Here is a 56,233-nt window from a genome sequence, read left to right as displayed (position 1 = left end):
GTGAACCACCAGGTGCTCGTACGTCGTGCTGCGCTGCGCCGGGACCCGGCCCGCGGCGCGGATCAGCGCCAGCAGCTCCAGCCGGTTGGAGCGGTGCTTGGCGCCCGCCGAGGACACCACGTTCTCCTCGAGCATCACCGAGCCGAGGTCGTCCGCGCCGTAGTGCAGCGACAGCTGGCCGACATCCTTGCCCGTGGTGAGCCAGGAGCCCTGAATATGGGCGATGTTGTCGAAGAACAGCCGGGCGATGGCGATCATGCGCAGGTACTCGAAGAGCGTGGTCTGCGTCTGGCCCTTCAGGTGGTTGTTCTCCGGCTGGTAGGTGTACGGGATGAAGGCGCGGAAGCCGCCCGTACGGTCCTGCACATCGCGGATCATCCGCAGGTGCTCGATCCGCTCGGCGTTGGTCTCGCCGGTGCCCATGAGCATCGTGGAGGTGGACTCCACGCCCAGCCGGTGGGCCGTCTCCATGATCTCCAGCCAGCGCTCGCCGGACTCCTTGAGCGGCGCGATGGCCTTGCGCGGGCGGGCCGGGAGCAGCTCGGCGCCCGCGCCCGCGAAGGAGTCCAGACCGGCGGCGTGGATACGGCGGATCGCCTCCTCGACGGAGACGCCGGAGATCCGGGCCATGTGCTCGACCTCGGACGCGCCGAGGGAGTGGATCACCAGCTGCGGGAAGGACTTCTTGATCGCGGAGAAGTGCTCCTCGTAGTACTCGACACCGAAGTCGGGGTGGTGGCCGCCCTGGAACATGATCTGGGTACCGCCCAGTTCCACGGTCTCCGCGCAGCGGCGCAGGATGTCGTCGAGGTCGCGGGTCCAGCCCTTGTCGCTCTTCGGCGGCGCGTAGAAGGCGCAGAACTTGCACGCCGTCACGCAGACGTTCGTGTAGTTGATGTTCCGCTCGATGATGTATGTCGCGATGTGCTCGGTGCCCGCGTAGCGGCGGCGGCGCACGGCGTCGGCGGCCGCGCCGAGCGCGTGCAGCGGCGCCGACCGGTACAGGTCGAGCGCCTCCTCCGGGGTGATACGGCCGCCCGCGGCAGCGCGGTCGAGGACGGACTGAAGGTCGGCGCTCTCGCTCACCGGGCGTCCCTTCGGCAAGGGTCATTGACGGTCCGGTCCAGCCTACGCCAGGGGTACGACGGCCCCGGTGGGGGCCGTCAGCGGAGCTTGCGCAGCGTGCCGGTCGGGTTGCCGGCGTTCTTGTCCTTGGCCGAGTAGCGCAGCGAACCGTCCGGCTGGAGGTCCACCCGCTCCTCGACGGAGGTGGTGCTGCAGCCGGGCTGGCCTTCGGTCTCCTTCGAACGGGCGTCGAGAATCAGCGACTTCGGCCCGGCCTTGACCAGCCGCCACAGGCTGCGGCAGGTCAGGGGCGAGAGGTGGACGTTCCCGGCGGCGACGTTCTCACCCTTCCGGCCCTGCTGGATGCTCATCGTCAACCGCCCGGCACGCACGCCGCTTTCCGTGGTCAGCTGGCCCTGCCAGGTGCCCAGGAAGGCCTTCGGTACATCCGCGGGCGGGGCGGCGTCCTTGGGCCCGGCCGAGGCGACGTGCGAATCGCCACCGCCTCCCCCCGTGCCGGGGAACAGGCCGAAGACCAACCCCAACGTCGTACCGACGGCCAATACGCCCGCCACCGACAGCGCGAGCGTGCAGCTCAGCCGGCGCGAACGGCCGGGGCCGGACGCGGTGGAGACGGAAGGCCCGCTGCCGGGCGCCGAAAGGGATGAATCACCCCAGGCCGGGGTGAACGGCGAGCCGCCGCCCGGGGCGGGCTGACCTGCCCCGTAGGAGAGGTGTTGCGGCGGGCCGTAATACCCCGCGGGCGCGCCTGGCTGCCCAGGGCCGGGCGGCTGGGGGTGGGGAGTCCCGGGCGGCGGAGTCTGCGCGACACCGGGCGGCGGAGTCTGCGCGACACCGGGCGGCGGAGTGTGCGGGGACCCGGGCGGCGGAGTGTGCGGGGACCCGGGCGGCGGAGTGTTGTACGAAGAGAACTCCGCGGGCAGCATCGTGACCAGCCCGGAGGACCCCGGCGCCTGCCCCCAGCCCTGCGGCGGCGCGGCAGCCGCGCCGGGCTCCGCCTCCGCCTCCAGGTCCAGCAGCTCCACCGCACGGCGGCTGACCTGCTCGACCAGCGGCCCGGGCAACCAGCCCTCCCGTACCAGTCCGGCGGCACCCGTCCCCGGCGCCAGCCGGCCGGTTATCTCCTGGGGCAGCGGCCGGGCGGCCGGATCCTTGGCCAGGCAGGCGGCGACGATCTCCCGCAACTCGCCCTCCAGGCCGTCCAGCTCGGGCTCCTCGTGCACGACCTTGTACAGCAGCGAGGCCGAGCTCTCGCCGGGGAAGGGCCCCTTCCCGGTCGCCGCGAACGCCAGCACCGCGCCGAGCGAGAACACGTCCGACGCCCCGCCGACGCCCTTGCCCAGGATCTGCTCCGGCGACATGTAGCCGGGCGAGCCGACGGACACGCCGGTGGAGGTGAGGGCGGCCGAGCTGTCCGTGGCCCGCGCGACACCGAAGTCGATCAGGCGCGGCCCGTCCAGCGTCAGCAGCACATTGGAGGGCTTGACGTCCCGGTGGACGAGCGAGAGCCCATGGACGGCGGCCAACGCCTCGGCCAGGCCCGCGCCCAAGGCCCGTACGGAGTGCTCGGGCAGCAGGCCGACGGTGGACACCGCGTCGGTCAGGGCCGGGCCGGAGACATAGCCGGTGGCCACCCACGGAACCTGCGCGTCAGGGTCGGCGTCGAGAACCGGAGCGGTCCAGTCCCCGCCGACCCGCCGGGCGGCCTCGACCTCGCGCCGGAAGCGGGCGCGGAACTGCTCGTCCCCCGCGTAGTGCGGATGGACCACCTTGACCGCGACCGTCCGGCCGCCCGCGCTGCGCCCCAGATAGACCCGGCCCATGCCGCCGGCACCGAGCCGACGCAGCACCCGATACGGGCCGATGACGCGTGGATCCTCCGCTTCCAGCGGTTGCATGACGTGCCCTGCCCCCTCAGCTCATGCGGACGAGCGAACAGCTTAGGGCCTGGTCATGACAGGTCGTGCAACTGTCCGGCGGACGGTCGCAGCGCCCGTTCCGGAGGGGAGGAGCGATACGCGGACATCCGCCGGGAAACCGGTCGTCGGCCCCGTACGACGGGCGAACTCGGCGATACCGGCGAGCTGTTCGGCACCGAGCCGGAAGTCCAGCGTGGTGAAGTACCGTTCCAGCAGTTCGGCGTCGAAGGCCTCCCAGCGGGCGGCCAGCTCGGCGACCTTGCCCACCTCCTCCAGCGACAGATCACGGGAGGAGAGGAACGCCTCGTGCACCTTGCTCACGATCCGCGGCTCGGCCGCGAGGTAGTCGCGCCGGGTGGCCCAGACGGCGAAGACGAACGGCAGACCCGTCCAGTCCTTCCACATCTGTCCCAGATCGTGGACCTGCAGGCCGAGCCGGGGCGCGTCGTGCAGTGAGGCGCGCAGTGCGGCATCCCCGATGAGAACGGCCGCGTCCGCCTCCTGCATCATCAGCCCGAGATCGGGCGGGCAGGAGTAGTAGTCGGGAGTGATGCCGTACTGCTCGGCCAGCAGCAGCTGTGCGAGCCGTACGGACGTGCGGGAAGTGGAGCCGAGCGCGACACGGGCCCCATCGAGGTCCCGCAGCGGGAGCTGGGAGACGATCACGCAGGACATGACGGGACCGTCGCAGCCGACGGCGATGTCCGGCAGGGCCACGAGGTCGTCGGCATTGCGCAGGAACTCGACCAGCGTAATCGGCCCGATGTCGAGGTCACCGCGCACGAGCTGTTCGCTCAGCTTCTCGGGGGTGTCCTTGACCAGCTCGAAGTTCAGCAGCTCACCCGTACGGGCGAGGCCCCAGTAAAGGGGCAGGCAGTTGAGGAACTGGATGTGGCCGACGCGGGGGCGGCTACGACGGTGGTCGTCGGTGGCGGGGCTGCCGGTCGCTTGGTCAGCCCGGTCGGCGTTGTCGGCTTGGTCAGCTCGGTCGCAGTGGTCCACATCGCGAGACTAGACCCGGGCGCGAAGGAGCCCGGCGCCGGGGTCGGGCGCGGCCTCCTTGCCCCCTGAGCAGCGCCCCGACACCACACCGATGGGTGATCTTCCGCACTTTCTCCGACCCGGGGGTCGTGCTAGGCTCGCCCGCAAGTTGCAGTTTGGTTTCCCTTGCAGTACAGAGCCTGCGGAGCATGTGACCGCAGGCTTTTGTAGTTTTCAGACTTCTTGCAGGTTCTGGAGCAGGGCGACCCTTTGGCCCAAGGAGGGCTTTATGGCTACCGGAACCGTCAAGTGGTTCAACGCCGAGAAGGGCTTCGGCTTCATCGCCCAGGACGGCGGCGGCCCCGATGTCTTCGTTCACTACTCCGCGATCAACGCGTCTGGCTTCCGCTCCCTGGAGGAGAACCAGACCGTGACCTTCGACGTCACCCAGGGCCCGAAGGGCCCGCAGGCTGAGAACGTCACCCCGGCCTGATCTTCGGATCACTCGGGTTTCGACCGATCGCGGTCGATCAGCAGTACCCAAGGAGCCCTGCTCCCCGCTTCGGCGGGGGGCAGGGCTCCTGCCCTTTGCGCCCCGGCCTCGTGGGGCTCCAAGACGAATGTGACGATCAAGGTGCCGATGGGCCCCGGAACGTGGACCCCCGGGCAGCCGACGGCCGCGATGCGCAGACCCTGGGCACCCCCCGCACGGCCTTCTCCTACAGCGGCTTCTCCCAGAACTCCTCCGGGAACTGGAACCCGACCCTGATCGTCTCGGTACCGACAACCGCCGTCGTGGGCACCTATACCGGAACCCTGACGCACTCCGTCGCATAACGACCGCACCCACCGGGCCGTACGGGACCGGTGGGTGCGGCGCGGCGGGATCAGGTGAAGGTGGTGTTGATCAGGATCGAGGCGGTGCCTCCGCCGGTGTTGGCGACGGCGAGGTCGGGCGTGTCCGTCTTCGTTGGCGTCGGGCGCCATCACGGAGAATGGCGAGCTGCCGACAATGGCGGCCCTGGTGCCAAGGTGCCGTCCCCGACGCCGGGCAGGTCAGTCACACGGAAGCAGGGTGCCCAGCGGACCCAGGTCCAGGTTGAGGTCCTCCGGCCGCAGGCCGTGCTGCTCGCGGAGTTCGGCCATCCGCTCGTCCAGAAGCATCAGGGTGGTGCCGATCCGCTCCACCTGGTCATCGGTGAGGCCGCCCTCGTCGATCCGGCGGATCGCCTGGCGCTCCATCAGCTGCCGCAGGAGTTCGACCACCGTGAGCACAAGTGCGACCAGATCGCGCCCCACGGTGTCGGCGTCCACATCGAGCCGGGCCCCGGCCGCCCTGGTCACAGCGGGCCCGAGTCGGTCCACGGCGCCGGCACACGCTCGTTCACCGAGGACAGCAGGGCGTGCAGAGAGATCCGGACGAGCGGCACCTCGGCGATGGCGATCACCACATCACCGCTGACGACCACACCGGTGGCCAGTACGCGGTCCAGCAGGTCCACCAGCGGTACGCCGATCGGCCCCAACGCCTCTGCCGGAACAGTCCCCCAGGCACGTTCGACCGCGGTCATCCGACGGCACCCCCGTCCACAAACGAGTAGGGAACCCACGGGCCGGTGATCTCGATCTCGATGCCGGACTCCCTCCGCAGCGGCGCCAGCGCGGCTGCCAGCTCGCGGTCCCGGCCCTCGGCGACCAGATAGGCGGCGTTCAGCACCTGGGTGCGGCGGTCTCCGACCAGGTCCTTCCCGTGCGGGCGCAGCCGGCGGGAAGCCACGGAGACCTCCCGGACAGCGCAGTCCACACGCTCCGCCGCACCGAGTGCGGCGTCGTACCGCGCCTCGCGGGCCTGCTGCCGGCTGCGTACCCGCTCCAGATACGCCAACCCGGCTCCGGAAACCCGGTCCGCGGCCGTCCGTTGCGCGGAGGGCGCGGATGGCGTGCCCGGAACGGACGCCGCGGGCCCGTGTACGGCATACACCTTCACCCCCCACTCGACCCGGCCCGCGATGCGGTCGAGGACGGTGCGGAACCGCTGCTCGTGCTCGCGCAGGGCCGTGCGCGCCCGCTCGTCTCCCCGATAAAGCGTGGCGAAGGGCAGCGGGACGGTCGGGCCGGCGGCGGCCGTTGCGGTGACGACCTGGTGATGGATCCGGGCGCACCGTTCGAGTCCGTCCCGGTCGGACAACCGGTCCCGCAGCGCCTCCTCGGAGAATTCGGCGGCGAGGACGTCCTGGACGACGGCCGTCAGCGAGCCGAGGGCCAGCGTACGGACGGGGGCGCCCCCGTCATGGCCCTCGATTGTCCCGATCGCCGTCGGCGTGCCGCGGCAGACGGCGAACACGTAGGTGGCGATGGGGGCTTCGGGCCGGGGGGAGGTCACGGTCGCGGTCATCGGCGGGACTTCTCTTTCCGGCCCGGCGGCAACCGCGAGCCGGACTCGCCCTCCAGCGCCTCCAGACGCTCGCGCAGCCGCTGGTTCTCCTCGAACAGGGCGTTGTGGGCAGCCCGGGAGGAGAGCGCGGGATCGGTCTCCCACCAGTCGATACCGGCCTTCTTCGCGGTGTCGACGGAAGCGACGAACAGCCGGAGACGGATGGTCAGCAGCTCGATGTCGAGCAGGTCGATCTTGATGTCCCCCGCGATGACGATGCCCTTGTCGAGCACCCGCTCAAGAATGTCGGCCAGGTTGGCCGTGGTCGGTCCGGACGGCGGCGTCCGCAGCGCCATGGTGTTCAGATCCGTCACTGCGCTTCTTCGCTCCCTTCATGGGCCTTGAGTCCCTACGATCGTCCGGTCAGGCGGGGTGGGGCCGCCGCTCGAGCAGGTCGAGCAGTTTCTCCTCTTCGCGTTCGAACTCTTCGATCGTGATTTCTCCCGCTTCGAGGGCCTCGTTCAGAGCGCCGAGCCGGGCGCGGATGACCGCCGGGTCGTGCAGCTGGTGTTCAGCCGCGTCGGCCAGCCGGTCCGCCACCCACAGAACTCCTCGTACGGGTGCCAGCGGCAGGAGCAGCACCTCGGTCACGATGCCCATGTCACATCCCTGCGGCTACGGGCTCGGGCCGGGGACGGGGATCGCAGTCGACGAAGCTGTAGCAGGGCAGCGGGCCGGTGATCCGCAGCTCGGCACGGTCGCGATGGACGGCCGCGAGGCGCTGCGCCGCGTCGCGGAATCGGTCGACCTCCGGCCCGGCCACGAGGAAGGAGGTGTTGAGCACACAGCCGGCCACCTCCGGACCGGTCGTGGTCGCTTCGGCCAGCCGGGCCAGTTCACCCCGTGCCCGCTGCGCCGCCTCGGCGGCCCTGCGCGTCAGCCCCGCCACCACCGCCTCGCCGAGCCGGAGGTTGGCCTCGTACCCGGGACGCAGACGGGCCTCCTCCCGAAGCCGTCGTACGTGCGAGTCCTGACGGATCAGCGCGCCCAGCGCATCGGGGGAATCCTGTACGGGCAGTGCCTTGAGGTTCATCTCGAGCCTGCCGTCGAGGCGTTCCAGGGACGACAGATGGTCGCTCCCGGCCGCTTCCAGCTGCCGGCGTACGGACTCCTCGCTCTCCGAGATCATGCCGAAGCGCATGGGCAGCACCGGCCCATCCTGCGCGAGCGCGAGCAGCAGCTCCTGATGCGCCAGCAGATCGCGCCGACGCGCCCGCAGCCCCTCCGGGACGTCGCTGACCACCGCGGCCACCCGGCCGACGGTCAGCAGGCGCACGCGGTCGGCGGGAGCGCCGACGCCCGAGTGCCGCCACGGACCGGGATGGCCGACGCGGACGATCCCGTACACGTACACACCGCGTGCTGCCATGGATCAGTCCTCCTCCAAGCGGCGCCTGCGGGTCGTAGCGCGAGGCCGAGGACGCTCCTCCTTCTCGCCCTCCTTCTCCTCGCCGACCCCGATGGCTTCCTTGGCCTTTCTCTCCACGGTCTTCGCCGCCTTCTTGACCTTGCGCTTGCCGAGCTGTTCGGCGACGCCGCCTCCGGCCTCGCCGAACAGCTCGGGCACCGTCCTGCTCCTGGTATCCGCCTCCAGGTCCAGGCGGTTGCAGACTTCGGCGAACCGCAGATACGTGTCCACACTGGCAACGCAAATACGTGCGTCGATCTTGAGGATCTCGATGCCGACCAGGGAGACCCGGACGAAGACGTCGATCACCATGCCGCGGTCGAGGATGAGTTCGAGGACGTCGTAGAGAGTGCCTGCCCGCGGGATGCAGACGACCTCGTCGGTGTAGGCCGTGGTGGGCATGGTGGCGTTCCTCCTGGGGTTCGGGCGGCGGTCAGTCGTCCGCGGCGCCACGTCGGTAGCGGCGTACCCTGCGGTACTCCAGGAGCCCGCCGTCCTGACCGAGGTACACCTCGTAGGTGGCGAGCAGGCTCGTGGTGTCAGGGATACGAGGCACCTCCAGGACGTCCACGCTGACGTGCCATCCGTCATCCGCCCGGCGCACGGCTGACACCCCCTCAGGGGTGTGCTTGATCAGCCCCGCGAGCCGTCGGCAGGCCGTCCTGGCCGCTTCCTCGGGCCCGTGCACCTTGGTGCGCTCTGGCGCACCTGCCTTGGCGCGGGGGCGCCCTTCTCGCTCCGCCATGTCCCTCACTCTGCCGTCGCCTCAGCGCCCGCGCGCGCTGGGCTGGGCCGGACGGGGCGTCGCACACAGCACAAAGCCCCGGTCCCGGTGCGGGACGGGGGGCTTCGTACGTTCGTGGGCGCTACGCCGTTACGCGGTGGCCGCAGGAGCGCCCCATCTGGCGGGACTCGCCAACTGAAGCGCTCAGCCCACGCCGCCGGCCTGCGGCAATGTGGCAGATGCCGGTTCCGGCTGAGCCCGACCGATGCGCCCATGGGTGGTAGAACGCCGAGCCCAGCGGTCCTGACCTGCCGCGACTCGGGTGAGTTCGCAACCGCCACTCGACCGCTCCGCCGCCAGACGAAGCTCAGTCAGGCTGGCGGCCTCGGCGGGTTTGGGCCAGCCACTCCTGCGCCGGCTCGGCGTCTCCGTATTCGTCGTGCCAGTTCCACCATTCGTACGGCGGGGTTTGGGGATAGCCCTCCGGCGAGTCCTCCCATGTCTCCTGCCGCCCGAGCGCAGTCATGTCGAGGTAGCTCCACGTGCTCCCCAATGCCTCGTCACCGCGGGCGTTGATGAAGTAGGTGCGGAACACCCTGTCTCCATCGCGGATGAACGCGTTCGTGCCATGCCACAGGTCCACTCCGAAGTCGGTGTCGAAATCGTCGGTGATCGTGTACCAGGGCATCGTCCAGCCCATCCGCGCCTTCACACGCTCGATCTCCGGCTGCGGCGCGCGCGAGACGAACACGAGACTGGTGTCGCGAGCATTCAGATGGGCAAGGTGGCCGACGTGGTCGCCCACCATGGAGCAGCCGCGGCAAGCGTGGTCCGCGCGGCCTCCCACTGTTGCGGCGAAACGATCGGGGGTGTCTTCATGGTCAACGTTCACCTTCCACTTCAGTCCGAGCTCATGCGCTGGTCCAGGGGTGAGGGGGGCGCTGCTCAGCTGGACCCCATGCGTCCAGGGTCGGACGCCACCGGCACGGGCGCACGCCGATGGGCAAGGAACCGAGTCTGGTGGCATGCCTGTGCCGACTCGGCACTCTGACGGCAACCAGCAGCCGGACCGGCGAAAACGCAGCTCGCCAAGATCGGTCGCAAGGCCCCAGGGCACGAACGGGCTGTGACCCACCCTTTGAGACTCGGCAGGCATCCAGAGGGCGGCGAGGAGTGACGGACCGGGGCATCCTCCTCCCTCAGGAGGCGCCGCCGCCCAAGGCCGGCTGCGGATGCGCGGATTCCGGCCCCAACAGCCCCTGCGTGGCCGTATGTTCACGGCGGTACCCGCTCTCGTACCTACAGGAGGCCCAGATGCGCCACGCGCTCCGCACCGCCATAACCGGGGCGGTGACCGCCGCCACCGTCCTGGTCTGCGGCACCGCCCAGGCCACGCCTCCGGGACCGGGGGTCACCGCCCGCGTGATCAGTCAGACCACCGTGAACGGCACCGACTACACCCTGCGAGAGATCACCATCCCGCCCGGGCAGGGCACCGGCTGGCACTACCACGACGGCCCGCTGTACGGCATCGTCAAGCAGGGCACCCTCAGCCACTTCGACTCCACCTGCGCCTCCGACGGCGTGTACCGCACAGGCAGCACCATTCAGGAACCGGCCGGAGCCGCCCACGTCCACATCGGCCGCAACCTGGGTGACACACCGCTCGTCCTGGACGTGCTGTACGTCCTGCCGCACGGCGCTCCGTTCTCCGAGGATGCGCCGAACCCCGGCTGCCCCTTCCAGTGATCACTGCGGCTGCGGCTCTACGCCCTTCATCGAGCAGTGACCGCCGGGGCCTTTGCCCCGAGGCGCGTGCGGCGGCGAACAGACAGCCCGCTGGCGAGGGCTTCCTCTCTGGGATCACGTGCGGACAGCGCACGCCGGCTCCGTGTCAATGCCGCAGCTCAGCGCGATGTCGACGCCCAGGGGCCAACGCCCCCGATGCGCTCGACGGAGTAGCGCACGATACGATCTCACCGTAATCGTCCAAGCGCTGAGACGGGTAACGCCGTCTCGAGGACACGCCGATGGCCTAGTGCCGCGTCAGCCAGGGTTGCCCCGCTCGCCGCCCTGGCACGGCCATCTGCTGCGTTGCCCGATCGACCGAGTAGGCCCACTACGAGGCCGATCCGGCGCCTTGCAGCCTTACTACAGGTCTTCCTGGGTCTGGTTCGCCACCAGCCGCTCCTTGGCCCGGTCCACCCGCTCGGCGATCTGCTGGGACATGGCCTCGCGCTGCTTGCGCAGCAGCACCCAGCTGAGTGGCGCGGAGAGGACGAGCGCCAGCAGCAGCACCCACAGCAGGTTGGAGTCGCCCAGTCCGGCCGGAAGAATCCGCAGGTAGGTGAGGCCCCAGACGGCGAGGAAGCAGCCGGCGAAGATGCCGAGGCGCATCGCGGTGTAGCGGAGGGTTGCGTGCTGCTTGCTGTTCACGGACGGGACCTTCTTCTCAACGTGGCCGAATGGGGGCTGGGGTCACAGACCAGTGAAGCATGTCCCGTTACCGATCACGGCGGGGGTCTGACGAGTGGGGTCTCACGCCAGCGCCCGAGCGGCGACGCGAAGGTCGGCGACCAGGCCCGCGTACATCTCCTCGCGGTCGTCGGCGCGCAGCACCGCGGACGGGTGGATGGTGGCGACGACCGGTGGCTCCTCGGGGCGGTCGAGCAGCATCCCACGCTGCTTGGACACCCGGAAGGACGACCCCAGCAGCGCCTTCCCGGCCGTCGCGCCGAGGGCCACGATCACCTCGGGGTCGACCAGGGCCAGCTCGGCGTTGAGCCAGGGCCGGCAGGCGGTGATCTCGCGCAGGCTGGGCGGTTTGTGGATGCGCCGCTTACCGCGCTCCGCGACGTACCCGAACTTGAAGTGCTTGACGGCGTTGGTGACGTACGTGTCGGTCGGGTCGATGCCCGCCTCGTCGAGCGCCCGCATGAGGATCTTGCCGGCGGGGCCGACGAACGGCTGGCCGCGCCGGTCCTCCTGATCGCCCGGCTGCTCCCCCACGAGCATGACGCGGGCGTCGGCATCACCCGAGCTGAACACGGTCTGCGTCGCGTTCTCGTGCAGCGGGCAGCCCCGGCAGCCGGCCCCTGCTTCGCGCAGCGCGCTGAGGTCGGCGTCGTGCGGCACGAAGGGCGTCGCGTCGTACGCGTCCTCGGGGGCGTGGGTCCCGGTGCCGGTCATGGCGGCCGGGTACCCCGTATTCCCGGGTCAGCCCCACCCGCCCGTGAACGGACGCGGTAAAGCGCGCGCCGCTGGGGGCACCCCCAGCGGCAGCTGGGGGAGCGTGTCAGACGCGCATCGGCTGCGGGGTCTCCCGCCGGTCGGCGTCCGGCCCCGGGTACTCGCGGATGACCTCGTAGCGGGTGTTCCGCTCGACCGGCCGGAAGCCGGCGTCGCGGATCAGCTCCAGCAGGTCGTCGCGGGTCAGCTTGTTCGGCGTGCCGAAGTTGTCCGCATCGTGCGTGATCTTGTACTCGACGACCGAGCCGTCCATGTCGTCCGCGCCGTGCTGCAGCGCGAGCTGGGCGGTGGAGACGCCGTGCATCACCCAGAAGACCTTGACGTGCTTGATGTTGTCGAACAGCAGCCGGGAGACGGCGAAGGTCTTCAGCGCCTCCGCGCCGGTGGCCATGGTGGTACGGGCCTGGAGCCGGTTACGGACCTTGCCGTCCTTCATGTCCACGAAGTCGTGCTGGTAGCGCAGCGGGATGAAGACCTGGAAGCCGCCGGTCTCGTCCTGCAGCTCACGCAGCCTCAGCACGTGGTCGACGCGGTGCCGGGGCTCCTCGATGTGCCCGTACAGCATCGTGCACGGGGTCTTCAGACCCTTCTGGTGCGCGAGGCGGTGGATGCGCGACCAGTCCTCCCAGTGGGTCTTGTGGTCGACGATGTGCTGCCGGACCTCCCAGTCGAAGATCTCGGCGCCGCCGCCGGTCAGCGACTCCAGGCCGGCGTCGATCAGCTCGTCGAGGATCTCGGACGCGGTCAGTCCGGAGATCGTCTCGAAGTGGTGGATCTCGGTGGCGGTGAAGGCCTTCAGAGAGACGTTCGGCAGGGCCTTCTTCAGCTCGCGCAGCGACCGCGGGTAGTAGCGCCACGGCAGGGTGGGGTGGAGGCCGTTGACGATGTGCAGCTCGGTGAGGTTGTCGTTCTCCATCGCCTTGGCGAGGCGGACGGCCTCCTCGATGCGCATGGTGTACGCGTCCTTCTCGCCCGGCTTGCGCTGGAACGAGCAGTAGGCGCAGGACGCCGTGCACACGTTGGTCATGTTGAGGTGGCGGTTGACGTTGAAGTGGACGACGTCGCCGTTCTTCCGCGTCCGTACGTGGTGGGCGAGACCGCCCAGCCATGCGAGATCGTCGCACTCATAGAGGGCGATGCCGTCCTCGCGGGTCAGCCGCTCCCCGGCGTGGACCTTCTCCTCCAGCTCGCGTTTGAGCCCCGCGTCCATCCGGCCGCCTCCCAACGTGGTGCTTCGTGGTCTACCTGAGCGTAGCCCTAGACGTTCTCGGGCAACTCCCCGACCCGGTTTTCCCACTTGGTGGAGAGCACGATCGTCGTCCGCGTACGGGAGACGCCCTTGGTGCCGGAGAGCCGCCGGATGGTCTTCTCCAGGCCGTCCACATCGGTGGCACGGACCTTGAGCATGTAGGAGTCGTCGCCCGCGATGAACCAGCAGTCCTCGATCTCGGCGAGGTCGCGCAGGCGGCGTGCCACATCCTCGTGGTCGGCGGCGTCGGAGAGCGAGATGCCGATGAGGGCGGTGACGCCGAGGCCGAGCGACGCGGAGTCGACGGTCGCGCGGTAGCCGGTGATCACACCCGCGGCCTCCAGGCGGTTGATCCGGTCCGTGACGCTGGGCCCGGAGAGGCCGACGAGCCGCCCGAGCTCCGCGTACGAGGCCCGGCCGTTCTCCCGAAGGGCCTGGATGAGCTGCCTGTCCACCGCGTCCATGTGCCTGGAGCCTTCCACATATTCAGCAACATCAAGAGTTTACGAGCAAATCTAAGGCATGCAGGGGACCTGCCCTGCGAAGGTCCGGATGGTGGAAGTCACCTCAGCGGGCGCCTCCCAGCTCGCCGTCCCACCGGGTGTAGAGCTTGTGCGGCACCCCCGCCGCGTCCAGCACGCGCCCGGCGACGAAGTCCACCAGGTCCTGGATGTGCGTGGCGCCCGCGTAGAAGCCGGGTGAGGCGGGGACCACCGCCGCGCCCGCGTCGTCCAGCGTCACCAGGTGCCTGAGCGTCTGCCCGTTCAGCGGAGCCTCGCGCACCGCGACCACGAGCCGGCGGCGCTCCTTCAGCGTCACGCTCGCGGTGCGCTGCAGCAGGTCCTTCGACAGGCCCAGCGCGACCCCGGCCACGCAGGCGGTGCTCGCCGGAACGATCAGCATGCCCTTGACCGGGTACGAGCCCGACGACGGCCCCGCGGCCAGGTCCCCGGCGGCCCAGTGCCGTACGTTCTCCAGGTCCGGCAGCTCGGCCTCGAAGCGGTCCGGGGTGCCGTCGGCGCCGCGCGCCAGCCAGCCGCGCAGGTCCTCGCGCCAGTGCGCGTCGCGGAAGGAGATGCCCGTCTCGTCCTTGAGGGTGAGCCGGGAGGCGCGGCTGACGATCAGATCCACCGCCTCGCCCGCGTGCAGCAGCGCACGCAGCACTGCGGCGGCGTAGGGGGTACCGGAGGCACCGGACACGCCGACGACCCACGGCCGTCGTGGCAGTGCCGGGCCGTCGTTGTTCTCATCGTTGTGCGGCGACTCCACGGGAGCGAGCCTAACCGTTCTCAAGAAGGCGAAGGGCCGCCCAGTGGCCGGCTACACCGCCAGCCCACGCACCAGGAGGTCCGCCAGCGCACATAGGAAGAGCATGACGCCGATGAAACCGTTGGTCGTGAAGAACGCCCGGTTCAGGCGGGACAGATCGTCCGGCTTCACGATCGAGTGCTCGTAGACGAAGGCGACCGCGACGATCAGCAGCCCCGCCCAGAAGAACGTGCCCGCGCCCGTGACCGCCCCGTACCAGGCGAGCAGCAGCGTGGTGAGGACGTGGCAGGCGCGGGCGCCGTACAGCGCCGCGGCGATGCCGAAGCGGGCGGGGACGGACTTCACACCCTCCGCGCGGTCGGCCGCCACATCCTGGCAGCCGAAGATCAGGTCGAACCCGCCGATCCAGATGCCGACGGCGAGGCCGAGGACCGCCGCGTCCCACGACCAGACTCCGGTCACCGCGAGCCATGCGCCGATCGGGCCCATGGCTTGCGCCAGCCCGAGGATGGCGTGCGGAAAGTCGGTGAACCGCTTGCCGTACGGATAGACCACCATCGGTACGACGGCGACCGGCGCCAACGCCAGGCACAGCGGGTTCAGCAGCGCCGCGGCCCCCAGGAAGATCATGACGGCGACGATCGCGCCGGTCCACGCGGACCGTACGGACACCGCGCCGGTGACCAGCTCGCGGCCGGCCGTACGTGGATTGCGGGCGTCGATCTCGCGGTCGATGATCCGGTTGCAGGCCATCGCGAAGGTACGCAGGCCCACCATCGCCACGGTGACGAGGAAGAGCTGCCACCAGTGGACGTGCCCGTCGTCGAGGTACATCGCGGTGAGCGAGGCGATGTAGGCGAAGGGCAGCGCGAAGACCGAGTGCTCGATCATCACCAGCCGCAAGAACGCGCGGACCGGCTCACCCCCGCCGGCGCGGGGCCCGCGGCCGTCACTGCTGCCAGGGCCGAGGATTCCTTCGGCGGCCGACGTCACAGCCCCGGACCGTCCCCGCGGAAGCCGGGAAATCCCGTCTCCGCGCCGCCGTTCCCCTTGGTGGACCCGCGCCTCACAGTCCGTACTCCTTCCAACGCTTGGTCACCCGCTCGGCGACAGCCGGGTCGGACTGGACCATGTTCGGCCAGCCGCTGTCCCGCGTATAGCCCTCCTCCGGCCACTTCGCGGTGGCGTCGATGCCCGCCTTACCGCCCCAGAACTGCTGGTACGAGGCATGGTCGAGGTGGTCGACCGGGCCCTCGACGACGGTCAGGTCGCGGGCGTAGTCGGTGTTGCCCAGCGCCCGCCAGGCCACCTCGTGCAGATCGTGCACATCGCAGTCGGCGTCGACCACGACGATCAGCTTGGTCAGCGACATCATGTGCGCGCCCCAGATGGCGTGCATGACCTTCTGCGCGTGCTTGGGGTACTTCTTGTCGATCGAGACGATCGCACAGTTGTGGAAGCCGCCCGCTTCGGGGAGGTGGTAGTCCACGATGTCCGGCACGATGATCTTGAGCAGCGGCAGGAAGAACCGCTCGGTCGCCCGGCCCAGCGGCCCGTCCTCGGTCGGCGGCCGGCCCACGACGATCGACTGCAGCAGCGGGCGGCGGCGCATCGTGACGCAGTCGATGGTGAGCGCGGGGAACGGCTCCTGGGGCGTGTAGAAGCCGGTGTGGTCGCCGAAGGGGCCCTCGGGCAGCATCTTTCCGGGCTCCAGCCAGCCCTCGAGGATGACCTCGGCGTTGGCCGGAACCTGCAGCGGCACCGTCTTGCAGTCCACCATCTCGATCCGCTTGCCCTGGACGAAACCGGCGAAGAGGTACTCGTCGATGTCGCCCGGCAGCGGCGCGGTGGAGGCGTACGTCACGGCCGGCGGACAGCCGAAGGCGATCGCGACCGGCAGCTTCTCACCGCGTCGCGCGGCCACCTGGTAGTGGTTGCGGCTGTCCTTGTGGATCTGCCAGTGCATGCCGATCGTGCGGCGGTCGTGGCGCTGGAGGCGGTAGAGGCCGAGATTGCGTACGCCGCTCTCAGGGTCCTTGGTGTGCGTCAGGCCGAGGTTGAAGAACGACCCGCCGTCCTCGGGCCAGGTGAACAGCGCCGGAAGCGCGTCCAGGTCCACCTCGTCCCCGGTGCGGACAACTTCCTGACAGGGCGCGTCCTTCACCTTCTTCGGCGGCACGTGCGCCATGCTGCCGAGCTTGCCGAACGCCTCCCGCATGCCGACGAATCCGTGCGGCAGTTCGGGCTTGAGGAGTCCGCCGATCTTCTCGCTGATCTCGTCATAGGACTTCAGCCCGAGCGCCTTGAGGAGGCGACGGTCGGTGCCGTAGACGTTCATGGCGAGCGGCATCGCCGAGCCCTTGACGTTCTCGAAGAGCAGCGCGGGCCCGCCCGCCTTGTTCACCCGGTCGACGATCTCCCCGACTTCCAGGTACGGGTCGACCTCGGTCTTGATGCGCTTGAGGTCGCCCTCACGCTCCAGCGACCGCAGGAGCGAGCGAAGATCGTCGTAAGCCATACGCCCCAGTATCGGCCACGCACTAACCTTGGGGTGTCACCGGGGCCGACGGCGGCCCGTCACCGCAGCAGGGGGCCTTTTTCCACCGTGATCAGATACTTGCCGTTCATCCTGATACTGGCGCTGACGATCTTCGCCTTCATCGACTGCCTCAACACCCCGGAGGACGAGGTCCGCCACCTCCCCAAGGTGGTGTGGGTCATCATCATCCTGCTCTTCTCCATCGTCGGGCCGATCGTCTGGCTGGCCGCGGGCAAGCTGCGGCACGCGCCCGCGGGTGGCAGCACGCCTTCGGAGTGGCACCGCAACCACCGGTCCACCTGGGTCGCACCCGATGACAATCCCGAATTCCTGCACCAACTGCGCGACCAGAACAAGCAGGACGAGTCGCTGCTGAAGGACTGGGAGGCGGACCTGCGGCGGCGCGAGGAGGAACTGCGGCGCAGGGAGGGCAGGGAGAACGGTTCCGGCGCCGGTACGGGCCCTGAGGACGCTTCGCCGGACTCGCCCAAGTCCTGACGTTTTTCTGCCGGTTGGGCCGACGGTTTGGGTCGACGGTTTGGGTCGACGTGGAGCCGCGCCTCGTGTAATTCCCGTCGTTCCTGTGGATGATGTATCGCCGCGGCTGGGCCACCAAGCCCGGACAGGAACGTGTGCCGGCCATCGAGATCGACCGCGCGGGGTTCGAGTGGGCGCTGCGCCACGCCTGTCTGTCGCACTTCCACCGCAGGGTCCATCCGGACGGGCCACGTGGAAGCGGCAGTTGTAGACCGCGCCGACCCGGGTTGGGCACCTCCTCGCCGAAGGCGGGCGAGGAGGGCGGGATCCGGAGCGTGATATGCGGCCGCGGCCATTGCCGTATCGCTCCTTGCAGTTGGGGCTGTCCGGAGAGGCGGCCCGCGCTTACGCCGATGAGTGGACGGTCTCGATCACTGATGTGACGCCACTGGCGCACCGGATCCACGAGCTCGTGGAGCGGGGGCAGTTGGAGGCGGCGGCGGGGCTGCTGCCGGTCGAGGGCCTGTATCCGGCGGCGGACGAAATGCCGGCGCATCTGGGCGATGCGCCTGCGGCCTGATGGCGCCCGATTTGCAGGACTGCGCCGTGTGCTACGAGCTACGGGCTACGGGCTACGGGCTACGGGCTACGGATTGCGGGCGTATTCCGCGTAGAGCTCGCGCCAACGCTGGGGGGTCCAGGCCGTCCAGTCGACCGGGTGTCCGGCCAGGGCCTGGTCGAGGTACTCGAAGTGCTCGTGCCAGCCGGCGAGGCGGCTCACGCGCTCCTCGTCCGGGCCGGTGATCTCGTTGGTGAAGCGGACCAGCGTGCCGAGCAGGATGGGGTCGGGTTCGAGCTGGAAGAGGACCCGGCCGTGGACGTCGAGCGAGAACTCGGCCAGCCGGGGCGGCGCCCAGGCGGTGATGGTCCCGGCGGCGACGGTGCTGTTGCCTTGCTCGTCGGTGTTGAGCCAGCGGAGCGAGACCACCCCGCCGACGATGGGTTCGAGGGTGTGGGCGGAGGCCAGCCAGGTCGGCAGACCCTCGGGGGTGGCGATGGCGGCCCAGACCTGCTCCAGCGGGTGAGGGTAGTGCAGCTCGAACCGGAGGATGTGGGTCTCGCCGAGGGTCTGACTGGTGCCGTAAGCGGTGGCGCCGAAGTCCGGGATCGCGCTCATGGCACCAGCCTGCACCCGTTACGCGGTCAGATGCCCGCGTATGAGTGCTTTCCGGTGATGAAGATGTTCACGCCGTAGTAGTTGAACAGGTAGCAGCCGAAGGCGATGAGGGCCAGGTAGGCAGCCTTGCGGCCCTTCCAGCCGGCGGTGGCGCGGGCGTGCAGATAGCAGGCGTATGCGACCCAGGTGATGAAGGACCAGACCTCCTTGGGGTCCCAGCCCCAGTAGCGGCCCCAGGCGGCCTCGGCCCAGATCGCGCCCGCGATGATCGTGAAGGTCCACAGCGGGAAGACCGTGGCGTTGATGCGGTACGAGAACTTGTCGAGGCTGGCCGCCGACGGCAGACGCCCCAGCACGGAGGAGGCGATGCCGGTGGGCTGCTGGAGGGCCGGGGCGGCGAGCTTGGCCTCGTAGCGGTCGCGGAAGAGGTAGAGCAGCGCACCGACGGCGCCGAGGTAGAGGACCGCGCCGGAGACGATCGCGCAGGAGACGTGGATCCAGAGCCAGTAGGAATGGAGCGCGGGAACCAACTGGTCGCTTGCGGTGTACAAGACACTGACGGCGAGACCGAGATCGAGGAGGACGGTCGTGACCAGGGGGAGTCCGATCCAGCGCACATTCTTGCCCAGCGCGAGCAGGATGAGGTACGCGGCGACGGCGACGGCCGAGAAGGTGGTGGAGAACTCGTACATGTTGCCCCACGGCGCGCGCTCGACCGACAGCGCGCGGGCGACCACACCGCCCGCGTGGACCAGGAAGGCCAGCACGGTCAGTGAGACGGCGATCCGGCCGTACAGATCGCCCTGCTCGCTGGTGCCCGCCGCGCCGGGGCCGTCCGCGACATCGCGGGTGCCGGCGGCGGAGCGGGTGACGACCTTGGGGCGCTCGAGTACGGCGGTGCCGCCGGCCTGGGCGGAGCCCTGCGCGGTGGCCTTGGCGGCGGTGGTGTCGGCTCCGGTCTCGGTGAGGGCGGCGGCCGTGCGGCCCACCGCGCTGCGGCTGCCGAACACCCACTCGGCGATATGCGCGAGGAAGGCGAGGGTGTAGACCGCCATCGCCGAATAGATCAGCACGTTGCTGATATGGGCCATGTTCTCGTTGGCTGCGACAGCGAGATTCACGCGCGCGCTCCTTCAGCAGGATCTGCACAGGTCGGTTCGGAGGCCGGTCGGTCGTCCGCGGGATCGTTCTTGGGTTCGCCCTCGGGATCCCCTGCGGGCTCGTCTGCGGAGACACCACCCTCGGAAGCCTCCGCGGGTTGGTCCTGAGAGGCCTCGGCCCCGGCGGGCTCGTCCTTGGAGTCCTCGGCAGGCCCGTCCTTGGAGTCCTCCGCGGGCTCGTCGGGGCGTCGGTCCGCAGGGCCCTCCTGGGCCGAGGTGTCGTCCGGCGAGGCTGGGGCTTGGGCCTGCAGGGCCATCGCCAGGTCGGCCAGCTCCTCCGGGAGCTTGGCGGACTCGCTGCGGCCGAGTCCGGCCATCTCGACCACTGTCGTACCGTCCTCGCCGCGGACCGCCCGCACCCACACCCGGCGGCGCTGGATGAACAGCGAGGCCGCTAGGCCCAGCAGCGCGGCGACCGCACCGACGAGCGCGGCGCCATTGGCCGGCTGGTAGGAGATCTGGAAGCTGGCCCAGGTCTTCACACCGTCGAAGGTCAGGGAACCCGCCCCGTTGGGAAGGGTGAAGGTCTCACCGGGCCGCAGCGCCTTGCGGAGGAAGTCCCCGGTCTTGTTGTCCTTGAACTGCACCATCTTCCGGGTGTCGAGCTGGTACACGTTCTGCGGCAGCCCGGAGTCGATACCGAGGCTGCCGTGGAAGGCGTTCAGCGACAGCACCGGGTAGTCCAGCGCGGGGAAGGAGGAGTGCGGACCGCGGACGGCGTCCAGCGCGTAGGTGGGGGTGAAGCGCCCCTGGAAGCCCAGTTGGTCCTTCTTGCCGCTCTTGTCGCGGTAGTCGGGGACCTTGATCACGCCGACGGAGGTGAGATTGCCGTCCTGCGGCAGGAAGGGCACCGGACCCTTGTAGGCGATGTCGCCCTGCCCGTCCCGGACGGTGACGATCGGCGCATAGCCGTGGCCGATGAGGTAGACCCGGTTGCCGGCGATGTCGAGGGGCTTGTTGACCTCGATGACGTCGGTGTGCTCCTTGCCGTCCGCGCCCTCCCAGTACTTGACGTGGGCGCGGAACGTACGGGGGGTGCCCTTCTGCGGGCCCGACCGCTCGTAGCCGGCGTCGAAGCCGTGCAGCGAGAAGCCGAAGGGGGCGAGGTTGTCACTGTCGAAGAGGCTGCCGGACTTGAAGTCGTCGTACTGGGTGAGCGTGTTGGCGAAGCCGTCGCCGTCCACGATCAGCTTGCCGCCCTCGGACTTCCACAGCTGCCCGACGGCGAAGGCCACCAGCATCACGATCAGTGCGACATGGAAGACGAGGTTGCCCGCCTCCCGGAGATAGCCCTTCTCGGCGGCGACCGCGTCACCCGCCGTGTGGGCGCGGAACCGGCGCCTGCCCAGCATCCGCTGAGCGGCGTCGAGGACCTGCCCCGGCTCGGCGTCGGTGCGCCATGTCGTGTACGCGGGCAGCCGGGTCAGCCGGCGCGGGGCGGCCGGCGGGCGGCCGCGCAGCTGCCCGACGAACTGCCAGCTGCGCGGAACGATGCAGCCGATGAGAGAGATGAACAGCAGGATGTAGATCGCCGAGAACCACACCGAGCTGTAGACGTGAAAGAGCCCGAGCTTGTCGTAGAGCGGCGCGAGCGTCTCATGGGAGTCCCGGAAGTCCTGGACCTTCATCGGGTCGACACTCGCTTGCGGGACCAGCGAGCCGGGGACGGAGGCGAGCGAGAGGAGGAAGAGCAGGATCAGCGCGACCCGCATCGAGGTGAGCTGCCGCCAGAACCAGCGGATCCATCCGATCACACCCAGGTCGGGGAGGACGGTCGACTCGACCGGGGTGGTGGACAGCTGGGACCCGGCAGCGCCGAGGTCAGCCTCCTCCGGCGCCTCGGCGGCAACGGCATCCGTCTCGGTCTTGGGCATGGTTCAGATCCCCGGAGTGAAGTTGTTCGACCAGACCTGCAGGGCAGCGATCATGCGGTCCCAGATCCCCGTGACCAGCAGGGCGCCGACCGCGACCAGCATCAGCCCGCCGGTCCGCATCACCCACACATAGTGCTGCTTGAACCAGCTGAACGCCCCCAGCGCACGTCGGAAGGCAACGGCGGCCAGGATGAAGGGCAGTCCGAGTCCGACACAGTACGCGACGGTGAGCAGGGCACCGCGGCCCGCGCTCGCCTCGTTGAAGGCCAGGGCGTTGACGGCGGCGAGCGTCGGTCCGATGCACGGTGTCCACCCGACGCCGAACAGCACCCCGAGCAGCGGCGCGCCCACCAGCCCCATCGCCGGCTTCTTGTGGAAGCGCAGCTCCCGCTGGGTGAACCCGCCGAGGACGCCCATGAAGGCCAGGCCCATCACGATCGTGACGGCCCCCAGCACTCTGGAGATCGTCGCCTTGTGCTCCTCCAGCGTCAGGCCGATGTTGCCGAAGAGCGTGCCGTAGGAGACGAAGACGGCGGTGAAGCCGAGGACGAAGAGGGAGGCCCCGGCCGCCATCCGTCCGCGCCGGGCCTCGGCCAGGTCGGTGCCGCTGACCCCGGTGACATACGACAGATATCCGGGCACGAGCGGCAGCACGCACGGCGAGAAGAAGGAGACCAGGCCGCCGAGGACCGCGACGGGCAGTGCGAGCAGCAGAGCCCCGCTGAGGACGGTCTGGTTCATTCCGGTGTCGGCGGTGAGCGCGATCACGCGATCACTTCTCCGCGATGAGCGGGTCGAGCGTCTTGCGCAGCTCGTCCTCGGCGAGTGGCTTGAGCGCGCGCGCCGCGATCTTGCCGTTCCGGTCCACGATGATGGTGGACGGAATCGCCTTCGGGTTCAGGCTGCCCGCAGGGAAGCGCAGCATCAGCTTGCCCACGGGGTCGTACAGGCTCGGGTACGGAACCTTGAATTCCTTCTGGAACATCACGGCCGGCGGCTTGTTCGGGTCCCGGGTGTTGATCCCGACGAACTGCACGCCCTTGTCCTTGGTGGCGCCGGCCACCTTGACCAGGTGCGGCATCTCGGCCCGGCACGGCGCGCACCACGAGCCCCAGACATTGATCACAAGGATCTTGCCCTTGAAGTCGGCCAGGTCGAGCTTGGCGCCGTCGAGCGTCGTGCCCGAGATGTCCGGGAGCGGCTTCCGCTCGCCCTTCTTGACGGTGTCGATGCCGCCGGTGCCCTGGACGAACTTCGTACCGGCGGACCCGCCGGACGTTTCGCCACCGCCGCCGCAGGCGGACAGCACCAGCGCGGCGGCCGCAATGCCTGCGGCTGCCACAGCGGTACGACGGCTGGACGAGCGGCGTCGGTGGGCGGGGTCGGCAAACATGTGAAAAGTTTCGCATGGGCCTATCGGGGATCTTCCGCACCCCCCTCAACCCCCACGAAAACCCCTGTCGCGGGTGTTCACGCGCCCGACAGATACGCCTTCCAGCCGCCCGGCGGGCGCTCGCCGACGCCGAGCCCGCGCAGCTTGGCGAGCACCTTCGGATCCTGGGTGTCCAGCCAGTCCACGAACTGCCGGAAGGACACCAGCCGTACGTCCATCGTCTTCGATGTCTCGGCGGCGCGGACGATGTGCTTGAAGGCATCCTCGACGGCGTTCATGTAGATGCCGCCGTTCCACTGCTCGAAGTGGTTGCCGATGAACAACGGCGCGCGGTTGGTCTCGTACGCGCGCTGGAACCCGGCGATATAGCAGTCGCGGGCCTGCTGCTCCCAGGCCGGGTACTTCGCCGGGTCGCTCTGCGTCGCGTTCAGCGACTGGTTGGCCATCATGTTGTAGTCCATCGACAGGACCTGGAAGCTGCGCCCGGGGAAGGGTATGCGCTGCAGCGGAAGGTCCCATATGCCCTGCTTCTTGGTGGGCCACATCTGCTCCCCGCCCGGGGAGCTCGCGTCGTAGCGCCAGCCGAGCCGCCCCGCCGTCGGCAGCAGGTTGTCCTGCCCCAGCAGACAGGGGGTACGGCCGCCGACCAACTCCTTGCGGTAGTCGAAGGGCAGCGGCTTGAGGTCGGTGAACCCGGTGTTGGTCCGCCACTGTGTGACGAAGGACATTGCCTGGTCGATCTCCGACTGCCACTGGTCGGGCGTCCAGTGCGCCACCGAACCCGGACCGGTGCCGCAGAAGTGGCCGTTGAAGTGGGTGCCTATCTCATGGCCCTCCAGCCAGGCCAGGCGCAGGTTCTCCAGGGTCATCCGGATGTGCTCGTCGGTGAGGTAGCCAATGTCGGATGTCCCGACCGGGTTGTTCGGCGGCCGGTAAAGGCTCTTCTTCGACTCCGGCAGCAGATACAGCCCGGAGAGGAAGAACGTCATCGACGCGCCGTGGTCCTTGGCGAGCTTACGGAAGCGCGGAAAGAGCCCCTTGCCGACCTCTCCCGCACCGTCCCAGGAGAAGATCACGAACTGGGGCGGCGTCTGGCCGGGTTCCAGCCGCTCGGGCTTCGGCTGGTGCGGCTGCGACCCGTAATCGGCCGTCGAACCGTCCCCGATCGGCCGCGGCTGCGGCCGCCCACCCCTGTCGCTGACCACCGTGGCGTGCCGCCCGCCGAGGCCGCAGCCCGCGACGCCCAAGGATGCCGCCGCACCCAGCCCCATTCCGAGCAGCCCACGTCGACTGATCATGACCATCCCACCCCTATCCGGCTCGCCACGCCCGCATCCGCAACGAACGGGCAATGGTCGAGAGGGCGTGGCGAACCGGCGGGTTCCGGGGGGAACCGGGTGGAGGGGTGCTTGTTACGCGTTCGTCGAATTGTCACGCGTCCGCTCGGCAAGCGTCCGCATTCACGCGTCCGCGCCGACGCGCCGGGTCAGGCCCCGAACCCCTTGGTGCCCTTCACCGGCTTGGCGCCCGCGAGCAGATGCGGCGGCACCAGGTCCCGGGCGGGCTCGCTGTACCCCACCGAGACGAGCTTGTCGCCCTGGAAGGTGAACGAGGTCACGCTGGCCAGGGTGCACTGCCGCTTGCGCGGGTCATGCCACAGCCGTCGCCGCTCGGCGAAACTGCGCACGATCCAGATCGGCAGCTGGTGGCTGACGGCCACCGCCTCGTGCCCGCGGGCGGCATCCCGCGCCGCGGACAGCGCCGCCATCATCCGTACGACCTGCTCGATGTACGGCTCGCCCCAGGAGGGCCGGAAGGGGTTGGTGAGGTACCTCCAGTTGCCGGGCCGCCGCAGCGCACCGTCACCCACTCCGAAGGTCTTGCCCTCGAAGACGTTGGCAGCCTCGATCAGACGCTCGTCGGTCGCCACGTCGAGGGAGTGTGACTTGGCGATCGGCTCCGCCGTCTCCTGCGCCCGCTCCAGCGGGGAGGCGACGACGTACCGGATGTCGCGGTCGGCGAGATACTCGGCGACCCGGTCCGCCATCTGCCGGCCCAGCTCGGAGAGGTGGTAGCCCGGCCGACGCCCGTAGAGCACGCCGTCCGGGTTCTTCACCTCACCGTGCCGCATCAGATGGACGACGGTGATCGCGTCGCTCGCGGTACTCGCGGAACTCGTGCTCATCCTGCTCTCTTCGCTGGAACCAGCCATCATGCGGAAGCCTCGGCGGCAGCCCGCGCCGCGGCCGGCAGCGCGGCCGCGATGCGCTCGATCGCGGCGGCGTCGTGCGCCGTGGACACGAACCAGGACTCGAAGGCCGACGGGGGAAGGTAGACGCCCTGGGAGAGCATCGCATGGAAGAAGGCGGTGAAACGGTACGCCTGCTGGGCCTTGGCCTCGTCGTAGTTGGTGACGTCTTCGTCGGTGAAGAAGACGGAGAACATGTTGCCGGCCGTCTGCAGCCGGTGGGCCACGCCCTCCTTGGCCAGCGCGTCGGTCACCAGGCCCCGCACCTCGGCGGAGACCGCGTCCACCTTCTCGTAGGCGGCGTCGTCCAGCAGCCGCAGCTGCGCCAGGCCCGCGGCGGTCGCGATCGGGTTCCCGGAGAGGGTGCCGGCCTGGTAGACGGGGCCGGCGGGGGCGAGGTGAGCCATCACATCGGCACGGCCGCCGAAGGCCGCGGCCGGGAAGCCCCCGCCCATGACCTTGCCGAACGTCATCAGATCCGGTTCCACACCGTCGATGCCGTACCAGCCCGCCTTGCTCACCCGGAAGCCGGTCATGACCTCGTCGGAGATGTACAGCGCACCGCTCTCCGCGCACAGCGACTTCAGCCCGGCGTTGAAGCCCGGCAGCGGCGGCACGACGCCCATGTTGCCCGGGGACGCCTCGGTGATCACACATGCGATCTCGCCCGGGTGGCGGGCGAATGCCTGCCGTACGGCGTCGAGGTCGTTATACGGCAGCACGATCGTGTCGCCGGCCTGCGCGCCCGTGACGCCGGGGGTGTCCGGCAGCCCGAAGGTTGCGACCCCGGAGCCGGCAGCGGCCAGCAGCGCGTCCACATGCCCGTGGTAGCAGCCGGCGAACTTGATCACCTTCGAGCGGCCGGTGAACCCGCGGGCGAGCCGGATCGCCGACATCGTCGCCTCGGTGCCCGACGACACCAGGCGCACCTGCTCGACGGGCGCGACCCGCTCGACGATCTCCTCGGCGAGTGCGACCTCGCCCTCGCCGGGCGTACCGAAGGAGGTGCCGCGGGCCACGGCGGCCTGCACCGCCTCGAGGACCGCCGGGTGGGCGTGGCCGAGGATCATCGGCCCCCACGAACATACGAGGTCGACATACTCGCGGCCATCGGCGTCGGTCAGGTACGGACCGGTACCCGAGACCATGAACCGGGGCGTACCACCCACGGCGCGGAAGGCGCGCACGGGCGAGTTCACGCCGCCGGGTGTCACGACGGCCGCACGGTCGAAAAGCGTCTGCGAAACTGGGGCTTCGTACGGATAGCTCACGCAAGCCATGGTGTCAGAGCCGGACAGGGAGGTGCCGCCGGGCGTTTCGCGGCCCGCGCGCGGGGGAGGTCTCTGACACGATGATCGGGTTGCGCGGCGGACGTCGCGAGTGGTCGGGTGGTAAACATGCAGCGCGGTGGCGAACTGGGTGAGGGGACCGACGGCCTCGGCCCCGAGCGCGCCCATCGAGGGCGTCACCGGCGGGGGCGGGGGCGTGAGCGCGGGTCCGAGCACGAGGCTCGGAGCAAGAGTGGGAGCAGGGGTGGACGTGTGGGGGTGACCTACAAGTACTTCGGTGCACCCGACGGAGCGACCGCCGCTCGGGTCCCGATTTCCATGCGCCCTGAGGAGCTCGGCGGAGACGAGCTGGGCATGGGTGGCATGTTCACCAAGATCAAGCCGGAGACGATGGCCGCGATGGTCCTCACCGGCATCGAAGGCATACCCCTGCACAAGGTGCCGCCGCTCGAGCTCGTCGTCCTGCACCCGGACTACGCCGTGGTCAAGCTGCCGATGACGGTCGTCGACCCGCTGCGCGGAGTGGGCGAGGAGGCGGTCGGCGCGGCGGCCTTCATCTGGTCCACCGTCCCGGACCGCGGCGGCCCGCAGGACGCGTTCAACGTCTACCAGCTGCTGCACGAATGGCAGGACTTCTCCCACCGGCTGCACGAGGCCGGCCACCAGCCGTACTGCCTGGTCTGGCCCTGACCTGGGCTACAGCCCGGCCCGGCGGCCCCTGACCCGGCACTTTCAGGACATTTGCGGCGACCACCGAAGGAAACCGCCCATAGAGTGGTGTCGTGGCTTATGGCCATCTCCTCGAACGGGAGCGCGAGCTGGGCCGACTGCGGACACTGGTCGAGGCCGCACTGGCCGGTAGGGGATGCGCCGCTGTTGTCGTCGGCCCGGCGGGCATCGGCAAGACCAGCCTGCTGGAGAGCGCCCAGGACCAGTTCGCCATCCGCGGGGTGGAGTCCCTTTCCGCGCGGGGCAGCGAACTCGAGCAGCACCTTCCGTACGGGGTCGTCCGCCGGCTCTTCGAGCCCGCGCTGCGCAGGCTGTCGGAGCGTGAGCGGGCGTCGCTGCTTCAGGGTGCCGCCGCGGTGGCGGCGCCGGTGCTGGGTCTGGCGGAGCCTGAGGAGACGCCCGCCGCGGACTCGGCCTTCGCGGTGACCCACGGGCTCTACTGGGTCTGCGTCAACCTCTCCCTGCGCGGCCCGCTGGCACTGGTCGTCGATGATGTGCACTGGGCCGACCCGGCCTCCCTGCGGTTCCTGGCCTATCTGCAGCGGCGGATGGCCGAGCTGCCCGTGCTCGTGGTCACCGCCGCCCGGCCACCGGTGGGCACGGCGTACGCCGAGCTGGTCGAGGCGGTGACCGAGCAGGCCGAGGTGCACCGCATCGTGCCCGCCCCGCTGAGCCTGCGGGGAGTCGCCGACCTGCTGGAGGCGCGGCTGGGCGGCCCGCCGGGCGAGCCGGACTTCATCCGCGCCTGCCACGAGCTCACCTCCGGCAACCCGTTCCTGTGCGGGGTGCTGGCCTCCGCACTGGCCCGGGAGCGGGCACGGTCCGGGAAGTCGTACCAGCCGCAGCGGGTACTGCAGCTCGCCGGGGGGCAGGCCTCGGCCCTCATGGTGCGCCGGCTCAGCCGCCTTCCGCCGGCCGCGACGGCCCTCGCCCGGGCCGTCGCCGTCCTGGGTACGTACGCCGAGCTGCACCAGGCCGCGGCCCTGGCCGGCCTGAACGGGCGCGAGGCCACGGTGGCCGCCGACGTGCTCGCGGCCCGGGAGATCCTGCGCCTCGGGCCCCCCGTCGATTTCGTCCACCCACTGGTCCGAGCAGCCGTGACCGGCCGCATTGCGGCGGCCGAGCGGGCCGTGCTGCACGGCCGGGCCGCACGGCTGCTGGCGAGTCAGGCGGCGGCGCCCGAGCGCATCGCCGTGCATCTGCTCACGGCCGACCCGGCACCCGTGGCGGGGCCCGACGACGCCTGGGCCGTCCAGGCTCTGCGCACGGCGGCCCGCACGGCCGGGCGGCACGGGGACCCGGCAGCCGCGGCCCTGTATCTGCGCCGCGCGCTGCGGGAGCCGGTAGAACCGGCCGTACGCGGCGCGCTGCTGCACGACCTCGGCCTCGCGGAACTGCACGCCGGACGACCCACCACCGCCGCCGGCTCCCTCACGGACGCCCAGCCACTGACCACCGGCCCGCTGGAACGGGCCGCCGTGGCGCGGGATCTGGCCCTGGCACTGGCCACCCCCGGCAACTACGCCCAAGCCGTGGAGGTACTCCGGCGCGCCCTCGACGAGGTCTCCGGCCGGCGCGGCGACGCGCTCGCCGCCGCGCTGCTGGAGGCGGAGCTGCACCAGAGCGCCATGATGGAGCCCTCGCAGTACAGCGACGCCGCGGGCAGGCTCGGCCGCCTCGACCCGGGCGCGGTGCGTGATGCCCGGGGCGAGCGGGCGCTGCTGGCGACCATGGCGACCGAGGAGTGCCTGCGTACCGGCCGTGCCGCCACCGCGCGCCGCCTGTCCACGCGGGCGTTCGAACGCGGCTTGCTCGACGAGCAGGCCCGCTATTCCTCGCTCTGGGCCACCGCGGCCCTGCCGCTCATCTTCGCGGGCACGTTCCCGGAGGCGGCCCGGATCGCCGAGCGGGCCGTGGAGGACGCCCGCCGCCGCGGCTCACCGGTCGCCACGGCGCGCGCCTACGCCGTCCGCTCCCTCCTCAGCCTGCACACCGGCGCGCTGCGCGACGCGGAGAGCGACGCGCGTACGGCGATCGACCTCGGTCTGCAGGCCGGATTCCAGATAGCGCTCGTTCCGCTCGGGGTACTGGTCGAATCGCTCGTGGAGCGCGGGGACCTGATGGCCGCGCAGGCCGCGCTGGACCGGGCGGGCGGGGACGGCAGGATCCCGGAGCGGTTCCTGCACAACTGGGTCCTGCACGCGCGAGCCAAGCTGCGGCGGGCGCAGGGCCGCACCGGGGACGCGATCGCGGACTTCGAGGAGCTCGGCCGCCGCGGTGCCCAGGGCTGGCGGCCCTGGAACCCCGCCATGTTCGCCTACCGTTCCGGCCTGGCCCTGGCGCTGCTGCGCTCCGGTCAACGAGAGCACGCCCGCGCGGAGGCCGGGGAGGAGCTGGAGTTGGCGCTCCACTGGGGAGCCCCCCGCGCGGTCGGAATCGCCCAGCGCACGCTGGCCCAGGTGGAGGGCGGCCCCGACGGGCTCGCACTGCTGCGCCGGAGCCTGTCCGTACTCGACGGCTCGGGGGCGCACCTGGAACACGCCCGCTCACTCGTCGACTACGGCACGGCCCTGCGCAGACTCGGGCACCGGGGCGCCGCGTGGGAACCGCTGCAGGCCGGCATGGACCTGGCCCACCAGTGCGGCGCCATGGCCCTGACCGAGCTGGCCCGGGGGGAACTCGTCGCCGCCGGCGCACGGCCGGGGCGGATCGTACGGGCCGGGGTCGACGCCCTCAGCCCCAGCGAGCTGCGCGTCGCGCGGATGGCGGCGAGCGGGCTGAGCGACCGTGAGATCGCGCAGGCGCTGTTCGTCACCCCGCGCACGGTCCATATCCATCTGGCCCACGCCTGCGCGAAGCTGGGCGTCTCCAGCCGCTCCGAGCTGTCCGTCGAGCTGTCCGGGCGCGCCTACGCCACCTCCGCGGTCGCCCAGCGGCCCTGAGCCTCTCCTACGGGCCCTCCGCGGTGAGAGAGCGCTGGATCGTCGGGTCGACCCGGACCCGGCGGCCGCCGCACCCTGCCGCCTGCCCCCGACGGCTGCGTCGCCTGGCGGTCTCGCCCGGCGCGCGGAGCCCTGAGCACCGCGCCCACCCGCCGGCCCCGAGCCGACGACCGAGCGCGGAGCCCTGAGCGCCGCGCTCACCCGCAGGCCCGGAGCCGACGACCGGTGATCATGTACCTGCCGCGACAGCACTGATGTCCGCCTATGCTGCGGTACGGATCACCAAGCCGCCCCGAGGAGAGCACATGACCACCTCCCGTACCGCAGTCGTCACCGGCGCGAGCAGCGGGATCGGCGCCGCGACCGCCCGGCGACTGGCCTCGGCCGGCTACCGCGTGGTGCTCACGGCACGCCGCAAGGACCGGATCGAGGCCCTGGCCGCCGAGCTGACGGCAGCGGGCCACGAAGCCGTCCCGTACGCCCTGGACGTCACCGACCGCGCCGCCGTAGACGCCTTCGCCGCCACCCTCGACCGCTGCGATGTCCTGGTGAACAACGCGGGCGGGGCCCTCGGGGCCGACCCCGTCGCCACCGCCGACCCGGCCGACTGGCGCACGATGTACGAGGTCAACGTGCTCGGCGTGCTGCACGCCACCCAGGCGCTGCTCCCGGCCCTCACCGCCTCCGGGGACGGCACGGTCGTGATCGTCTCCTCCACCGCGGCCCATGCACCGTACGAGGGCGGCGGCGGTTACGTGGCGGCCAAGCACGCGGCGCGCACCATCGCCGAGACCCTGCGCCTGGAGCTGTGCGGCGACCCGGTCCGCGTCATCGAGATCGCCCCCGGCATGGTCAAGACCGACGAGTTCGCGGTGACCCGGTTCCGCGGCGACCAGGAGAAGGCGGCCGCGGTCTACGCGGGCGTCGCCGAGCCGCTGACCGCCGACGACGTGGCGGACACCATCGCCTGGGCGGTCACCCGCCCCTCCCACGTCAACATCGACCTCCTGGTGGTCCGGCCCCGCGCCCAGGCCTCCAACACCAAGGTGCACCGCGAGATCTGACCCACCGGACCGGCGGGGGTCAATTCGGTGGCAGGCCGCCCGATGCGTTGCTTGGATCCTGAACGTGATATCTGCGGATCGTGCCGATGGCGGTGAACGGGCCCTGCTGGACCGGCTCGAGGAGCACTTGCGAGCCTTCACCCACCGTACGAGCCCCGAGTTGGTCGCCGCACTCCCCAACTCCCGGCGGGGACACCTCACATGGACCTCGCCCGGGCGTGGCTGTGGGACGGCAACCGAGACAAGGCGCTCGCCGAGTTGGAGACCGCCGAGCGGATCGCCCCGCAGCTCGTACGCAATCACCCGATCGCCCGCTCGACGCTGCGGAGCATCGTCTACGCCGAGCGCACAGCGACGCGCCACTCGCGCGTAGGGGCGCATCGACCGGTCGAAAGCGCGCGGCTGTCAGTGGGGGGTGTTGATCGCGCGCGTGCGCGATCAAGGTCACGACCGGTCGCAGCGCGACATCCACGGCAGTGTCGCGACGTTCCGGAGCTGCTGCATCGCCGCGCCCTCGACCGCCGCCGGGTCCGTCCACATCCGAATAGGCACCCGTGCGCCGGGCACTTCGGTATACGACATCAGTTGCCCGATCCCCCGATAAGACAGAAAACGCAAAAGCTGGACCAGTCACCCGATTCGGGACAGTGAACCGGCGGGCGCGGCAGCGCGTGCGATACACATTGTTTCCGGCGGCCGCCGACCGGCGGCAACCAGATATTCGTCCGAAGGGAGCCGGGGACCGTGCAGCGAAGGGGTTACCTCCCATGTGCCGCGCTCGCGGCCGCCCTGCTCAGCGCGGTCCTCAGCGGCTGCACCGACAGTCCTGGCGGCAGCAGCGCAGGCGACTCCAAGGCCGGTGACCCCTCCGCCACCCAGCAGTCGGCCGAGCCCGGTAAATACCGGACCCTCCCCGAGCCGTGCGGCGCCATGGGCCATGCCACCCTGCAGTCGCTGCTGCCCGGCCTGGACTCCCTCGACAAGCAGCAGCAAGAAGAGGGGTACAAGGGCCAGTCCGCGATCACCTACGACACCGACCGCCGTGTCGGCTGCCGCTGGACGGCCGAGTCACCGCAGGGCACCCGCCACCTCAACATCGACTTCGAGCGCGTGGTGTCGTACGACCCCGCCGTCAGCGATGACGACCGCGCCCAGCAGCTGTACGGGCGGAAGGCGGCCGCCGCGGACATACCCTCCGCCTCCCCCAGCAACACCGCGTCCGCGTCCTCGCCCGGCAAGGGCAAAGGTGACAAGGACCATGAGGAAGTGTCGCCGTTCGAGTCGTCCGGCACCACGAAAAGCAAGGACCTCAACACTTCCCCTCGCTCACTCGACGGTCTCGGCGACGCCGCATTCCTCGACGACCGCCTCGTCACCGGAGACTCGGGCGTGCACCGCGACATCACGCTTGTCTTCCGGTCGTCGAACGTCATCGTCACCGTCGAGTACGACGCGTGGTCGACGACGGCCGACCAGTCGGCCCTCCCCCTCAGCCAGGACCTGCAGAACAAGGCCCAGCGACTGGCCCACGAACTGGCCGGACACCTGAGCGAATAATCTGGCGAAGGCCCCATGGCCGACCAAGGACGACGAATGAGCGAAGGAACCATGCATTCACCAACCCGACATACCCGCCTCCTCGCATGCGCAGCCGTCGTACCAGTGATGCTCGTCGCCGGCTGCTCCTCCAAGTCCGGCGGCTCCGCAACGGACGACGCCGCGTCGAAGCCCGCGAAGCCGAGCGCCTCGCCGACCGTGGCAGCCGCGAAGTTCGCCGACCTGCCGCGGTCCTGCTCGACGCTGCCGAAGGACACCGTCACGAAGCTCGTGCCGAAGGCGAAGAACACCTCCGGCACCACCGGCACGTCCAGCAACGCCGCCCTCCGCACCAGCTGCTCCTGGAACGGCCTCAACGGCTTCCAGTACCGCTGGCTGGACGTCTCGCTCCAGCGCTTCGAGTCCGACCCCACCCTCGGCAGTGGCGAGGAGCGCGCCCACGACTACTACGGCAAGCAGGTCACCAGTGTGAAGTCGACAAAGGGCGCCAAGAGCCTCAAGTCCGGCCCGGGCGCCGGCATCGGCGACGAGGCGACCACCGTGCGCTACGACCTGAAGAAGGGCGGCGACCTCTACAAGAACCAGACGGTCGTGGCGCGTACGGCCAATGTCGTCATCACGCTCAACTACAACGGCGCCGGGTACGAGGACGCGAAGTCCCCCGACCCCGACAAGCTGCTGAAGGACGCCGCGGCTGCGACGAAGCAGGTCGTCGCCGCTGTTGCCAAGGCGAACAAGTGAGCTCCCGGAGCTCCTTGAGCCCCTGATTCTTTCACCGGTGCCCGGGTCCGATGGCGGACCCGGGCACCGGCGCCCGTATGGGTGTGCCAGGCTGTGCGGCGCCAGTTGCCGACGGTGGAAGGGGTTCGCGGGTGGCCGCGACACTGCACTCTCCCGGGGGAGGCCGAGCCTGCCAGCGGCTCCGCCACGGGCCGTACCCCCGCCGAACCCGCCGTGGGCTCGCCCCGTCAACCTTGCGAGGTGGCCACCAGTGCAGATGACACGCACGCACCGAATACTCATCGGCGTGGTCGTCGCGGGGGCGATGGTGATCGCCGCGATCGGCTTCGCCGGTTCGTACGCCGCCGTGCGCGAACTCGCCGAGAGAAAGGGCTTTGGCACCTTCTCCCTGTTCTTCCCCATCGGCATCGACGCCGGGATCGTCGTCCTGCTGGCCCTGGATCTGCTGCTGACCTGGATCCGGATCCCCTTCCCGCTGTTGCGGCAGGCCGCCTGGCTGCTGACCGTCGCGACGATCGCCTTCAACGGCGCGGCGGCCTGGCCGGACCCGCTGGGCGTCGGCATGCACGCCGTGATCCCGGTCCTCTTCGTGGTCGCCGTGGAAGCCGCCCGGCACGCGATCGGCCGGATCGCCGACATCACCGCCGACCGGCACATGGAGTCGGTCCGCGTGGCCCGCTGGCTGCTCGCCTTCCCCTCCACCTTCCGGCTCTGGCGACGGATGAAGCTGTGGGAGCTGCGGTCCTACGACGAGGTCATCAAGCTGGAGCAGGACCGCTTGGTCTACCAGGCCCGGCTGCGCGCCCGCTACGGGCGCTCCTGGCGCCGCAAGGCGCCGGTGGAGTCGCTGATGCCGCTGCGGCTGGCGCGCTACGGGGTGCCGCTGTCGGAGACGGGACCGGCCGGTCTGGCAGCCGCCGGCATCGAACCGGCCCTCATCCCGCCGGGCCCCGCTGCCGGAGCCGTCCAGGCCCCGCCCAGCCGCGGCGAGCGGGCCGCGCTGCCCGCCGGGCAACCGCAGCCGGGTGCCGACACCGGGCAGACCGGCGGCGGTGACGTGGCGGACGGCGGCAGGCCGCATCCGGAAGAGCTGCCCACGGGCGGCGACGCCTACGCCGGCCAGGGCGCCGTGGAACATCCGAGCGCCCATGAGCAGCCCTCGCCCTCGGGGCAGGCGGCCGCGGCATACGCAACGGAAGCCCCGAGCTCCCCGCAGGTGACGGTGCCCGTCTCGCCCGGGCGTGTGCGTGCCCTGGGCAACGCACAGCTCAACGGTTACGCGGCCGCCGCCGGCCCGTACGTACCGCAGCAGCGGGCAGCCGCACCCGGGCCGGACCTGCCCGCCGAGCCCGCTCCCGCCGCGGAGTCCGACCCCGACTCCGAAGCGGAGGGCCCGGTCGCGGGGCTGCCGGACGACGTGCCGCGCGACGAGGCGTACTTCGAGGCGTACCGCCGCTACGTGGCCGAGTACGGCGACTTCCCCGACTCCCGGCGCTTCGCCCGCTATCTGCTGGACCACTACGGCGTCACAGGCCGCAGCGGAGGCCCGCTGAGCGAGAACTACCTGCTGCGCTACACCCGCGAGTTCCGCGCCCGGCTCCGCATGGAGATGCAGAGCGAGCACACCCCCTGATCGGTACCAGCTGATCCGGACAACGCCCGAAGGGCCGCCATCCCCCAGGGTGGCGGCCCTTCGTACAGCGCCCTGTGCGGCCGTACGGACTAGGCGCCCAGCAGCTTGCGCACCCGGTCCGCCCCGACCGCGAGCAGCAGCGTGGGCAGCCGCGGCCCGGTGTCCCGCCCGACCAGCAGGTGGTACAGCAGCGCGAAGAACGACCGCTGCGCGATCTTCAGCTCCGGCGTCGGCTTGGCGTCGGGCGTCAGCCCGGCCTGGATCTTCGGCACGCCGTAGACGAGCGTCGTCAGCCCGTCCAGCGACCAGTGGTCGTCGAGCCCGTCCAGCAGCAGCCGCAGCGACTCCCGTTCATGGTCGCCGAGCGAGGCGAGCAGCTCGGTGTCCGGCTCCTCCCGGACCCGCGTGCGCTGCTCGGCCGGGACCTGGGTGTTGATCCACCGCTCGGCGCGGTCGAGCCGCGGCCGGGCCTCGTCCAGGGACGTGACGGGGTTCTTCGGGTCGAGGTCGCGCAGGATGCGCAGGGTCTGCTCGTCGTGGCCGGTGGTGATGTCGACGACCGAGGCGAGCGTGCGGTACGGCAGCGGGCGCGGCGTGCGCGGCAGCTCACCGGCGGCGGTGCTGGTGGCGCGGGTGTAGGCGGCCACGTCTGCCGGCTGCGCCGTGCCATCGGCGATCTTCCGCTTCAGCGCGTCCCACTCGTCGTAGGTGCGCTGGATCTCCTGGTCGAAGGCGACCTTGAAGGACTGGTTCGGCCGGCGCCGCGCGTACAGCCAGCGCAGCAGCGGCGCCTCCATGATCTCCAGCGCGTCGGCCGGGGTCGGCACGCCGCCCTTCGACGACGACATCTTGGCCATGCCGCTGATGCCGACGAAGGCGTACATCGGGCCGATGGGCTGCTCGCCGCCGAAGATCTCCTTCACGATCTGGCCGCCGACGACGAAGGACGAGCCGGGCGACTGGTGGTCGACGCCCGACGGCTCGAACATCACGCCCTCGTACGCCCAGCGCATGGGCCAGTCGACCTTCCACACCAGCTTGCCGCGGTTGTGCTCCGAGAGCCGGACGGTCTCGGTGAATCCGCACTGGCAGGTGTAGGTCAGCTCGGTGGTCTCGTCGTCGTACGCCGTGACCGTGGTCAGGTCGCGCTCGCAGGCGCTGCAGTAGGGCTTGTACGGGAAGTAGCCCGCGGTGCCGCTGCCGTCGTCCTCGCCGGCCGCACCGGAGCCCTCGGCCGCGGCCTCCGCGGCCGCGGCGTCGGCCTCGTCGAGCTTGCCCTTCTGCTGCTGCTTCTTCGCAGCGCCCTTGTCCTTGGTCCGGTAGCGGTCGAGGACGGCGTCGATCCGCCCGCGCTCGCGCATCGCGAGCAGGATCTGCTCACGGTAGGCACCGGAGGTGTACTTCTCGGTCTGGCTGATGCCCCGGACCTCGATGCCCAGCTCCTCCAGCGCCTTGATCATCGGCGCCTTGAAGTGCTCGGCCCAGTTCGGGTACTCACTGCCGGGCGGGGCCGGGACGGAGGTCAGCGGCTTGCCGATGTGCTCCGCCCAGGACGGGTCGATACCGGCCGGGACCTTGCGGAACCGGTCGTAGTCGTCCCAGGACAGGATGTGCACGACCTCATGCCCGCGGCGGCGGATCTCGTCCGCGACGAGGTGCGGGGTCATGACCTCGCGCAGGTTGCCGAGGTGGATCGGGCCGGAGGGGCTGAGGCCCGAGGCGCAGACGATCGGTTTGCCGGGGGCGCGACGCTCCGCCTCGGCAATGACCTCGTCCGCGAAACGGGAGACCCAGTCGGCCTCGGTGCTCTGAGCCACGATCGGCACATCCTTCCTCGAAAGCTGGCTCTCCCATTCTCCCAGACCCCGGAGGGGTACCTGTGCCGTGGGATACTGGCGGGAATCCGTAACTGTCTCTCTCAAGGAATGGCACCCATCCCATGGCCTCGGTCCCTTCCCTTGCCGCTACGGTCCACCAGCGTGTCGCGGACGCCCTCTCGGCTGCCCTGCCGGAGGCCGGTGCCGCCGACCCGCTGCTGCGCCGAAGCGACCGAGCGGACTTCCAGGCCAACGGGGTGCTGGGGCTCGCGAAGAAGCTGAAGGGCAACCCGCGCGAGCTGGCGGCCAAGGTCGTCGCCGGCCTGCCGGCCGATGACGTGCTGGCGGAGGTGGAGGTCTCCGGGCCCGGGTTCCTCAACATCAACGTCACCGACCGGGCGCTCACCCAGAACCTTGCGGCCCGCGCCGCCGACGACCGGCTCGGCGTGCCGTACGCCGAGCGCCCGGGGACGACCGTCATCGACTACGCCCAGCCGAACGTGGCGAAGGAGATGCACGTCGGCCATCTGCGCTCCGCCGTCATCGGCGACGCCGTCGTCAAGATCCTGGAGTTCACCGGCGAGCAGGTCGTCCGCCGCCACCACATCGGCGACTGGGGCACCCAGTTCGGCATGCTCATCCAGTACCTGATCGAGCACCCGCACGAGCTGGACCACAAGAAGGGCGAGGAGGCCTCCGGCGAGGAGGCCATGTCGAACCTGGGCCGCCTGTACAAGGCCTCGCGCGCGCTGTTCGACTCCGACGAGGCGTTCAAGGAACGGGCTCGCCGCCGGGTGGTGGACCTGCAGGCCGGGGACGCGGAGACGGTCGCGCTCTGGCAGCGGTTCGTCGACGAGTCGAAGATCTACTTCTACTCGGTCTTCGACAAGCTCGACATGGACATCCACGACGAGGACGTCGTCGGCGAGTCCGGCTACAACGACATGCTCGCCGAGACCTGTCGGCTGCTGGAGGAGTCGGGGGTCGCCGTCCGCTCGGAGGGCGCGCTGTGCGTGTTCTTCGACGACATCAAGGGCCCGGAGGGCAACCCGGTCCCGCTGATCGTGCAGAAGTCCGACGGCGGCTACGGCTATGCGGCCACCGACCTGTCGGCGATCCGCGACCGGGTCTTCAACCTCAAGGCCGACAGCCTGATCTACGTCGTCGACGCCCGCCAGGCCCTGCACTTCCGGATGGTCTTCGAGACCGCCCGCCGGGCGGGCTGGCTGGGCGACGGCGTCAAGGCGGTCCAGCTCGCCTTCGGCACGGTCCTGGGCAAGGACGGCAAGCCGTTCAAGACGCGTGAGGGCGAGACCGTACGGCTGGTGGACCTGCTCGACGAGGCCATCGACCGGGCCGTGGCGGTCGTCCGCGACAAGAGCGAGAACCTCGGCCTGACGGAGGAGGAGATCGCCGAGCGCGGCGCCCAGGTCGGCATCGGCGCGGTGAAGTACGCGGACCTGTCGACCTCGGCGTCCCGGGACTACAAGTTCGACCTGGACCAGATGGTGTCCCTCAACGGCGACACCTCCGTGTACCTCCAGTACGCGTACGCCCGTATCCAGTCGATCCTCCGCAAGGCGGGCGACGTGCGGCCGGCCGCGCACCCGGAGCTGCCGCTGGAGCCCGCGGAGCGCGCACTGGGCCTGCACCTGGACGAGTTCGCCGAGACCCTGGCGAGCGTCGCCGAGACCTACGAGCCGCACAAGCTGGCCGCGTACCTGTACGGGCTGGCCTCGAAGTACACCACCTTCTACGACCAGTGCCCGGTCCTGAAGGCGGAGGGCGGCCAGGCCCAGGTCGAGAACCGCCTGTTCCTGTGCGACGTCACCGCCCGCACCCTCCGGCAGGGAATGGCCCTGCTGGGCATCCGCACGCCCGAGCGGCTGTAACAGGTCCGCGCCATGGCAGTGTGCCCCTTACCGCAGCCCGCGGTGAGGGGCACAGCGCTCTACGGCGCCGTGAAGTGGGATCACTGTTTTTTCGGGTTCCGAGCGGCAGAATCGATTCTGGCGAATGAGACAACTCCTACGATTGAGGCGAGGTCCCGTGGCCAACGAGGCAGACAGGAGGAGCGACATGACGCTTGCCCCGGAGCGCCCGGTCCGGTCCGCACCGGAGGCGGTCAGCCTCCTTGACATCGCTGAGATGGTGTTCCAGAACCTTCCGGGGCACCGGGCAGAGATCCTCGGAGGACAGCTCATCGTGAGGCCGCCAGCCGATCCGCCGCACGCGGTGTCGCTCACCGACCTGACGCTTGCGTTGTCCGCCCTGCATGCCGGCGAAACACGCGTCGTCCAGGCCGTGGGCATCTGGCTACCGACCGGCGACGATGACTACGCCATCCCAGATCTGTCGATCGTGGATGCCGACCACCGCGACCACATGACCGAGTACAACTGCCTCGATCCGGCGGTCTTCCGCCTGGTCCTCGAGATCACCTCATCGAACTGGCGCACCGATCTCCACACCAAGCCCGATCACTACGCCGCCGCCGGCGTCCCTGCCTACGTGATCGGTGACCGTAAGCACAACGAGGCGATCCTCCTCACCGACCCCCGCGACGGCGAGTACCGCGTCCGCTCGGTGTACCGCCCCGGGGAGTCCTTCGTCCTTCCCGAATCGATCGGCGCCAAGGTCGAGCTGGAGGTCGACGCGCTTCTGCGTGACTGACCGCGCCAACAGGCCCTCCGGCTTCGGAGGCCCCCAGCAGAAGTACACGTAAGCCCCGTCAGCCATTGCCGACGGGGCTTACCGCTTGCCTGCGGACGAGCCATCAGGCTCCTCAGAGCCGCTGGGCGACCTCCGTTGCCCAGTACGTGAGGATCATGTTCGCACCGGCGCGCTTGATGCCGGTCAGGGTCTCCATGATCGCGCGGTCGCGGTCGATCCAGCCGTTGGCCGCGGCGGCCTCGACCATCGCGTACTCACCGGAGATCTGGTACGCGGCGACCGGCACGTCCGACGCCTCCGCGACCCGCTGCAGGATGTCCAGGTACGGCAGCGCCGGCTTGACCATCACCATGTCGGCGCCCTCTTCGAGGTCGAGCGCCAACTCACGCAGGGCCTCACGGGCGTTCGCCGGATCCTGCTGATAGGTCTTGCGGTCGCCCTTCAGCGAGGAGCCCACCGCCTCGCGGAAAGGGCCGTAGAAGGCGGAGGAGTACTTGGCGGTGTAGGCGAGGATCGCCACATCCTGGTGGCCGATGCCGTCCAGGGACTGGCGGATGACCCGCACCTGACCGTCCATCATCCCGCTGGGTCCCACCACATGGACGCCCGCGTCCGCCTGCACCCGCGCCATCTCGGCGTAGCGCTCCAGCGTCGCGTCGTTGTCCACCCGCCCGTCGTCGTCGAGCACGCCGCAGTGGCCGTGGTCGGTGAACTCGTCCAGGCACAGGTCCGACATGATGACCAGGTCGTCGCCGACCTCGGCCCGCACGTCCCGGATCGCCAGCTGCAGGATCCCCTTCGGGTCGGTCCCCTGCGAGCCCAGAGCGTCCTTCTTCCCCTCCTCGGGCACCCCGAACAGCATGATCCCGCCCACGCCCGCCGCCACGGCCTCGGCCGCGGCCCTCCGCAGCGTGTCGCGCGTGTGCTGCACGACGCCCGGCATGGTGGAGACCGGCACCGGCTCGCCGATGCCCTCCCGTACGAACGCGGGAAGGATCAGCTCGGCCGGGTGCAGCCGGGTCTCGGCGACCATCCGCCGCATGGCGGGCGTGGTACGCAGCCGCCGCGGCCGCGCCCCGGGGAAGGAACCGTACGTGCTGCTCAACTGCGCCTCCTGCGCGATCCGGGCCGGCGCTCGCTCGGCCTGGTGACGTGCTCGCCCGCCTCGATCGCGGCTGCCCGGCGCTGGGCGCCGAACTCGGCCAGGGCCTCGGCGAGCCTGTGCACCGACGGCTCGGGCGACAGGACGTCCACGCGCAGGCCGTGCTCCTCCGCCGTCTTGGCGGTGGCCGGGCCGATACAGGCGATGACTGTGACATTGTGCGGCTTGCCGGCGATACCGACGAGGTTCCGCACCGTGCTGGAGGAGGTGAACAGTACGGCGTCGAAGCCTCCGCCCTTGATCGCCTCGCGGGTCTCGGCCGGCGGCGGCGAGGCGCGCACGGTCCGGTACGCGGTCACGTCGTCGACCTCCCACCCGAGCTCGATCAGACCCGCCACCAGCGTCTCGGTGGCGATGTCGGCACGCGGCAGGAAGACACGGTCGATCGGGTCGAAGACCGGGTCGTAGGGCGGCCAGTCCTCCAGCAGGCCGGCCGCCGACTGCTCACCGGACGGTACGAGGTCGGGCTTCACACCGAAGTCCACCAGGGCCTTCGCGGTCTGCTCGCCCACGGCCGCGACCTTGATCCCGGCGAAGGCACGGGCGTCGAGCCCGTACTCCTCGAACTTCTCGCGCACCGCCTTCACGGCGTTCACCGAGGTGAAGGCGATCCACTCGTAGCGGCCGGTGACCAGGCCCTTGACCGCGCGCTCCATCTGCTGCGGGGTGCGCGGCGGTTCAACGGCGATGGTGGGCACCTCGTGCGGCACGGCACCGTACGAACGGAGCTGGTCGGAGAGCGAAGCGGCCTGCTCCTTGGTGCGCGGCACCAGGACCTTCCAGCCGAACAGCGGCTTGGACTCGAACCACGACAGCTGGTCGCGCTGCGCCGCGGCGCTGTGCTCGCCAACCACGGCTATGACCGGCTGCGCACCGTCCGGCGACGGCAGCACCTTGGCCGCCTTGAGCACCTGGGCGATGGTGCCGAGCGTGGCGGTCCAGGTGCGCTGGCGGGTGGTCGTACCGGCGACCGTGACGGTCAGCGGGGTGTCGGGCTTGCGGCCCGCCGCCACCAGCTCGCCCGCGGCCGCTGCCACCGACTCCAGCGTGGTGGAGACGACGGCGGTGGCGTCGCTGGCGCCGACCTCGGTCCAGCAGCGCTCGGAGGCGGTCCTGGCGTCGATGAAGCGCACGTCGGCGCCCTCGGCGGAGCGCAGCGGCACACCGGCGTACGCGGGCACGCCCACGGCGGTAGCGACACCCGGCACCACCTCGAACGGGATGCCCTCGGCGGCGCACAGGAGCATCTCGCCGGTGGAGTTCCCGTCCAGCCCGGGGTCGCCACTGACCGCACGCACCACCCGCTTGCCGCCCCGCGCGGCCGCCATGACAAGATTGGCGGTGTCTCCCCGCGCGGGCGTCGCCAGGGAAGTTGACGGTTCGTCATGCTCGGGCTGCGCGATGTCCACGCCTGCCCTCGCGTGCTTACGCACCACGTCGAGCACCTGCGGGTCGGCGACCAGCACGTCCGCCTGGGCCAGCGCATCCACGGCGCGCAGCGTCAGCAGTCCCGGATCTCCGGGTCCGGCACCGAGGAAGGTGACGTGACCGAGAGCAGAGTGCTGTGCTTGATCAACTCTTGCGGTGGTGGGGCTCAAAGTGCTCGCTCCCCCATAAGACCGGCCGCACCCTTGGCAAGCATGTCGGCGGCGAGTTCGCGACCGAGTGCGAGAGCGTCGTCATGAGACGCGGGTACGGGACCGGTGGTGGACAGCTGCACCAGCGTGGTGCCGTCGGTGGTGCCGACAACGCCGCGCAGGCGCATTTCGGTGACAACCTGCCCGTCGGCCAGAAGGTCGGCCAGGGCGCCCACGGGCGCACTGCAACCGGCCTCCAGGGCAGCGAGCAGGGAACGCTCGGCCGTCACGGCGGCCCGGGTGTACGGGTCGTCGAGTTCGGCGAGCCGGTCTGCGAGTACCGCGCCATGCACGGTGTGCGTCGCGGTGCACTCGATGGCGAGGGCGCCCTGGCCCGGGGCGGGCAGGACGGCGTCGAAGGGCAGCTTCTCGGTGGCCTCGTCGATACGGCCGATCCGGGTCAGTCCGGCGGCGGCCAGCACGACGGCGTCCAGCTCACCGGCGCGCACGTACCCGATGCGGGTGTCGACGTTGCCGCGGATCGGGACGGTCTCGACCCGGCCGCCGAGCGACCGGGCCCAGGCGTTGAGCTGGGCCATGCGGCGTGGGGAACCGGTGCCGATGCGCACCGCGCGCTCCGAGGAGGAGGCGATCAGCTGCTCGAAGGTGAGGCCGTCGCGGGCGACGAGCGCGTCGCGCGGGTCCTCCCGCTTCGGTATCGCGGCGAGCACCAGGTCCTTGGGCTGGCCCGTCGGCAGGTCCTTCAGGGAGTGCACGGCGAAGTCGATCTCACCGGTGAGCAGGGCATCACGCAGCGCGGAAACGAAGACTCCGCTTCCGCCGATCTGGGCGAGGTGCTCCCGGGAGGTGTCCCCGTACGTGGTGATCTCGACCAGCTCGACAGAACGGCCGGTGACCTTCCGGACCGCCTCGGCGACCTGGCCGGACTGGGCCATGGCGAGCTTGCTGCGCCGGGTGCCGAGCCGCAGCGGCCTGCTGTCCCGCGCGCCCGTGGATGCTGTGGTGTTCATACCCCGCCTCGCTTGGGGTCGTTCAGATCGGCCCGGCTGACGGCGGCGACCGCCTGCGGGTCGAGGTCGAAGAGTTCGCGCAGCGCGTCCGCGTATCCGGCGCCGCCGGGCTCCCCCGCGAGCTGCTTGACCCGCACGGTGGGCGCGTGCAGGAGCTTGTCGACGACCCGGCGCACGGTCTGCGTGATCTCGGCGCGCTGCTTGTCGTCCAGCCCGGGCAGGCGGCCCTCGAGCCGGGCGATCTCGCCGGCGACGACATCCGCGGCCATGGTGCGCAGCGCGACCACGGTCGGGGTGATGTGCGCGGCGCGCTGGGCGGCGCCGAAGGCGGCAACCTCGGCGGAGACGATGCTCCGGACCTGGTCGACGTCGGCGGCCATGGGCGCGTCGGCGGACGCCTCGGCAAGGGTCTCGATGTCCACCAGGCGCACACCGTCGAGGCGGTGGGCGGCCGCGTCGATGTCCCGCGGCATGGCGAGGTCGAGCAGGTACAGCGGGGTCGCCTCCGCGTCCTGGACCGAGGCGGTACGACGGCGGACGGCCGTTTCCAGGTCCGCGCCGGCCAGGACAAGCCCGGTCGCGCCGGTGCAGGAGATCGTCAGGTCCGCCGCCGTCAGCTCGGCGGCGGCCTCCTCCATCGGGACGGCGCGCGCGGTCAGGCCGTCACCGGTCTGTTCGGCGAGCGCGGCCGTCAGCCGCTCCGCCCGCTCGAGCGTGCGGTTGGCGACCACCAGTTCCCCGACTCCCGCTCGGGCGAGTGTGGTCGCTGCCAGCGAGGACATCGAGCCGGCTCCGATGACCAGTGCGCGCTTGCCGGCCGCCCACTCCTCCACGGGGCGGCCCTCGGCCAGCTGCTCGAGACCGAAGGTGACCAGCGACTGCCCGGCGCGGTCGATGCCGGTCTCGCTGTGCGCGCGCTTGCCGACGCGCAGCGCCTGCTGGAAGAGGTCGTTGAGCAGCCGCCCGGCGGTGTGCAGGTCCTGGCCGAGCGCGAGGGCGTCCTTTATCTGGCCGAGGATCTGGCCCTCGCCGACGACCATCGAGTCCAGCCCGCAGGCCACCGAGAACAGGTGGTGGACGGCCCGGTCCTCGTAGTGGACGTAGAGGTACGGGGTGAGCTCCTCCAGGCACACACCGCTGTGTACGGCGAGCAGCGTGGACAGCTCGGCGACTCCGGCGTGGAACTTGTCCACGTCGGCGTACAGCTCGATGCGGTTGCAGGTGGCCAGCACGGCCGCCTCGGTGGCGGGCTCGGCGGCCATGGCGTCCTGCAGCAGCTTCGCCCGCGTGCCGGTGGCCAGAGCGGCCCGCTCCAGCACGCTCACCGGTGCACTGCGGTGGCTCAGCCCGACGACCAGGAGACTCATGCCGGCATCACGGCGGGCACGTCCCCGTCGGGTCCCTTCCTGCTCTCGACGCGCTCCACTCGGTCGACGCTTTCGACACCGGCGCGGACCGGCGGCGGGGTGGGCCCCGTACCCGCGGTCTCCTCGCCCGCCTTGCGCTGCTCGTGGAACGCCAGGATCTGCAGCTCTATGGAGAGGTCGACCTTGCGTACGTCCACGCCGTCGGGCACGGACAGCACGGTCGGCGCGAAGTTGAGAATGCTGGTGACACCGGCGGCGACGAGCCGGTCGCACACCTGCTGGGCGGCACCGGCCGGGGTGGCGATGACGCCGATGGAGACGCCGTTGCCGCTGATGATCGACTCCAGGTCGTCGCTGTGCCGGACAGGCAGACCCGCCACCTGCTTGCCGGTCATGGCCGGATCGGCGTCGATCAGCGCTGCGACCCGGAAGCCTCGGGACGCGAAGCCCCCGTAGTTGGCGAGCGCGGCGCCGAGGTTACCGATACCGACGATCACAACCGGCCAGTCCTGGGTCAGACCGAGCTCACGCGAGATCTGGTAGACGAGGTACTCCACGTCGTAGCCGACACCACGGGTGCCGTACGAGCCGAGGTAGGAGAAGTCCTTGCGCAGCTTCGCGGAGTTGACCCCCGCCGCGGCGGCAAGCTCCTCGGACGAAACCGTGGGTACCGAGCGTTCGGAGAGCGCGGTCAGGGCGCGCAAATACAGCGGAAGCCGGGCGACGGTGGCCTCGGGAATCCCTCGGCTTCGGGTCGCCGGTCGGTGAGTTCGGCCAGTTGCCACGGTGCTCCTGCGGGTAGAGCGGGGCTGCGGGTGGTCACATGTTCCAGAACCACCCCATCGACAGCAGGCTATGTCTTTGTGAACGCGTGCACAAAGATGGTGTCCGCTTTGTCCGACCAAAGTGACCGGCGTCACGCACTTCGATCGCATGACCGGGGAACCGTCGAAGGTCCGCACCCGTTGAGCTGCCCGCCGGGGCACGCGCCACTCTCCTCATTCACAATGCCCCCGAACGCGCCAAATCGGCCCCCTGATGGTAATCGACTTTCGGCCAACCCAGGACCCCTGCGGGGGCTGCACAATGCAGCTATGAGTCCGTTGCTGCGCCGCACCCCCGGCAAGAGCCCCGCCGACCGCACCGTCACGCTGATCGGCAAGCCCGGCTGCCACCTGTGCGACGACGCCCGCAAGGTGATCGTCGCGGTGTGCGAGGAGGTGGGCGCCTCCTGGGACGAGCGGGACATCACGCAGGACGAGGAGCTGTACCGCACGTACTGGGAGCAGATCCCCGTGGTGCTCGTCGACGGCGAACAGCACGACTTCTGGCGGGTGGATCCGCAGCGGCTGCGCAAGGCGCTCGGCGCCTGACGCCACGACACGCTCCGCATCGCACGACGCCCGTACGTCACCCCGGTAACAGCGCGGACGCGTGAAGTTCACGCGTCCGAATCCTCGCGGCTCCGGTTAGACCGAACAAGCTGGCTATGCTCACGTCATGACCCACCCGTCGCCCGACAACCTCCCCGGTTGGAATCCCTTCGGGACACACCTTCGATGGGGATGGTTCACCCCGCGCAGACGCCCCGCCACGGCACGCAGCGTGCTGGCGGGCGAGGCCGCCGCAGAGGCTGCCCGTAAGTCCTCGCAGCAGCTCGAGAGCGAGAGCGCCAAGCCGGCCGCCGAGCCGGAGTTCCCCGTCGCCGGTGACCCGCTGGCCGCCGCCTTCTTCGACCTCGACAACACCGTCATGAAAGGCGCCGCGCTCTTCCACTTCGGCCGCGGCCTGCACAAGCGGAAGTTCTTCCGCAAGCGCGAACTGGCCCGTTTCGCCTGGCAGCAGGCCTGGTTCCGGCTGGCCGGCGTCGAGGACCCGGCCCATATGGAGGACGCCCGCAACAGCGCCCTGTCCATCGTCAAGGGCCACCGCGTCTGCGAACTCATGGAGATGGGCGAGGAGATCTACGACGAGTACATGGCCGAGCGGATCTGGCCCGGCACCCGTGCTCTCGCCCAGGCCCACCTCGACGCGGGCCAGAAGGTCTGGCTGGTCACCGCCGCCCCGGTGGAGACGGCCACGATCATCGCCCGCCGTCTGGGGCTGACCGGCGCGCTCGGAACGGTCGCCGAGTCCGTCGACGGCGTCTACACCGGCCGGCTGGTCGGCGAGCCGCTGCACGGACCCGCGAAAGCCGAAGCCGTACGGGCCCTGGCGGCGGCCGAGAGGCTGGACCTCTCGCGCTGCGCGGCGTACAGCGATTCGTCGAACGACATCCCGATGCTCTCGATCGTCGGACATCCCTACGCGGTCAACCCGGACACCCGGCTGCGCAGGCACGCCCGGGAGCACGGCTGGCGGCTGCGCGACTACCGCACGGGCCGGAAGGCGGCAAAGGTCGGCATTCCGGCCGCGGCCGGGGTCGGTGCCCTGGCCGGAGGCGCCGCGGCTGCCGTCGCCCTCCAGCGCCGCCGCCGGTAGCGCAGCGCTACCAACAGTGCGTAACCGCCGCTGACACGGCCTTCACCCGTGGCGCCGCCCGTCGCCGACACCCCCGGCGACGCGCGGGCATTCGCGTTTTCTTATCGGCACGCGGCTCCCGCCAGTCCCAATTTCGCCGCATCGCCACAAGACGCCCGGGAAACAAACAGATCACGTAGAGAAGTGATCATTTTCTATCCATCGTTCGATGACCGCTCGGTCGTCATCGCATAACAGAGCGTTCCGAATCGACGATTTGAGCAACTCGGTGTAGCGCCGCCTTTACGAAGCGTTATTCTCCTCAGACGCAAACCGGTACCCACGCGTCCCTACGACGGGTGAACGGTTCCGCACTGCACGTGATGGAAGCTCTGCCTCTGGGAGTCCCGTGTACCCACACGTCGGGGTTGACGCCTCGGGCCTGGCTACGCTCCGCGCAACGGTCGCCGACCACCTGCGCGGCATCGTCCCCACCGCGTACGCCGTCCCTGCCTTCGCCGCGCTAGTCCCTGCCGCCGGGCCGGTCGGCCCCTCCGCCTGGGGTAACAGCCTCCTGGGCCGGCCGGACCAGGGGGCCCACCACCGGGAGGCGCGCCCGAGCCCCGCCTACGCCCTGGCCGGGAGCCCCGCGATCGCCGGCAGACATACCCGCGGCTCCGGCACCTCCGCTCGCACCGCCGGGAGCAGCCCCAGCACCGTCCGCCGCCCCGCCGACAGCGACAGCCGTCGCATGATGGACCTGGTCGAGCGGGCCCAGGACGGCGAGGCCGAGGCCTTCGGCCGCCTCTACGACCAGTACGCCGACACCGTGTACCGCTACATCTACTACCGCGTAGGCGGTAAGGCCACGGCCGAGGACCTCACCAGCGAGACGTTTCTGCGGGCTCTGCGCCGTATCGGGACCTTCACCTGGCAGGGCCGCGACTTCGGGGCGTGGCTTGTGACCATCGCCCGCAACCTCGTCGCCGACCACTTCAAATCCAGCCGGTTCCGTCTCGAGGTCACCACGGGCGAGATGCTCGACGCCAACGAGGTCGAGCGCAGCCCCGAGGACTCGGTCCTGGAGTCCCTGTCCAACGCAGCCCTGCTGGAAGCCGTGCGCAAGCTCAACCCGCAGCAGCAGGAATGCGTGACCCTGCGCTTTCTCCAGGGTCTGTCGGTGGCCGAGACCGCCCGGGTCATGGGGAAGAACGAAGGTGCGATCAAGACTCTGCAGTACCGGGCCGTACGTACGCTGGCGCGTCTCCTACCGGACGACGCCCGCTGACGTACGGCACGTAACACACCTGTTGTGCGCATGCACGTCCACACAGGGTGAGCGGTTGACGACGCACAGGTTCAATCACCCTGACTGCGTAACCGAGTGGTGGGCTGCTCGTTGGGGGGATTGCAGGCTCCCTGTGGGCGCGCCTTGCTCGCTTCCTCTCACTCGATCGAGTGGTAGCGCTCAAGGTGTGCAACCGCCCCGAGTACTCGGGGAGTCGCAGGTGTCGCAGGTGACGACGAGAGGAGGTGCCGCCCGTGATCGCGAACGTATCGGCGCACCGGCGGGCGAACGCCTTCGCCCAGGCCCTGGAGGACCAGGCCTCCCAGGACCGGACGACCCAGCAGCCCGAAGCCCCGGTGGCGGACCCCGAGCAGGAACGGCTGCTGGCTCTGGCGGACGGGCTCGGCGAGCTGCCGAAGCCGCAGTTGGACCCCGAGGTCAGGACCGTGCAGCGGGCCCAACTGGTGGCTGCCATGGAGGCGATGCTCGCCGAGCGCTCCGGGACCGGCGGTGCGCAGGTTCCCGAGCAGCGCTCCCGGAAAGGCGCGCACCGGGCGCGCCCGCTGCGGACATTCCGGCCGCGTTCCCGCTGGTCGAAGGGTCTCGCGGCAGGCGGCCTCACGGTCGGCGTCGCGGCGGGCGCGTTCAGCGGTGTGGCGGCGGCCAGCTCCAACGCGCTGCCCGGCGACTCGCTGTACGGGCTGAAGCGCGGTATGGAAAACCTTGAGCTCGGCATGGCGGACGGCGACTCCGACCGCGGTGCGATCTACCTCGACCAGGCGTCGACCCGGATGCAGGAAGCCCGCAGGCTCATGGAGCGAAGCCGCGCGGGCGAACTCGACCACGAGTCGGTCAGCGAGATCCGCAAGACCCTGTCCGGCATGGGGCACGACGCCTCCGAGGGCCACCGGCTGCTGAGCGCGGCGTACCAGCGCGACGGCTCGCTGGGCCCGATCCAGGCGCTTGAGTCCTTCTCCCGGTCGCACCGCGACAGTTGGCGCGAGCTGCGCTCGCGGCTGCCGCTGCAACTCGCCGATGTGAGTGACCAGGTGAGTTCGGTCTTCGACGCCATAGACCAAGAGGTCGGTCCGCTGAAGTCGCTGCTCCCGCCCACTGCGGGGAGCGATGCGAGTTCCCGGGCAAGCGCCGGCGCCACCGGCCCGTCGTGGTCGGGGCAATCGTCCCACCAGCCGCAGCCGTCCTCGCAGAGCCCGTCCAGGGGGCAGGACCATGGCTCAGGTTCGCCCCGGCCTTCGGAGTCCCGGCAGCACGACAGCGGTCTGATCGGCGGTACCGGCGATCTGATCGAACCGTCGCACGGCGTCCTTCCCTCCACGGCCGACGCAGACAAGCGGCCCGAGCCGGACGTCACCATCCCGCCGCTGCTGCCCGGCCTGCTTCCGGGCCTCGGCATCGGCGGCGACGCGGAGTAACGCTCGAGTACCTGCGGCGCTCGGTCCTCTCGGAGGGGACCGAGCGCCGCTGCCGTTCCGCCCACGGGCCCAGCCAACACCAGCGACCACCGCAGACCGCCACTCAGAAGAACACCGAGCGCCGCTGCACCAGCAGCTTGTACAACGTGTGCTGAATCGTTTCTCGCACCTGATCGGTCAGGTTGAACATCAGCATCGGATCCTCGGCCGCCTCAGCCGGATAGTCGTCGGTCGGGATCGGCTCACCGAACTGAATCGTCCACTTGGTCGGCAACGGTACGACCCCGAGCGGCCCCAGCCAGGGAAACGTCGGAGTGATCGGGAAGTACGGGAAGCCCAGCAGCCGCGCCAGCAGCTTCGCGTTCCCGATCATCGGGTAGATCTCCTCCGCCCCGACGATGGAGCAGGGCACGATCGGCACCCGGGCCCGCAGCGCCGTCGACACAAATCCGCCGCGCCCGAAGCGCTGCAGCTTGTACCGCTCCGAGAACGGCTTCCCGACGCCCTTGAAGCCCTCGGGCATCACGCCGACCACCTCACCGCGCTCCAGCAGCCGCTGCGCATCCTCGGCACACGCCAGCGTGTGCCCGGCCTTGCGCGCCAGCTCATTGATGACCGGCAGCACGAAGACGAGATCCGCGGCGAGCAGCCGTAGATGGCGCCCCGCCGGGTGGTTGTCGTGCACCGCGACCTGCAGCATCAAGCCGTCCAGCGGCAGCGTCCCGGAGTGGTTGGCGACGATGAGCGCGCCGCCACTGTCCGGGATGTTCTCGATGCCCTTCACCTCCACCCGGAAGTACTTCTCGTACACCGGGCGGAGCAGCGACATCAGGACCTGGTCGGTGAGCTCCTGGTCGTATCCGAAGTCGTCGACCTCGTAGTCCCCGGTGATCCGGCGACGCAGAAACGACAAGCCGTGCGCGAGCCGTCGGTCCCAGCCGCCCCAGTTCCCAGCGGCCGGCTGCTCCTGCGGCTCCTCGGTGCCCGTAGCAGCGGGAAGTTGCTCCGGTACGGGCGTCAGCGAGCCGTTCCTGCGGCCGGAGGCGCTCACCGACTTCGGCGGCCTGTTTCTGCCGCGCCGCGACCGGGGCTCCTCACCGAACGGGATGACCTTGGCGTCAGCCATGTCAGGCGCGCTCCTCACTGCGGGCCGCGGGCACCAGCGCCGCGAGCCGTTCGACGGTACGGGCAAGGGTCTCAGGCGGGATCAGTCCGGGGCCGCGGCTGCGAGCGAAGTCCGCGAACGTCTCCGCGGTTGTGAACTTCGGCTCGAATCCAAGGGTCTCGCGCATCTGCGTCGTCTCAACGACCCGGCCGTGAGTGAGAAGCCGGATCTGTTCGGGAGAGAAGTCGGACAGGCCGAGGGCGCGCAGCGCGGTCCCCAGCCAGGTGACGGTCGGCAGCAGTACGGGCACCGTCGGCCGACCCAGCCGCCGGGCAGCCTGTGACAGCAGCAGTACCCCGTCACCCGCGATGTTGAACGTGCCGCTGTTGAGGGTGCCGCGGCGGGCCTCGGCGGAGGCGATGCACAGTACATCGATGACGTCGTCCTCGTGGACGAACTGCAGCCGCGGATCGTAGCCGAGAACCGTGGGCAGGAGGGGCAAGGAGAAGTAGTCGGCGAGCGGGGAGTCGGCGCACGGACCGAGGATGTTGGCGAACCGCAGGACGCTGACCGCCACGTCGGGGCGCCGGCGAGCGAAGCCGCGGACGTAGCCCTCGACCTCCATGGCGTCCTTCGCGAAGCCGCCGCTGGGCAGCGACTTGGCCGCGGTGGTCTCGGTGAAGACCGCGGGGTCGCGCGGCGCCGAGCCGTACACGCTGGTGCTGGACTTGATCACGAGCCGCTCGACCGAAGGCGCCTTCTGGCACGCGCCGAGCAGCTGCATCGTGCCGATGACGTTTGTCTCCTTGACGGTCGCTCGGCTACCGCGCGTGCCCAGTGGAGTGCTGGTGATGTCCAGATGCACGACGGTGTCGACCGTGTGCGCGGCGAGGACCTTACCGATGGTGGGGTGCCGGATATCGGCTTTGACGAACTCCGCGTCGCCGAGATCGTGCCCGGGCGGTTCGGCGTCCACACCGATCACCCGGTCGACTTCGGGCTCTCGTTGCATGCGACGTACGAAGCGGCCTCCGAGCTGCCGGGCGACACCGGTGACGAGCACGACTTTGCCCAAGATCAGCGCCTTCCTTCCTGGGGGCACCTCCCAGCGGTAGCTGGGGGACCTCGACCCTCACCCCCGTCCATCCCCCATCGGTCACCGTATCGGGTGGATGTTGCGCTGTGGTGACCGCAAGCTGCATAGAGCTACTTTTCCGGCCGTACGGTCGGCGCCCGAAATGACGACGCCGCCCTCCCGCCGGCATTCGGCGGGAGGGCGGCATGCATGCTCAGCAGTCGCTTACTTCTTGTTGCGACGCTGCACGCGAGTGCGCTTGAGCAGCTTGCGGTGCTTCTTCTTCGCCATCCGCTTGCGCCGCTTCTTGATAACAGAGCCCACGACTACCCCTCGCTCACTTCGATTCACTCGGTGCGGGGCGTCCGAGCCCACACGACCTACGTCGGCTCAGACTACCGGGCGCCGAGTGAGGAATGTAATCCGAGGGTCGTCGTTCAGGCGGTCTCCACCCCCACGTAGGACTCGCGAAGGTAATCGTGGACCGCCTGCTCCGGCACGCGGAAAGACCTCCCCACCCGGATAGCAGGCAGATGACCACTGTGCACCAGGCGGTACACGGTCATCTTGGACACACGCATCACCGTGGCGACTTCTGCCACAGTCAGGAACTGAACCTCGTTCAGAGGCCTCTCGCCAGCAGCCATGACACACCTGAACCTTCCGCACATGACGGGCACCGGCTTCCCCTCCGATGACTCTTCGTCGCTGTGCGCTCCCTCCCCAGGGTAGGGGCGTGTGATGCGAGTGGGGAAGAGGGTTGCGATCGGGGTCCTACTGTGACAGACATGCGCGATTGAGCACATAGTCCGTGAGCGGTTGGTAGCACTCGGACCGCAGACCGTCATCAACAGGGACGGCCACGGACACCCTCCCCTCCGCCTCGCCGACGAACAGCGCGGGATCGTCGGTGTCGGCCAGACCCATGGCCTCCATACCCAGCTGACCTGCTCCGCAGACCCATCCATGGTCGCCGATGACGAGTGCGGGGAGGGGGCCGCGGGAATCGGCCGCCGCGGCGAGGGCCACCCGAACCGGTAGCGGCGAGTGGGTGTGTGCGCCGGTCTCGCTCCCCTGGCCTCGCGCGCCGGGTTCCCGCACCATCGCGACCCCTCGTACGTAGCCGAGCTGGTACGTACGTACGCCGAATCGGGTCGTTAACGTGACAGACCGCCCCTGCGCGGGTGTGAGGACGGGGCACCCGGCCGCCGAGAGGGCTTCGGCCAACGCGACGTAGAAACCCAGGAGGGGGTGGGGGTGGCCGGTGCCGAACAGCACCGGCGCCCGGGCATCGGCGGCCGCGGCCAGATGCCGTGCGAAGGCGTCGAGCGCAGCCATCGTCCGGTCGGGATCGATCACATCCTGGCCGGAAATATGCGTTGGGTCGGCGGAGACGCCACACCTGTCGGCCATCAACCGCAGCAGATCCGACTGCCTCCATGAGCATTCCGGATCGAGTCCGAGCAGCATGCGGGGATCACGGGCGGCGAACAGGCGATAGCTGCGCAGGCTCTTCTCCCGCGACGTGGCCACGGGCCCAGCCAGGCGCGCCGACAGCAGATGCGCACGCAACTGCGCAGCATTCAACACCCTGCCGATGCTGGCGCACCAGGTGCCTGGTGGCCGGTAAAACCGTATTTCACCGCACAGTTGGCGTAGCTTCGCGTAACCTGCGGCGGCCTTGAACGGTTTCCTCGCGGTCTACGGGAGCAGCCCATGCGCCGGGAAGACCGCGCGCCGCGTCGCGAGGACCGCCTGGTCCAGCCGGTCGGCGGGGTCGTACCCGGCAGCCACGAAGTCCCGCCACCGTGGCTGGCGGCCATCCGTCATCCGGCGCGGCGCCGGCTGCCGCGTCCGCGCATACACCTGCCGCCGCCACTCGTCCGGCACCTCGGACTCCGGCGGGATGGGCTGCCCCGCGACGATCGACACCAGATGCGTCCACGACCGGGGCACGACGTCCACGATCGCGTACCCGCCACCGCCGAGAGCGACCCACCGCCCCTCCGCATACGTGTGCGCCAGGTCATGACACGCCTCGGCCACGGCTCGCTGGGCGTCCAGGCTGACCGCCAGATGCGCGAGCGGATCCTCGAAGTGGGTGTCCGCGCCATGCTGGGTCACCAGCACCTGCGGCCGGAACGCCCCCAGCAGCTCCGGCACCACCGCATGGAAGGCCCGCAGCCATCCCTCGTCGCCCGTCCCGGCCGGCAGAGCCACGTTCGCCGCGCCGCCCTCGGCTCCGGGACCGCCCGTCTCCTCAGGCCAGCCGGTCTGCGGGAAAAGGGTCCGGGGGTGCTCATGGAGAGAAATGGTCAGTACGCGCGGGTCGTCCCAGAAGGCCGCCTGCACGCCGTCGCCGTGGTGCACATCCACGTCCACATACGCGACCCGCTCCGCACCCAGCTCCAGCAGCCGGGCGATCGCCAGCGCCGCGTCGTTGTAGATGCAGAACCCCGCCGCCGAGCCCGGCATCGCATGGTGCAGTCCGCCCGCGAAGTTCACCGCGTGCAGCGCCTCGCTGCGCCACACCGCCTCGGCCGCGCCCACAGAGAACCCGGCGATCAGCGCCGAGGCCTCGTGCATCCCCGCGAAGGCCGGGTCGTCCTCGGTGCCGATCCCGTAGGAGCCGTCGGCGGACAGGGGATCGGCAGAGATCCGGCGTACGGCGTCCACATAGTCCGAGCGGTGCACGAGCCGCAGCGTGGAGTCCCCGGCGGACTGGGCGGCCACCACCTTCATGGACCGGTCCAGCCCGTAGGCCTCGACCAGGCGCATGGTCAGCGCCAGCCGTACCGGGTCCATCGGGTGCCCTGGCCCGAAGTCATAGCCCGTTACTGCCTCGTCCCACATCAGCTGTGCGCGGCCGCTCATGAACATCACCGTATCGGGCGGGCCGAGCTCCGAACGATCTGGCATACAGCAGTGTCACAAGCACCAACGCCATCGGCACGAGCATCGCCCCGCGGTAGCTCAGCACATCACCGACCGCCCCGACCAGCGGCGATCCGATCAGAAACCCGACGTAGTTGAAGATGTTCAGCCGCGCTATGGCGGTGTCGGATGACCCGGGAAACAGCCGCCCGGCTGCCGCGAAAGTCTGCGGCACGATGACGCACAGACCGAATCCCAGCAGCGTGAACCCGAGCATCCCCACCCATGCGCCGGGCGCTCCGGCGACCACCAGGAAGCCGACGGCAGCGAGTACGGTTCCGCCCCGCACCACCGCGACCGCCCCGAAGCGCCGCACCCCGCGGTCCCCGACCGCTCGCCCAAGGAGCGTGGTCACCATGTACACGTTGTATGGGACGGTGGCGAGTTGTTCGGAACTGCCGAGAACGTCCTGCAGATACTTGGCACTCCAGTTGGAGACGGTCGAGTCCCCTATATAGGCGCAGGCCATGACCAGACACAGGGGCAGCAGCAACTTCATGCCCACCTCAGGGATCTGCTGCGTCCCCGCGGCCGACTTGTCCCCGGCCGTCGACCCCTTCTCCTGGTCGACGTACCAGCGACTGCCGGCCAGTACGGCGGGCACGAGCAACGCGACCACCGGCCCGTACAGCGTCAACAGGGGCAGCTCCCAATGGGCGCCCAACCAGGCGAGCGAGGCTCCGACAATGCCGCCGAAGCTGTACGCGGCGTGGAACCCGAGCATGATGCTGCGGCCGAACGCCCGGTGCAGGCTGACCCCGAGCATGTTCATCGACGCATCGAGCCCGCCGACGGCCACCCCGAACAGGCCGAGACACACTGCCAGTTGCCATACTTCGCTTCCCGCCCCGACCGCCGCCAGAGCGAGGCAGACCACGGGCTGGATCCAGCGGAGCACGACACCGGGCTGTACCCGCTTGACGAGGTGTTCGGTACCCACGCTCCCCACGCCGGCGAGGACGGGCACGGCCGCGAGGAACACCGGAAGTACGGCATCGCTCAGGTGGTAGCGGTCCTGGATCGCCGGAATCCGCGTCACCAGCAGAGCGAAGACCACACCCTGCGCAAAGAAGCTCGCTGCCAGCGAGGCCCGGCCGTACCGGAGCTTTGCGTCCATGGCCAAGGAGCGTACGACTCGAAGCTACGCCTGAGTAGACCTCCGGAATGCA

General features: G+C 70.2%; 56 protein-coding genes and 2 pseudogenes (1 of these 58 cut by a window edge). 18 read left to right on the top strand and 40 right to left on the bottom strand.

Translation table 11 applies throughout. From position 1 onward, the window contains the following. The 3 genes from mqnC to ACY34J_RS17630 all read right to left on the bottom strand — a co-directional run. Positions 1 to 1,086 carry the 5' portion of a cyclic dehypoxanthinyl futalosine synthase gene (mqnC, locus tag ACY34J_RS17640; protein WP_462727441.1) on the bottom strand. Its footprint begins 111 nt before the window's first position, so the window shows 1,086 of its 1,197 coding nt (coding positions 1-1,086); the start codon lies at positions 1,084 to 1,086; its stop codon lies off the left edge, out of view. Between the two features lie 77 nt (positions 1,087 to 1,163). Continuing rightward, entirely contained in the window at positions 1,164 to 2,984 is a 1,821-nt protein-coding gene (locus tag ACY34J_RS17635; protein ID WP_462727442.1) for a serine/threonine-protein kinase, read from the bottom strand. Positions 2,985 to 3,026: 42 nt separating this feature from the next. Further along, positions 3,027 to 4,007 (bottom strand): menaquinone biosynthetic enzyme MqnA/MqnD family protein, encoded by a 981-nt coding sequence (locus ACY34J_RS17630; protein WP_462727443.1) that lies wholly within the window; start codon positions 4,005 to 4,007, stop codon positions 3,027 to 3,029. A 268-nt stretch (positions 4,008 to 4,275) separates the two neighbouring features. Between ACY34J_RS17630 and ACY34J_RS17625 the strand changes: the two genes are divergently transcribed. Beyond that, on the top strand, positions 4,276 to 4,479 hold the full coding sequence (locus ACY34J_RS17625; RefSeq protein ID WP_030620150.1) for a cold-shock protein: 204 nt from the start codon (positions 4,276 to 4,278) through the stop codon (positions 4,477 to 4,479). 161 nt (positions 4,480 to 4,640) lie between these two features. Continuing rightward, positions 4,641 to 4,823, top strand: a complete 183-nt coding sequence (locus ACY34J_RS17620) for a hypothetical protein (RefSeq protein WP_462727444.1) — start codon at positions 4,641 to 4,643, stop codon at positions 4,821 to 4,823. A 219-nt stretch (positions 4,824 to 5,042) separates the two neighbouring features. Here the strand turns inward: ACY34J_RS17620 and ACY34J_RS17615 are convergent, their stop codons facing one another. The 9 genes from ACY34J_RS17615 to ACY34J_RS17575 form a co-directional block, all read right to left on the bottom strand. Further along, positions 5,043 to 5,351: a gas vesicle protein K gene (locus ACY34J_RS17615; protein ID WP_462727445.1), complete on the bottom strand. Its 309-nt coding sequence runs from the start codon at positions 5,349 to 5,351 to the stop codon at positions 5,043 to 5,045. Further along, complete coding sequence (locus tag ACY34J_RS17610; RefSeq protein ID WP_462727446.1) at positions 5,327 to 5,557, bottom strand: gas vesicle protein; 231 nt, start codon at positions 5,555 to 5,557, stop codon at positions 5,327 to 5,329. Before ACY34J_RS17610 ends, ACY34J_RS17615 begins: the two co-directional genes overlap by 25 nt. After that, complete coding sequence (locus tag ACY34J_RS17605) at positions 5,554 to 6,381, bottom strand: GvpL/GvpF family gas vesicle protein (protein WP_462727447.1); 828 nt, start codon at positions 6,379 to 6,381, stop codon at positions 5,554 to 5,556. The genes ACY34J_RS17610 and ACY34J_RS17605 overlap by 4 nt, the downstream gene beginning before the upstream one ends. Then, positions 6,378 to 6,716: a gas vesicle protein gene (locus ACY34J_RS17600; RefSeq protein WP_462727492.1), complete on the bottom strand. Its 339-nt coding sequence runs from the start codon at positions 6,714 to 6,716 to the stop codon at positions 6,378 to 6,380. Before ACY34J_RS17600 ends, ACY34J_RS17605 begins: the two co-directional genes overlap by 4 nt. Positions 6,717 to 6,783: 67 nt before the next feature. Continuing rightward, positions 6,784 to 7,020, bottom strand: a complete 237-nt coding sequence (locus ACY34J_RS17595) for a gas vesicle protein GvpG (RefSeq protein ID WP_462727448.1) — start codon at positions 7,018 to 7,020, stop codon at positions 6,784 to 6,786. A gap of 1 nt (position 7,021) precedes the next feature. Continuing rightward, positions 7,022 to 7,789: a GvpL/GvpF family gas vesicle protein gene (locus tag ACY34J_RS17590; RefSeq protein ID WP_462727449.1), complete on the bottom strand. Its 768-nt coding sequence runs from the start codon at positions 7,787 to 7,789 to the stop codon at positions 7,022 to 7,024. A gap of 3 nt (positions 7,790 to 7,792) precedes the next feature. Then, complete coding sequence (gene gvpJ / locus ACY34J_RS17585; protein ID WP_462727450.1) at positions 7,793 to 8,230, bottom strand: gas vesicle protein GvpJ; 438 nt, start codon at positions 8,228 to 8,230, stop codon at positions 7,793 to 7,795. Positions 8,231 to 8,261: 31 nt separating this feature from the next. Next, on the bottom strand, positions 8,262 to 8,573 hold the full coding sequence (locus ACY34J_RS17580) for a gas vesicle protein GvpO (RefSeq protein ID WP_462727451.1): 312 nt from the start codon (positions 8,571 to 8,573) through the stop codon (positions 8,262 to 8,264). Positions 8,574 to 8,919: 346 nt separating this feature from the next. Continuing rightward, positions 8,920 to 9,444: a DUF899 family protein gene (locus tag ACY34J_RS17575; protein WP_462727452.1), complete on the bottom strand. Its 525-nt coding sequence runs from the start codon at positions 9,442 to 9,444 to the stop codon at positions 8,920 to 8,922. A gap of 422 nt (positions 9,445 to 9,866) precedes the next feature. Between ACY34J_RS17575 and ACY34J_RS17570 the strand changes: the two genes are divergently transcribed. Then, positions 9,867 to 10,301 (top strand): cupin domain-containing protein, encoded by a 435-nt coding sequence (locus tag ACY34J_RS17570; protein WP_462727453.1) that lies wholly within the window; start codon positions 9,867 to 9,869, stop codon positions 10,299 to 10,301. Positions 10,302 to 10,703: 402 nt separating this feature from the next. Here the strand turns inward: ACY34J_RS17570 and ACY34J_RS17565 are convergent, their stop codons facing one another. The 7 genes from ACY34J_RS17565 to ACY34J_RS17535 form a co-directional block, all read right to left on the bottom strand. After that, entirely contained in the window at positions 10,704 to 10,988 is a 285-nt protein-coding gene (locus ACY34J_RS17565; RefSeq protein WP_462727454.1) for a DUF4229 domain-containing protein, read from the bottom strand. Positions 10,989 to 11,090: 102 nt separating this feature from the next. Further along, positions 11,091 to 11,741 (bottom strand): UdgX family uracil-DNA binding protein, encoded by a 651-nt coding sequence (locus tag ACY34J_RS17560; protein WP_462727455.1) that lies wholly within the window; start codon positions 11,739 to 11,741, stop codon positions 11,091 to 11,093. 106 nt (positions 11,742 to 11,847) lie between these two features. After that, complete coding sequence (gene mqnE, locus ACY34J_RS17555; RefSeq protein ID WP_462727456.1) at positions 11,848 to 13,011, bottom strand: aminofutalosine synthase MqnE; 1,164 nt, start codon at positions 13,009 to 13,011, stop codon at positions 11,848 to 11,850. Positions 13,012 to 13,058: 47 nt separating this feature from the next. Next, positions 13,059 to 13,514: an Lrp/AsnC family transcriptional regulator gene (locus tag ACY34J_RS17550; RefSeq protein ID WP_462727457.1), complete on the bottom strand. Its 456-nt coding sequence runs from the start codon at positions 13,512 to 13,514 to the stop codon at positions 13,059 to 13,061. 103 nt (positions 13,515 to 13,617) lie between these two features. Further along, positions 13,618 to 14,277, bottom strand: coding sequence for a UbiX family flavin prenyltransferase (locus tag ACY34J_RS17545; RefSeq protein WP_462727493.1), 660 nt, complete (start codon positions 14,275 to 14,277; stop codon positions 13,618 to 13,620). Between the two features lie 93 nt (positions 14,278 to 14,370). Then, positions 14,371 to 15,291 (bottom strand): menaquinone biosynthesis prenyltransferase MqnP, encoded by a 921-nt coding sequence (mqnP, locus tag ACY34J_RS17540; protein ID WP_462727494.1) that lies wholly within the window; start codon positions 15,289 to 15,291, stop codon positions 14,371 to 14,373. 94 nt (positions 15,292 to 15,385) lie between these two features. Next, positions 15,386 to 16,837 carry a menaquinone biosynthesis decarboxylase gene (locus ACY34J_RS17535; RefSeq protein WP_462727458.1) on the bottom strand — a complete coding sequence of 484 codons (1,452 nt, stop codon included), beginning with the start codon at positions 16,835 to 16,837 and terminating at the stop codon, positions 15,386 to 15,388. Positions 16,838 to 16,924: 87 nt separating this feature from the next. Here ACY34J_RS17535 and ACY34J_RS17530 point away from each other — a divergent pair, with 87 nt between their 5' ends. Continuing rightward, positions 16,925 to 17,356: a PLD nuclease N-terminal domain-containing protein gene (locus tag ACY34J_RS17530; protein WP_462727459.1), complete on the top strand. Its 432-nt coding sequence runs from the start codon at positions 16,925 to 16,927 to the stop codon at positions 17,354 to 17,356. A 74-nt stretch (positions 17,357 to 17,430) separates the two neighbouring features. Then, positions 17,431 to 17,915 (top strand): annotated as a pseudogene (locus ACY34J_RS17525) (DUF4291 family protein); the annotation flags it as partial. 66 nt (positions 17,916 to 17,981) lie between these two features. Here ACY34J_RS17525 and ACY34J_RS17520 read toward each other — a convergent pair. From ACY34J_RS17520 to hemL, 8 genes are all read right to left on the bottom strand, one after another. Continuing rightward, complete coding sequence (locus tag ACY34J_RS17520; protein WP_462727460.1) at positions 17,982 to 18,512, bottom strand: SRPBCC domain-containing protein; 531 nt, start codon at positions 18,510 to 18,512, stop codon at positions 17,982 to 17,984. Positions 18,513 to 18,538: 26 nt separating this feature from the next. Further along, a complete protein-coding gene (gene ccsB / locus ACY34J_RS17515; protein WP_462727461.1) occupies positions 18,539 to 19,633 on the bottom strand; it encodes a c-type cytochrome biogenesis protein CcsB in 1,095 nt (364 codons plus the stop codon). After that, positions 19,630 to 21,546 carry a cytochrome c biogenesis protein ResB gene (resB, locus tag ACY34J_RS17510; protein ID WP_462727462.1) on the bottom strand — a complete coding sequence of 639 codons (1,917 nt, stop codon included), beginning with the start codon at positions 21,544 to 21,546 and terminating at the stop codon, positions 19,630 to 19,632. The genes ccsB and resB overlap by 4 nt, the downstream gene beginning before the upstream one ends. A gap of 3 nt (positions 21,547 to 21,549) precedes the next feature. Further along, entirely contained in the window at positions 21,550 to 22,287 is a 738-nt protein-coding gene (locus tag ACY34J_RS17505) for a cytochrome c biogenesis CcdA family protein (protein ID WP_462727495.1), read from the bottom strand. 31 nt (positions 22,288 to 22,318) lie between these two features. Then, complete coding sequence (locus tag ACY34J_RS17500) at positions 22,319 to 22,939, bottom strand: TlpA family protein disulfide reductase (RefSeq protein WP_462727463.1); 621 nt, start codon at positions 22,937 to 22,939, stop codon at positions 22,319 to 22,321. A 77-nt stretch (positions 22,940 to 23,016) separates the two neighbouring features. Next, entirely contained in the window at positions 23,017 to 24,243 is a 1,227-nt protein-coding gene (locus ACY34J_RS17495) for a polysaccharide deacetylase family protein (protein ID WP_462727464.1), read from the bottom strand. Positions 24,244 to 24,425: 182 nt separating this feature from the next. Then, positions 24,426 to 25,124, bottom strand: coding sequence for a histidine phosphatase family protein (locus tag ACY34J_RS17490; protein ID WP_462727465.1), 699 nt, complete (start codon positions 25,122 to 25,124; stop codon positions 24,426 to 24,428). Positions 25,125 to 25,150: 26 nt separating this feature from the next. Beyond that, on the bottom strand, positions 25,151 to 26,467 hold the full coding sequence (gene hemL, locus ACY34J_RS17485) for a glutamate-1-semialdehyde 2,1-aminomutase (protein WP_462727466.1): 1,317 nt from the start codon (positions 26,465 to 26,467) through the stop codon (positions 25,151 to 25,153). A 117-nt stretch (positions 26,468 to 26,584) separates the two neighbouring features. Between hemL and ACY34J_RS17480 the strand changes: the two genes are divergently transcribed. The 7 genes and pseudogenes from ACY34J_RS17480 (at position 26,585) to ACY34J_RS17450 (ending at position 35,142) form a co-directional block, all read left to right on the top strand. Beyond that, positions 26,585 to 27,166, top strand: a complete 582-nt coding sequence (locus ACY34J_RS17480) for a hypothetical protein (RefSeq protein WP_462727467.1) — start codon at positions 26,585 to 26,587, stop codon at positions 27,164 to 27,166. Between the two features lie 92 nt (positions 27,167 to 27,258). Beyond that, entirely contained in the window at positions 27,259 to 30,147 is a 2,889-nt protein-coding gene (locus ACY34J_RS17475; RefSeq protein ID WP_462727468.1) for a helix-turn-helix transcriptional regulator, read from the top strand. A gap of 305 nt (positions 30,148 to 30,452) precedes the next feature. Further along, positions 30,453 to 31,211 (top strand): SDR family NAD(P)-dependent oxidoreductase, encoded by a 759-nt coding sequence (locus ACY34J_RS17470; RefSeq protein WP_462727469.1) that lies wholly within the window; start codon positions 30,453 to 30,455, stop codon positions 31,209 to 31,211. A gap of 145 nt (positions 31,212 to 31,356) precedes the next feature. Continuing rightward, positions 31,357 to 31,571 (top strand): annotated as a pseudogene (locus tag ACY34J_RS17465) (helix-turn-helix domain-containing protein); the annotation flags it as partial. A 384-nt stretch (positions 31,572 to 31,955) separates the two neighbouring features. After that, the gene (locus ACY34J_RS17460; protein WP_462727470.1) at positions 31,956 to 32,768 is read left to right on the top strand and encodes a DUF3558 domain-containing protein; all 813 of its coding nucleotides are present in this window, start codon (positions 31,956 to 31,958) and stop codon (positions 32,766 to 32,768) included. A 51-nt stretch (positions 32,769 to 32,819) separates the two neighbouring features. Next, positions 32,820 to 33,509, top strand: coding sequence for a DUF3558 domain-containing protein (locus ACY34J_RS17455; RefSeq protein WP_462727471.1), 690 nt, complete (start codon positions 32,820 to 32,822; stop codon positions 33,507 to 33,509). 256 nt (positions 33,510 to 33,765) lie between these two features. Further along, positions 33,766 to 35,142, top strand: a complete 1,377-nt coding sequence (locus ACY34J_RS17450) for a DUF2637 domain-containing protein (RefSeq protein WP_462727472.1) — start codon at positions 33,766 to 33,768, stop codon at positions 35,140 to 35,142. 89 nt (positions 35,143 to 35,231) lie between these two features. Here ACY34J_RS17450 and lysS read toward each other — a convergent pair whose 3' ends face one another. Beyond that, complete coding sequence (lysS, locus tag ACY34J_RS17445) at positions 35,232 to 36,968, bottom strand: lysine--tRNA ligase (protein ID WP_462727473.1); 1,737 nt, start codon at positions 36,966 to 36,968, stop codon at positions 35,232 to 35,234. Between the two features lie 113 nt (positions 36,969 to 37,081). On the opposite strand from lysS, the gene argS reads away from it, so the two are divergent. Both argS and ACY34J_RS17435 read left to right on the top strand, forming a co-directional pair. After that, complete coding sequence (argS, locus tag ACY34J_RS17440) at positions 37,082 to 38,851, top strand: arginine--tRNA ligase (protein WP_462727474.1); 1,770 nt, start codon at positions 37,082 to 37,084, stop codon at positions 38,849 to 38,851. Positions 38,852 to 39,038: 187 nt separating this feature from the next. Further along, positions 39,039 to 39,632, top strand: coding sequence for a Uma2 family endonuclease (locus ACY34J_RS17435; protein ID WP_462727475.1), 594 nt, complete (start codon positions 39,039 to 39,041; stop codon positions 39,630 to 39,632). Positions 39,633 to 39,744: 112 nt separating this feature from the next. Here ACY34J_RS17435 and hemB read toward each other — a convergent pair whose 3' ends face one another. The 5 genes from hemB to ACY34J_RS17410 are packed head-to-tail and all read right to left on the bottom strand — an operon-like array spanning position 39,745 to position 45,554. Beyond that, the gene (gene hemB / locus ACY34J_RS17430; RefSeq protein WP_462727476.1) at positions 39,745 to 40,737 is read right to left on the bottom strand and encodes a porphobilinogen synthase; all 993 of its coding nucleotides are present in this window, start codon (positions 40,735 to 40,737) and stop codon (positions 39,745 to 39,747) included. After that, on the bottom strand, positions 40,734 to 42,392 hold the full coding sequence (locus ACY34J_RS17425) for a bifunctional uroporphyrinogen-III C-methyltransferase/uroporphyrinogen-III synthase (RefSeq protein ID WP_462727477.1): 1,659 nt from the start codon (positions 42,390 to 42,392) through the stop codon (positions 40,734 to 40,736). The genes hemB and ACY34J_RS17425 overlap by 4 nt, the downstream gene beginning before the upstream one ends. Next, a complete protein-coding gene (gene hemC, locus ACY34J_RS17420; protein WP_462727478.1) occupies positions 42,389 to 43,402 on the bottom strand; it encodes a hydroxymethylbilane synthase in 1,014 nt (337 codons plus the stop codon). The genes ACY34J_RS17425 and hemC overlap by 4 nt, the downstream gene beginning before the upstream one ends. Beyond that, positions 43,399 to 44,769: a glutamyl-tRNA reductase gene (locus tag ACY34J_RS17415; RefSeq protein WP_462727479.1), complete on the bottom strand. Its 1,371-nt coding sequence runs from the start codon at positions 44,767 to 44,769 to the stop codon at positions 43,399 to 43,401. Before ACY34J_RS17415 ends, hemC begins: the two co-directional genes overlap by 4 nt. Continuing rightward, positions 44,766 to 45,554 carry a redox-sensing transcriptional repressor Rex gene (locus tag ACY34J_RS17410; protein ID WP_462727480.1) on the bottom strand — a complete coding sequence of 263 codons (789 nt, stop codon included), beginning with the start codon at positions 45,552 to 45,554 and terminating at the stop codon, positions 44,766 to 44,768. Before ACY34J_RS17410 ends, ACY34J_RS17415 begins: the two co-directional genes overlap by 4 nt. Positions 45,555 to 45,863: 309 nt before the next feature. On the opposite strand from ACY34J_RS17410, the gene ACY34J_RS17405 reads away from it, so the two are divergent. The 4 genes from ACY34J_RS17405 (at position 45,864) to ACY34J_RS17390 (ending at position 49,950) form a co-directional block, all read left to right on the top strand. Further along, entirely contained in the window at positions 45,864 to 46,142 is a 279-nt protein-coding gene (locus ACY34J_RS17405) for a glutaredoxin family protein (RefSeq protein ID WP_462727481.1), read from the top strand. Positions 46,143 to 46,269: 127 nt separating this feature from the next. Then, a complete protein-coding gene (locus ACY34J_RS17400; RefSeq protein WP_462727482.1) occupies positions 46,270 to 47,250 on the top strand; it encodes an HAD family hydrolase in 981 nt (326 codons plus the stop codon). 388 nt (positions 47,251 to 47,638) lie between these two features. Then, positions 47,639 to 48,517: an ECF subfamily RNA polymerase sigma factor, BldN family gene (locus ACY34J_RS17395; protein ID WP_462727483.1), complete on the top strand. Its 879-nt coding sequence runs from the start codon at positions 47,639 to 47,641 to the stop codon at positions 48,515 to 48,517. A gap of 254 nt (positions 48,518 to 48,771) precedes the next feature. Next, positions 48,772 to 49,950: a DUF5667 domain-containing protein gene (locus ACY34J_RS17390; RefSeq protein WP_462727484.1), complete on the top strand. Its 1,179-nt coding sequence runs from the start codon at positions 48,772 to 48,774 to the stop codon at positions 49,948 to 49,950. A 103-nt stretch (positions 49,951 to 50,053) separates the two neighbouring features. Here the strand turns inward: ACY34J_RS17390 and ACY34J_RS17385 are convergent, their stop codons facing one another. From ACY34J_RS17385 to ACY34J_RS17355, 7 genes are all read right to left on the bottom strand, one after another. Beyond that, positions 50,054 to 51,076, bottom strand: a complete 1,023-nt coding sequence (locus ACY34J_RS17385) for a lysophospholipid acyltransferase family protein (protein ID WP_462727485.1) — start codon at positions 51,074 to 51,076, stop codon at positions 50,054 to 50,056. Between the two features lies 1 nt (position 51,077). Then, complete coding sequence (locus tag ACY34J_RS17380; RefSeq protein WP_462727486.1) at positions 51,078 to 52,130, bottom strand: NAD-dependent epimerase/dehydratase family protein; 1,053 nt, start codon at positions 52,128 to 52,130, stop codon at positions 51,078 to 51,080. Between the two features lie 225 nt (positions 52,131 to 52,355). After that, entirely contained in the window at positions 52,356 to 52,454 is a 99-nt protein-coding gene (locus ACY34J_RS17375; RefSeq protein WP_003948845.1) for a 30S ribosomal protein bS22, read from the bottom strand. A gap of 113 nt (positions 52,455 to 52,567) precedes the next feature. Next, on the bottom strand, positions 52,568 to 52,777 hold the full coding sequence (locus tag ACY34J_RS17370; RefSeq protein ID WP_351507891.1) for a helix-turn-helix domain-containing protein: 210 nt from the start codon (positions 52,775 to 52,777) through the stop codon (positions 52,568 to 52,570). 127 nt (positions 52,778 to 52,904) lie between these two features. Next, the gene (locus ACY34J_RS17365; protein WP_462727487.1) at positions 52,905 to 53,720 is read right to left on the bottom strand and encodes a phosphatase; all 816 of its coding nucleotides are present in this window, start codon (positions 53,718 to 53,720) and stop codon (positions 52,905 to 52,907) included. Positions 53,721 to 53,831: 111 nt separating this feature from the next. Then, positions 53,832 to 55,004, bottom strand: a complete 1,173-nt coding sequence (locus tag ACY34J_RS17360) for an acetoin utilization protein AcuC (protein WP_462727488.1) — start codon at positions 55,002 to 55,004, stop codon at positions 53,832 to 53,834. Continuing rightward, positions 54,955 to 56,181 (bottom strand): MFS transporter, encoded by a 1,227-nt coding sequence (locus ACY34J_RS17355; protein WP_462727489.1) that lies wholly within the window; start codon positions 56,179 to 56,181, stop codon positions 54,955 to 54,957. The genes ACY34J_RS17360 and ACY34J_RS17355 overlap by 50 nt, the downstream gene beginning before the upstream one ends. Between the last annotated feature and the right edge of the window lie 52 nt (positions 56,182 to 56,233).

Source organism: Streptomyces sp. HSS9-12, from assembly GCF_054963655.1.
This window is presented reverse-complemented; position numbering and strand designations above follow the sequence as displayed.

Coding starts and splice junctions, on each gene's coding strand:
- ACY34J_RS17605 (WP_462727447.1), bottom strand. CDS start 6,381: ATGACCGCGACCGTGACCTCCCCCCGGCCCGAAGCCCCCATCGCCACC.
- ACY34J_RS17610 (WP_462727446.1), bottom strand. CDS start 5,557: ATGACCGCGGTCGAACGTGCCTGGGGGACTGTTCCGGCAGAGGCGTTG.
- hemL (WP_462727466.1), bottom strand. CDS start 26,467: ATGGCTTGCGTGAGCTATCCGTACGAAGCCCCAGTTTCGCAGACGCTT.
- ACY34J_RS17560 (WP_462727455.1), bottom strand. CDS start 11,741: ATGACCGGCACCGGGACCCACGCCCCCGAGGACGCGTACGACGCGACG.
- mqnE (WP_462727456.1), bottom strand. CDS start 13,011: ATGGACGCGGGGCTCAAACGCGAGCTGGAGGAGAAGGTCCACGCCGGG.
- ACY34J_RS17385 (WP_462727485.1), bottom strand. CDS start 51,076: ATGGCTGACGCCAAGGTCATCCCGTTCGGTGAGGAGCCCCGGTCGCGG.
- ACY34J_RS17435 (WP_462727475.1), top strand. CDS start 39,039: ATGACGCTTGCCCCGGAGCGCCCGGTCCGGTCCGCACCGGAGGCGGTC.
- ACY34J_RS17535 (WP_462727458.1), bottom strand. CDS start 16,837: ATGGCTTACGACGATCTTCGCTCGCTCCTGCGGTCGCTGGAGCGTGAG.
- ACY34J_RS17550 (WP_462727457.1), bottom strand. CDS start 13,514: ATGGACGCGGTGGACAGGCAGCTCATCCAGGCCCTTCGGGAGAACGGC.
- argS (WP_462727474.1), top strand. CDS start 37,082: ATGGCCTCGGTCCCTTCCCTTGCCGCTACGGTCCACCAGCGTGTCGCG.
- ACY34J_RS17590 (WP_462727449.1), bottom strand. CDS start 7,789: ATGGCAGCACGCGGTGTGTACGTGTACGGGATCGTCCGCGTCGGCCAT.
- ACY34J_RS17625 (WP_030620150.1), top strand. CDS start 4,276: ATGGCTACCGGAACCGTCAAGTGGTTCAACGCCGAGAAGGGCTTCGGC.
- ACY34J_RS17490 (WP_462727465.1), bottom strand. CDS start 25,124: ATGAGCACGAGTTCCGCGAGTACCGCGAGCGACGCGATCACCGTCGTC.
- ACY34J_RS17480 (WP_462727467.1), top strand. CDS start 26,585: ATGCAGCGCGGTGGCGAACTGGGTGAGGGGACCGACGGCCTCGGCCCC.
- ACY34J_RS17520 (WP_462727460.1), bottom strand. CDS start 18,512: ATGAGCGCGATCCCGGACTTCGGCGCCACCGCTTACGGCACCAGTCAG.
- ACY34J_RS17570 (WP_462727453.1), top strand. CDS start 9,867: ATGCGCCACGCGCTCCGCACCGCCATAACCGGGGCGGTGACCGCCGCC.
- ACY34J_RS17355 (WP_462727489.1), bottom strand. CDS start 56,181: ATGGACGCAAAGCTCCGGTACGGCCGGGCCTCGCTGGCAGCGAGCTTC.
- ACY34J_RS17360 (WP_462727488.1), bottom strand. CDS start 55,004: ATGAGCGGCCGCGCACAGCTGATGTGGGACGAGGCAGTAACGGGCTAT.
- ACY34J_RS17505 (WP_462727495.1), bottom strand. CDS start 22,287: ATGAACCAGACCGTCCTCAGCGGGGCTCTGCTGCTCGCACTGCCCGTC.
- ACY34J_RS17470 (WP_462727469.1), top strand. CDS start 30,453: ATGACCACCTCCCGTACCGCAGTCGTCACCGGCGCGAGCAGCGGGATC.
- ACY34J_RS17580 (WP_462727451.1), bottom strand. CDS start 8,573: ATGGCGGAGCGAGAAGGGCGCCCCCGCGCCAAGGCAGGTGCGCCAGAG.
- ACY34J_RS17600 (WP_462727492.1), bottom strand. CDS start 6,716: ATGGCGCTGCGGACGCCGCCGTCCGGACCGACCACGGCCAACCTGGCC.
- ACY34J_RS17635 (WP_462727442.1), bottom strand. CDS start 2,984: ATGCAACCGCTGGAAGCGGAGGATCCACGCGTCATCGGCCCGTATCGG.
- hemC (WP_462727478.1), bottom strand. CDS start 43,402: ATGAACACCACAGCATCCACGGGCGCGCGGGACAGCAGGCCGCTGCGG.
- ACY34J_RS17500 (WP_462727463.1), bottom strand. CDS start 22,939: ATGTTTGCCGACCCCGCCCACCGACGCCGCTCGTCCAGCCGTCGTACC.
- ACY34J_RS17455 (WP_462727471.1), top strand. CDS start 32,820: ATGCATTCACCAACCCGACATACCCGCCTCCTCGCATGCGCAGCCGTC.
- ACY34J_RS17405 (WP_462727481.1), top strand. CDS start 45,864: ATGAGTCCGTTGCTGCGCCGCACCCCCGGCAAGAGCCCCGCCGACCGC.
- ACY34J_RS17400 (WP_462727482.1), top strand. CDS start 46,270: ATGACCCACCCGTCGCCCGACAACCTCCCCGGTTGGAATCCCTTCGGG.
- ACY34J_RS17415 (WP_462727479.1), bottom strand. CDS start 44,769: ATGAGTCTCCTGGTCGTCGGGCTGAGCCACCGCAGTGCACCGGTGAGC.
- gvpJ (WP_462727450.1), bottom strand. CDS start 8,230: ATGCCCACCACGGCCTACACCGACGAGGTCGTCTGCATCCCGCGGGCA.
- resB (WP_462727462.1), bottom strand. CDS start 21,546: ATGCCCAAGACCGAGACGGATGCCGTTGCCGCCGAGGCGCCGGAGGAG.
- ACY34J_RS17595 (WP_462727448.1), bottom strand. CDS start 7,020: ATGGGCATCGTGACCGAGGTGCTGCTCCTGCCGCTGGCACCCGTACGA.
- ACY34J_RS17450 (WP_462727472.1), top strand. CDS start 33,766: ATGACACGCACGCACCGAATACTCATCGGCGTGGTCGTCGCGGGGGCG.
- ACY34J_RS17370 (WP_351507891.1), bottom strand. CDS start 52,777: ATGGCTGCTGGCGAGAGGCCTCTGAACGAGGTTCAGTTCCTGACTGTG.
- ACY34J_RS17495 (WP_462727464.1), bottom strand. CDS start 24,243: ATGGTCATGATCAGTCGACGTGGGCTGCTCGGAATGGGGCTGGGTGCG.